Source organism: Streptacidiphilus sp. PB12-B1b (assembly GCF_014084125.1).
GTDB lineage: Bacteria > Actinomycetota > Actinomycetes > Streptomycetales > Streptomycetaceae > Streptacidiphilus.
Genome location: NZ_CP048405.1, coordinates 7,072,528 through 7,130,198, shown reverse-complemented (window position 1 = coordinate 7,130,198; position 57,671 = coordinate 7,072,528). Strand labels below are relative to the sequence as shown.

Sequence of the window (57,671 nt, the reverse complement as noted above, 5' to 3'; positions counted from 1 at the left end):
ACCCCGTAGTGACGGGCGGCGTGCAGCAGCAGCGAGCCCCAGCCGCAGCCCACGTCCAGCAGCCGCATGCCCGGGCGCAGGCCGAGCTTGCGGCAGATCAGGTCCAGCTTGGCCTCCTGCGCCTGCTCCAGGGTGGACGACTCCGGCGTCCAGTAGGCGCAGGAGTAGACCAGGGACGGGCCCAGCACCAGCCGGTAGAAGTCGTTGCCGACGTCGTAGTGGTGGCTGATGGCGGTGCGGTCCCGGCCCAGGGAGTGGCGGCTGCCCTTCAGCCGGCGGGCCTCCTCCGGCGGCAGCGGCGGCCTCGGGCCGATCGCCCCGAGGGTGGTGGCGGTGCGCAGCAGCCGGCGCCCCTGCGGGCCGAGCAGCTCCCGGGCGCCCGGACGCAGCGTCACCGTGTCCGTCCGCTCGACCAGCCGCACCACGGCGGTGAGCAGCTCGTACAGGTCGGTGCCGGGGTCGATCTCCAGATCGCCGGAGACGTAGGCGCGGGCCAGGCCCAGCTCGTCCGGACGCCAGATCAGGTGCCGCAGGGCCCGCCGGTTGCGCAGCACCAGCATCGGGGCGCCGGGCGGGCCCGCCTGCGAGCCGTCCCAGGTGCGCAGCCGTACCGGCAGTTCCGTGCCGAGCAGCTCGGTCAGAACCGAGGCCAGTTGCTCCGCCGTGCCCGTCATCTGTCGCCTCCACCGCCGTTGGACACCGCTGAGACATGCCAGGCCGTCAATCTAACGCTCGTGCACCAATTCGTGGATCAGCCGCGCGACACGATCGTGAGCCGTTCCCGAGCATGGCCTACTGGTGGGCGCGGCCGTTCCGGAGCGCGACCGGCCGGGCCGGTGAGGGCTGGTTGGCCCCGGAACGGGTCCGCGTTGGAGAATCAGTGCCGAACGCGGCATTTACGGGGAGCACTCACGGGGAGGTGGCTGAGGACGTGGACCAGCTGACGGCGCACGATCCCAGACGGATCGGGCCTTTCGAGGTGCTCGGACGCCTCGGCGCGGGTGGGATGGGGCTGGTCTACCTGGGCCGCTCGGCCGCCGGGCGCAGGGTCGCCATCAAGACCGTGCGGGCGGAGCTGGCCGAGGACCAGCTGTTCCGGGTCCGCTTCTCCCGGGAGATCGCGGCTGCCCGTACCGTGAGCGGCTTCTACACCGCGGCCGTCGTGGACGCCGACGCGGACGCGCCCGTCCCGTGGCTGGCCACCGCCTACATCCCCGCGCCCTCGCTGGAGGACCTGGTCGCCGAGTGCGGGCCGCTGCCGGCCGGCGCGGCCCGCTGGCTGATCGCGGGCATCGCCGAGGCGCTGCAGTCGATCCACGCGGCCGGGCTGGTCCACCGTGACCTGAAGCCCTCGAACGTGCTGGTCACCGAGGACGGCCCGCGGGTCATCGACTTCGGCATCGCCGCCGGGGTCTCGCACACCCGGCTGACCATGACCAACGTCGCCGTGGGCACGCCCGCGTACATGTCGCCGGAGCAGGCCAGGGACAGCCGCAGCGTCACCGGCGCCAGCGACGTGTTCTCGCTCGGCTCGCTGCTGGTCTTCGCCGCCACCGCGCACGCCCCGTACCACGGGGTGAACCCTGTGGAGACGGTGTTCATGCTGCTGCGCGAGGCCCCGGACCTCTCCGGCCTGCCGCAGGAGCTGGCGCCGCTGGTCAAGGCGTGTATGCGGCCCGCGGCGGAGCGGCGGCCGACCCCGGCGCAGATCCAGGAGGAGCTGGCACCGCACCTGTACGCCAGCGGGACCGGCGAGGACGACGACTCGCGGGACTGGCTGCCGCCGGTGGCGATGGAGCTGATCGACCGCAGGCGCGGGCGGCGCGGCACCGGCGGCGGCGCGTCGCCCGCGCCTGCGGTCCCGGGCGCGCAGCAGGCACCGCCGCAGCCGGGTCAGCAGCCGCAGCCAGCCCAGCCCGCTCAGCCGTCGGCCCGTCCGGCCCAGCAGCAGCCGGTGGCCGCGCCGTCGGCCGCCGGGCCGGGTCCGAGGACGGCGGATCCGAGGACCGGCGAGACCCCGCCCACCGAGAAGGTCCGCCCGGCGGGCGGCCGTCGCCATGCCGCCGCGCCGGTGGCCGAGGAGGCCGGGCCGACCACGCCCACGCCGGTGGTGCAGCTGGTCGGCGGCGCGGTGCCGATCGGGCCCGGCGTCCGGGCCGGGGCCACCGGCGCGACCACCCATGCCGCCGAGCCGGTCACCCCGCCCGGCACCGACTGGGTGCGCCGTACGCAGATCCCGCAGCCCGGCCGTTCCCCGGCCGCCGCCTCCGGGCCAGCGTCCGGCCCCGCGTCCGGCGAGCCCCCGCGTCCGCCCCGGCGGCCCCGAGCCGCTGGCGTCCCTGGCGGTTCCGGATGTCCAACGACGTCTGGGGCACGCCCGAGGTCAGCGACGGCACCCTGTTCGTCACCAGCTTCGAGGTGCACGCCCTCGACATCGCCACCGGCCGCCGCCGCTTCAAGTCCCGGGACGTCGCCTGGGCGGTGTCGGTGGCCGACGGGCAGGTCCACGCCGCCGACGGGCCCAACCTGTTCACCCTCACCGCCGCCGACGGCGCCGAGCGCTGGCGGGTGGTCCTCGACGGCTGGACGTACTCGCTGCACACCGGCGGCGGCGCGGTCGTCGCCGGAACCCGCGGCGGCGGCGTGCAGGTGCGCTCCGCCATCGACGGCAGCGAGATGTGGAAGGTCAAGGACGCCCAGCAGGAGTACGAGAACCAGCAGTCCGGGCCGTGCGTGGCCGGTGACTCGGTCTACTACTACGGCGGCGGCCGGCTGCACGCGCTCGACCTGACCACCGGACGCCCGCGCTGGGCCTTCCCGGTCGGCGAGGACGTCCCCTCGCACCCGGTGCTGCGGAACGGCGTGCTGTACGTCACCTCCGGCTCCCGGGTGCTCGCCCTGGACGAGGCCACCGGCGAGCAGCGCTGGCGCTTCGACACGCCGGTGGCGCTGTTCACCCCGCCGACCCCGGACGGCCGGGGCGGCATCTACATCGCCGACTACCTGGGCACGGTCTGCGCGCTGGACGCGGCCACCGGCGCGGTGCGCTGGCGCGCCCGGACCGGCGGGCGCCAGGGCGGGGATCCGGTGCTCGTGGTCGACGGCAGCGTCCTGGTCGGCAGCGTGGACACGCTGTACGCCTTCGACGCCGCCCAGGGCGACGAGCGCTGGCGCTACTCCGCGCGCGGCGAGCTGACCGGGGCCCCGGCCGCCGCCGGGGGCCTGGTCCATCTGGGCAGCCGGGACCACTCGCTGCACACCCTGGACCTGGTCACCGGGCGGCTGCGCTGGAAGCTGGACACCGGCGGCGAGATCACCGGCTCCCCGGTGGCCGTCGACGGACGGGTCTTCGCGTGCAGCAAGGACCGCTGCGTCTACGCCCTGGACGCCGCCCGGGGCACGGCCACCTCCCGCGACTGAGGCCCGTCGGGGCCCGAGCCGGAGACGGGTGGCCGGTGGCCGGTGGCGGGAACGGCGTGGCCGTTCCCGTCACCCGTCCCGTCCCCGCGCCCGCGCCGCCTGCCGGGGCGCCGTCGGCTACTCCGGGTGGCGCAGCTGCCAGCCGGCCCAGGCGGAGGCGATCATCTCCTCGACGCCGTACTGCGCCGTCCAGCCCAGCTCCTTGGCGATCAGCTCGGCCGAGGCCACCACCCGGGCCGGGTCGCCGGGGCGGCGGTCGACGACCTCGCCGCGGGCGTCCAGGCCGGTGACCCGGCCGATGACGTCGAGCATCTCGCTGACCGAGACGCCCTCGCCCCGGCCGATGTTGAGGACCAGTTCGGTGTCGTCCGGGTTGTCCCGCAGCCGGTGCACGGCCGCCACATGGGCGGTGGCGATGTCGGCGACGTGGATGTAGTCGCGGATGCAGGTGCCGTCCGGCGTGGGGTAGTCCGCGCCGAAGACCAGCGGGGCCTTTCCGGCGGCGAGCCGCTCGAAGACCATCGGGACCAGGTTGAAGACGCCGGGGTCGCCCAGCTCGGGGGTGGCCGCTCCGGCGACGTTGAAGTAGCGCAGCGCCACCGTGCCCATGCCGTGGGCCCGCCCGGTGGCCCTGACCAGCCACTCGCCGACGAGCTTGGTCTCGCCGTACGGGCTCATCGGCGCGCACGGCGTGGACTCGGTGACGGTCTCCACGTCCGGCATGCCGTACACGGCGGCGGAGGAGGAGAGCAGGAAGCGCCGGACGCCCGCCTCGGCGGCGGCCTCCAGGACCACCCGCAGGCCCTCCACGTTCTCCCGGTAGTAGTGCAGCGGCAGCGCCACCGACTCGCCCACCTGCTTCTTGGCGGCGATGTGCAACACGCCCTCGACCCGGTGCTCCGCGATCACCCGGTCGAGCAGCGCGCGGTCCAGGGTCGAGCCGTTGACCAGCGGCACCCCCGCCGGGAGCCGGACCGGGTCGCCGGTGCTGAGATCGTCCAGCACGACGACGGATATACCGTCCTCGACCATGGCACGTACGACGTGCGCTCCGATGAAACCTGCTCCGCCTGTGATCAGCCAACTCATGCCGAGCATGCTATCCGGGGCGGTGCTGCCGGGCCGACCGGCGGCCGTCCGGGGAGCGCCGGTCAGGAGCCGGTCAGCGCCCAGCGGGGCACGGCCACGCCCGGCGCGACCGTCTGGAACACGGCCTGCACCGGCGCCCCGATCCGCAGCCGCGCCCCGGCCTCGGCGGTGACGGCGTCCAGCGGCGCGTCCGGGCGTCGGGCCGACGGGGTGAGCGCGCCGACCAGCCGGATCGCCGGGGCGTCGTCCAGCTCCACCACGGCCACCGGGTAGGGGGCGTGCTCGGCGTAGGCGGGCAGCAGCGGCGGGTGCGCCACCACGAAGGACCAGATCCGGCCGCGACCGGACGTCAGCTGCCAGCGGCTGTCGAAGCTGTGGCAGCCGGGGCAGCAGGGGCGCGGCGGGAAGCGCCGCAGCCCGCAGTCGGCGCAGCTCTGCACCCGCAGCTCGCCCTGGAGCGCGTACCGCCAGAACGGTTCCCCGTCGACGTCCGGCCAGGGCAGCAGCATCCCGCCGACCATGCCCCCGGCGGCGTGCACGGCCTCGGTGACGGACGGTTCGGATGCGGGCTTGTCGGCGTTCACGGGGCCTCCTCAGGCGCGCAGCAGCAGGGCCGAGGTGGGGACGCCCTCCCCGGCGGTGACCAGGCAGGTCGAGGCGTCCGGCACCTGCGCGGTGGAGGTGCCGCGCAGCTGCTTCACGCCCTCGTTGATCAGGTTGAAGCCGTGGACGTAGCCCTCGGAGAGGCCGCCGCCGCCGGTGTTGATCGGCAGCCGTCCGCCGAGTTCCAGCGCGCCGCCCTCGGTGAAGGCCGCGCCCTCACCGCGCCCGCAGAAGCCGTAGCCCTCGAGCGAGAGCGGGATCAGCGGCGTGAACGCGTCGTAGATCTGGGCCACGTCGACGTCCTGCGGGCCCAGGTCGGCGGTCTTCCACAGCTGGCGGGCGGCGGTCCAGGCCGGTCCGGTCAGCGGGTCGTCGTTCCAGTAGTTGACCATCCCGTGGTGCTGCGATGGCAGGCCCTGGGCGGCGGCGTGCACGTAGACCGGCTTGCGGCGGCAGTCGCGGGCGCGCTCGGCGCCGACGACGACGCAGGCCAGCGCGCCGTCGGTCTCCAGGCAGTTGTCGTAGAGGCAGAGCGGCTCGGAGATCCAGCGGGCGTCCATGTACATCTCGCGGGTCAGCGGCCGGTCGTACATGACCGCGGCCGGGTTCTGGTTGGCGCGGTTGCGGCAGGCCAGGGCCACGTTGAAGAGGTGGTCGCGGGTGGCGCCGTACTCGTGCATGTAGCGGCGGGCCAGCATCCCGATCTCGTCGGCCGGCCGCAGCAGCCCGAACGGCCTGGTCCACTGCGCCGGGGTGGGCAGTTGGACGCTGGTGCTGGTCCACGGCCGGACGCCGGAGCCGCGCTTGCGGGCCCGCCAGGCGACGCCGACGGTGGCCTGTCCGGTGGCGACGGCCATGGCCAGGTGCGCGACGGTGGCGCCGGAGCCGCCGCCGCCGAAGCCGGTGCGGCTGAAGAAGGTGATGTCCCCGGCGCCGATCGCCTTGGCGAGCTCGACCTCGTCGGTCTCCTCCATGGTGTAGGAGGCGAGGGCGTCGACCTCGCAGGGGTCGATCCCGGCGTCGTCGAGCGCGGCCAGCACCGCCCGGCAGGCGAGGGTCTTCTCGGGCTCGTCGAGGTGCCTGGCGAAGCGGGTCTGGCCGATGCCGACGACGGCCGCACGGTCCTTGAGCATCGAACCCCCGGGGTGGGCAACTGATCTGACGTAACGTCAGAATAGGCGGACGCCCCCTTGGCCGGTAGGCCGCGACCGCTCTAATCTGGCCGGGCCTCAACAGCGTTGTTGCGACTACGAGTGGAGGACGCCGTGCGCGGAGACCTGGAGTGGGGCACCATCCCCCGGCTGGTGCAGGCCGCCGCCGACCGCCACGGCGACGCCGAGGCCGTCGCCGGACCGCGCACCCGGATCAGCTACCGGCAGCTGGGCGAGCGCGTCCGCCGCGCCGCCGCCGCCGTCATGGCCGCCGGGGTGCGGCCCGGCGAACGGGTCGCCGTCTGGGCCCCCAACACCCCCGACTTCGTGGTCGCCGCGCTCGGCGCGGTCAGCGCCGGGGCGGTACTGGTGCCGCTGGGCACCCGGCTCAAGGCCGCCGAGGTGCTCGACCTGCTGCGCAGGACCAGGGCCTGCACGCTCTTCGTCACCGACACCTTCCTCGGCGTCAGCTACGTCTCCGCCCTGCGCGCCGCGGGCTCCGGCGCCGGGGGCTCCGGCGCCGGGGGCTCCGACGCCGGGGCTTCCGGCGCGCGGCGCGGGAAGGCTGTCGGCCCGTTCCCCGGGCTGCCGCACCTGCGCACGGCCGTCGTCCTCGGCGACCGCACCGAGGCCCGGGAGGGCTTCCAGCACTGGCGCGGCTTCCTCGCCGCCGGGGCCGACGTGCCCGACCGCGCCGTCCGCGCGCGCATCGACGCCGTCCGCGGCGAGGACCCCGCCGACATGATGTTCACCTCCGGCACCACCGGCCTGCCCAAGGGCGCCGTCACCACCCACGCGCAGAGCCTGCGCGCCTTCTCCACCTGGGCCGACCTCGCCGGGCTCGCCGAAGGCGACCGCTACCTGGTGGTCAACCCGTTCACCCACACCTTCGGCTACAAGGCCGGAATCCTGGCCTCGCTCATGCGCGGCGCGACCATCCTGCCGCTGCCCGTCTTCGAGGCCGAGGCGGTGCTGGCCGCCGTCTCCACCGAACGCGTCACGGTGCTGCCCGGCGCCCCCACGGTCTACCAGTCGCTGCTCGACCACCCCGGCCGGGCCGGCTACGACCTCGGCTCGCTGCGCCTGGCCGTCACCGGCGCGGCCGTCGTCCCGCTGGAACTCGTCACCCGCATCCGCGAGGAGCTCGGCTTCGACACCGTGATCACCGCCTACGGCCTGACCGAGGCCTGCGGCCTGGTCACCATGGGCCGGCGCGGGGACGACCCCGGCCTGATCGCCGCCACCTCCGGCCGGGCGGTGCCCGGCGTGGAGCTGCGCATCGCCGACGAGAGCGGCACCGGCCTGCCCTGCGGCACCCCCGGCGAGGTCCAGGTGCGCGGCTACAACGTGATGCGCGAGTACTTCGAGGACCCGCAGGCCACCGCCGCCGCCGTCACCGCCGACGGCTGGCTGCACACCGGCGACATCGGCATCGTCGACGACTCCGGCAACCTGCGGATCACCGACCGGCTCGGCGACATGTTCACCGTCGGCGGCTTCAACGCCTACCCCGCCGAGATCGAGCGCGTGCTCATCCGGCACCCGCTGGTCGCCGACTGCGCCGTCGTCGGCATCCCGGACCCGCGCCTCGGCGAGGTCGGCAAGGCGTACGTCGTTCCGCACGGCGCCCCCGAGCCGGGCGCGGCCGAGGCCCTGATCGCCTGGGCCCGACGCGAGATGGCCAACTACAAGGTCCCCCGGCAGGTCGCCTTCCTCGGCGAACTGCCCCGCAACGCCTCCGGCAAGGTGCTCAAACGGCAGCTGCGCGCGGGCGGCTGAGCAGAACTCTCACCTCTGCCCTACGTCCGGCACAGGCTCCCCACAGCGCCGTGCCGAAGCGTGGCGGCATGAGCAATTCGACAGCGTCGGCGGCGGCACAGCCCGCCCACCGGGACGGGGTGCAGGCGCGGCGACCCGCGCAACCGGGACCGCCCGGGCGCGCCCTCCTGGTCGAGATCGTCGTCCCGGTCCACAACGAGGAGCACGTCCTCGGCCGGAGCGTCCGCCGCCTGCACGCCTACCTCAGCGAGACCTTCCCCTACCCGTTCCGGATCACCATCGCCGACAACGCCAGCACCGACACGACCTGGCAGGTCGCGTCCGCGCTCGCCGCCGAGCTGCCCCGGGTGGAGGCCGTCCACCTGGACCAGAAGGGACGCGGCCGGGCGCTGCGCCAGGTCTGGAGCCGCAGTGACGCCGACGTCGTCAGCTACATGGACGTGGACCTGTCCACCGGCCTGGACGCCTTCCTGCCGCTGGTCGCGCCGCTGCTCTCCGGCCACAGCGACCTCGCCATCGGCAGCCGGCTGCACCGCGGCTCCGCGGTGGTGCGCGGCCCCAAACGGGAGATCATCTCCCGCACCTACAACCTGATGCTCCGCACCACCCTGGCCGCGCGCTTCTCCGATGCCCAGTGCGGCTTCAAGGCCGGGCGCACCGAGGTGGTCCAGGCCCTGCTCGGCTCGGTCGAGGACCAGACCTGGTTCTTCGACACCGAACTGCTGCTGCTCGCCGAACGCAGCGGGCTGCGCATCCACGAGGTGCCGGTGGACTGGGTGGACGACCCGGACAGCCGGGTGGACATCGTCCGCACCGTCAAGGACGACCTCAAGGGCATGTGGCGGGTCGCCCGCAGGACCGTCTCCGGCGCGACCCGGCTGCCGGTGCCGCCGCGCGTGCAGCAGGCGCAGCTGCCGCCCGGGATGCGGCGCCAGCTCTCCAGCTTCGCCGTCATCGGAGCCGCCAGCACACTGGCCTACCTGGCGCTCTACCTGGTGCTGCGTCAGGGCTCTCCGGCCGTAGTCGCCAACGCGCTGGCGCTGCTGGCCACCGCCGTCGCCAACACCGCAGCCAACCGCCGCTTCACCTTTGGCGTCACCGGCTCCCGGGACGCCCTCAAGCACCAGGTCGAAGGCGGTATCGCCTTCCTCATCGGGCTGCTGCTGAGCACCCTCATCCTCGCGGTGACCAGGGCCGTCGCCCCCGGCGCCTCGCACCTGGAGGAGCTCGGCGCACTGGTCGGCGCCAACGCGCTGGCCACCGTGGTGCGCTTCCTGCTGATGCGGGTCTGGGTCTTCAACCCCGGACGCCACCACCGCCGGACCCACCCGACCGCCACCGCCACCGACAGCGCTGCCACCGCCACCGACAGCACCGCCGCCACCCGGACCCACCAGGAGCTGAACCACCGATGAGCGTGCACACCCCAGCCCTGACGGCGCCCGAGCAGGCAGCCCGGCCACCGGGCGGACGCAGCCGGATGCGCCGGACGCTGCTCGGCCCCCCGAACACCCCCCGCTGGGCCCGGCCCGCGCTCTGGGCGGTGCTGGCGCTGGCCGCCGCCGTCTCCTGCTACCGGCTCGGGCAGAACGGCGACGCCAACTCCTACTACGCCGCCGCCGTGCTCAGCGGCACCAGGAGCTGGTCGTCGATGTTCTTCGGCTCGCTCGACACCGGCAACTACATCACCGTGGACAAGCCGCCGGTCGCGCTGTGGCTGATGGAGGCGTCCTGCCGGATCTTCGGCTTCGGCAGTTGGCAGATGCTGCTGCCGATCGCGCTGTGCGGGGTCGCCGCCGTGGGTGTGCTCTACAGTGCCGTCCGCCGCAGCTTCGGCCACACGGCGGCGACGGTCGCGGCGGTGGTGCTGGCGCTCACCCCGATCACCGTCGCCATCGACCGCGACAACAACCCGGATCCGGTCCTGGTGCTGCTCACCGTCGCCGCGGCGTGGCTCTGCCTGGAGGCGATCCGCAGCGGGCGGACGATGCCGCTGGTGTGGTCCGGCGTCCTGGTCGGCTTCGCCTTCAACACCAAGATGCTGGCCGCCTACCTGGTGCTGCCGGCCTTCTTCGCCGCCTACCTCTACGCGGCCCGGGGCGGAGTGCGGAAGCGCGTCCGCACCCTGCTGCTCGCGGGCGCGGCCCTGGCCGTCTCCAGCTGCTGGTGGATGGTGGTCGTGGACTCCATCCCGGCGGCCGACCGCCCGTTCATCGGCAGCAGCACCAAGAACACCGTCTGGGACCTGGTCACCGGCTACAACGGCCTGGCCCGGATCACCGGCGGCAGCGGCGGCGGCGCGGGCCGTGCGGGCGGCGGTGGTGGCGGTGGCGGTGGCGGTGCGAACTTCGGCGGCGCGGCGGGCGTGGGACGCCTGTTCAACACCATCCTGGGCGGCCAGATCTCCTGGCTGATCCCCTTCGCGGTGATCGCCTGCGCGGGCGCGCTGGTGCTGCGGGGCCGCAGGCGGCGCACCGACCTCCAGCGCGCCTCGCTGGTGCTGTGGGGCGGCTGGCTGCTGACGCACTACCTGACCTTCAGCTTCGCCGACGGCACCTTCCACCCGTACTACACGACCATGCTGGCCCCGGCGATCGCCGCGCTCACCGGCGCGGGCGGGGTGGCGCTGCTCCGGGCCTTCCGCAGCCGGTCGGCGGCCTGGGCGTGGGTGCTGCCGCTGGCGGTCGCGGCGACGGCGCTGTGGGCGATCGTGCTGCTGCGGCGCGACTCCGGCTCCACCGGCCGGCTGTGGCCGCTGGTCGCGGTGTCGGCGACCGCCGCCGTGGCGCTGCTGCTGGCCGCCCGCGCGGGCACCGGATCGGGCTCCGGCCTCGGCTTCGGCCGGGGCGGTGCCCGGGGTCGGCTGCGGCTGATGGCGGTCGGTGCGGTGGCCGCCCTGGTCGCACTGCTCGCCGGACCGGTCGCCTACGCCGCCGACACCGTGACCGCCGGAAGCATCCAGGGCGTCAACCCGACCGGCGGGCCGTCCACCGGCACCGGCATGGGCGGCCTGGGCGCTCCCGGCGGCGGCGCGGGCGGCCGGGGCTTCCCCGGCGCGGCCGACGGCAGCCGTCCGAGCGGGACCGGCGGCGGCTTCGGGGGATTCGCCCCACCCGGGCAGGCCGGTGGCGCGGAGCAGGCCGAGAGCACGGCGCCACAGGGCGCGACCGGGCGGCCGGGCGAGGCCGCGGACCAGGCGCGCACGGCCCGCGGCCCAGGCGGCACGGGCGGCGCCGACGGCACGACTGGCGCCCCGGGCGGCGGCATGGGCCGCGGCGCGGGCGGCGTCTCCAGCGCGATGCTGCGCTACCTGGAGGCCCACCAGGGCTCCGCGACGTGGCTGGTGGCCACCTCCGAGGCCCAGTCCGCCGCCCAGATCATCCTGCAGAGCGGCGGCCGGGCCGCCATCGGCATGGGCGGCTTCACCGGGGACGACCCGGCCATGAGCCTGGCCAAGCTGAAGGGCTACATCGCCTCGGGCAAGCTCCACTACGTCCTCCTCGACGGCTCAGGGACCACCGGCGGACCCGGCGGCGCTACGGGTGGGGGCATGGGCGGCGGCCGGGCCAACTCGGCTGCCACCTCCTACGTCACGTCCAGCTGCACGGCGGTCACCGCGTCCGCCTACGGCGGCTCCAGCACCGGCACATCCCAGACGCTGTACTACTGCGCGTAGTCCGGCCTGCTCGCTCGGTCGACGGCCCACCGCCCCCGGATCGCCCCGGGCGGTGGGCTGTTGGCGTTCCCCGGCCCGCCGACGCGCGCGGAACCACACAGGGGCGCAGACTCGTCAGTGACACGTAGTGGCGTCATGGCGTCATCTCCCGTTCCGGGAGCGAAACTTGACAGCAATCCGTGACCAGTCGGACACGCTCCGGTCATCATGCGGGGAAAATCCGCCAGCATACTGCACCTGGCGAGAAAAAACTTCCCGATGGGAATGATGTCCGGAATCTGCTCGTTGCATCGTTACGAAAGGCAACCACGAACGGGCCGGCCAGGCCCGTCCCTTCTCTGTGAAGGAGTACGCATGGCAACCCGTGCCGTCGTCCGCGACAAGGCCGACCGGACCCGCACTGCGCGTCCGACCAGCGGTGAGGCCGACCGCGACCTCGTCGGCATGTATCTGGACGAGATCGCCCGGACCCCTCTGCTCGACGCCGCTCAGGAAGTCGACCTCTCGACCCGAATAGAAGCCGGAGTCTTCGCCGAGCACCTGCTGGAGAGCGGTGAGACCGCAGCAGGCGCCGACGAGGAAGAACTGCACGCGATCGCGGCCGACGGCCGCCATGCCAAGGACGTGTTCATCCGCTCCAATCTGCGTCTGGTGGTGGCCGTGGCCCGGCGCTACCCGCGCAGCGGCCTGCCCCTGCTCGACCTGATCCAGGAGGGCAACGCGGGTTTGGTACGGGCCGTGGAGAAGTTCGACTTCGGCAAGGGCTTCAAGTTCTCCACCTACGCGACCTGGTGGATCCGCCAGGCCATCACTCGGTCCATCGCGGACCAGTCCCGCACCATCCGGTTGCCCGTGCACCTCGTGGAGGAGTTGGGCCGCATCCGTCGGGTGCAGCGGGAGAAGTCCAAGGAGCTGGGCCGTGACGCCGAGCACTCGGAGATCGCCGCCGAGCTGGACACCACCGTCGAGCGGATCAAGGACGTCCTGGACTGGGCCCGCGACCCGGTCAGCCTCAACATGACGGTCGACGACTCCGGGGAGACCCAGTTCGGCGACCTGGTCGAGGACACCAGCGCGACCTCCCCCGAGGACGCGGTGATGGTGATGCTGCGCCGTGAGGAGCTGGAGGACCTCATCGGCCGCCTGGACGACCGCACGGCCTCGATCATCCGCTCCCGCTACGGCATGGAGGACGGCCGCGAGCGCACGCTCACCGAGGTCGGCAAGCAGCACGGGCTGACCCGCGAGCGCATCCGCCAGATCGAGAAGCACGCCCTGGCCGAACTGCGCAAGATCGCCGACCACTCGGGCTTCGAGGCGGCATGAGCACCGCCCCGGAACCCGAGACCACCGCCTCGTACGCTGGACGCATGGCAGAGAACACGAGCAAGCGACCGGCGCTGGTCTTCGACGACCCGCTCTCCCAGCCGAGCCGGGACGACACCGACTCCGGCTGGGGCAGCGGTGCCGGATCCGGCGGCGGCGAGTCCGAGCGGGACGAGGCGTGGTACCGCCGCGAGACGCCGCCGCACCACGGCGGCTGAGTTCCACGGCAGCTGAGTTGTACGGCGGATGAGTCGGCGCGACCGTGACGGTGGCGACCGGGTGACGCGGAAGGGCCGGGGCCGGTGTCCCGGCCCTTCGCCATGACCGCCCCGCCTCGGCCCTGACGGGTCGGCAGATCGCGGATCTTCCGGAGACGCGCTTCACCTGGACGAGCGGCCGCCCGGACCGGCCGTGCCCCCGCTGACGTGCAGCGTCGGCCGGGCATCGGCGTGCTGGCCCGCGACGCCCTCGACCGCCGGCCGCTGCGGGCCGCGCAGCGAGCCCACCGCGAGCGCCGTCACCGCCACCATCAGCCCGGCCGCGACCGGCCCGGGCCTTCGGCGCACGGCCGCCGGGAGCCGATGCCGACCGCCCCCGGCCCGGATCGGCGCGAACAGGGCGATCCGGCGCGTCGGCGGCACCGCCGGGCCACCCGCCACCGGATCACCGGCCCCCGGGCCACGCGGGTCGGGACTGACCGTTTCGGGGCCGCCCGCCGCGCCACCGTCCGCCACCGGACCGCCGCCGAACAGCGGCTCGGTCCGCACCGTCGGCTGCGGCGCGGGCAGGGCCTGCGGCCCGTCCTCCGCCCAAGCGTCCGCCCGCTCCTCGGACTGCGCCTCTGCCCGGACATCCGCCCGGACATCCGCCCGGACATCCGCCCGGGCATCTGCCTGGGCCTCCGCCTCCGCCTGGATCTCGGCCCGCATGTCGGCCCAGGCATCGGCCCAGGTCTGCGCCCAGGCGTCGGTGCCGGGCTCGGGCCCGCGGTCGGCGCCCCCGGAGGCGCTGCAGGGGGCGTCGGAACGGGAGGGGTCGTTGATCATGAGGGACATGCGGAACCACCGCCTTTGCGAGGCTGTTCGGGACCTGCTTGCCCCTCAACGATCGCCGATCCCCGCGTCGCCCCGGCCCGTCCGACCGTGATCTGTGGACAAACCCGGGGCTGTGGAAAACCCCGTCACCCACACGGGTGAGCCACCACCAGCCCGCACCCGCCCTCAGGGCGCGCCAAAGCCCCGGCGGTCACTGCTGGACGCAGGACCGCCGGGGCTCGGCGACAGGGCCGACGTTGCTGTGCGGGTCATTCCGCCTCAGGCGGCGGGCGACGAGCTGCTGCCCGCCGACGAGCTGCTCGACGAGGACGACGACGCCGCAGCAGCGGACGTCGAGGACGACGAGGAGGAGTCACCCGACGGCGCGGACGCCGCAGCAGGCTTGGACGCGCCCACGGTGCTGCTCGACGACGAGCGGCTGTCCGTGCGGTAGAAGCCGCTGCCCTTGAAGACCACACCCACCGCGGAGTAGATCTTGCGCAGCCTGCCGCTGCACTCGGGGCAGACCGTCAGGGCGTCGTCCGTGAACTTCTGGACCGCCTCAAGGCCGCTGCCACACTCGGTGCACTGGTACTGGTAGGTCGGCACTGGTATTCCTCCTGGCACTCTCGCCTGATGAGTGCTAACGACGATCCATGATGCGGCATTCCTGGGCGATAGTCCACTGTGGCGGGTGTGAGCTGCGGCTCCCGTGCCCGATCCGGACCGCACGATCGGTGACGACCGTCCCGCAGAGGGTCATCGCAGCGCCGTCACCAGCTCGGAGGGTGCTCGGCCACCGCCCCGGAGATGCTCCGCAGATCCCGCGGAAATGCCCGGAAGATGCCCCGGAGATGCCCGGAAAGAGCCCCGCAGAAGCCGCCCAAGCCGGGGACCAGTCCGCAGCGTCCGGGCTTCAGGTGTTAGCGTCGGCCCCGCCGCACTGCACGGCGGCGGACGAGCCCCTGCCTCACAAGGACCCTGATGCCCCGCACCAAGAAATTCCGCCGTTTCCGGTTGCTGGTGATCCTGCTGGTGATCCTGGTGGTGGCGGGCGCCGTCGGCGGAGGCTGGTACGGCGTTCGCACGGTCCGCGCCTCCTTCCCGCAGACCACCGGAACGCTTCAACTCGCGGGCCTGCAGGGCCAGGTCAGCGTGGTCAGGGACAATCAGGGCATCCCGCAGATCTACGCGAACAGCGCCGCGGACCTCTTCACCGCGCAGGGCTACGTCCAGGCCCAGGACCGCTTCTGGCAGATGGACGTCGACCGGCACATCACCGAGGGCACGCTGGCCTCGATGTTCGGCGCGGGCAAGGACAACGCCAACGTCCAGAGCGACGCCTTCATCCAGACCATGGACTGGACCGGCGTGGCCCAGAACGAGTACGCCACCCAGCTCGACCAGGCCACCAAGTCCTACCTGCAGGACTTCTCGGCCGGCGTCAACGCCTGGTTGAAGCAGCACCCGGGCGGCGCCGGGGCCTCGGTGGAGTACGCCATGCTCGGGGCCAGCCACAGCGGCTACACGCCCGCCCCCTGGACGCCGGTGGACTCGCTGACCTGGCTGAAGGGCATGGCCTGGGACCTCAGCGGCAACATGCAGCAGGAGATCGACCGTTCGCTGCTGTCGCAGAACCTCACGCCCGCGCAGATCGCCCAGCTCTACCCGGCGTACCCGGCCGCCAACGGCACCATCGTGGCCACCGGCACCGTCTCCGACTCCGGGGACCTCAGCAAGGCCGTCTACCACCCGGCCGACGGCACCGGGGCGAACAGCGGGGCGAACAGCGGGGCGGGCACCGGCTCGTCCACGACCGCGACCGACGACGCCGCGACCACGACGACCACGACCACCAAGGGCGCCACCAAAACCGGCACGAAGACCTCGACCACCGGCAGCAACAGCAGCGCCAACGCCGGTGCGGTGCAGGGCCTCAGCGGCGCGGCGACGCAGCTGGCCGCCAACCTCGACAGCGTCCCGTCCATGCTGGGCGAGCCCGGCCAGGGCATCGGCTCCAACTCGTGGGTGGTCTCCGGTAGGTACACCACCTCCGGCAAGCCGCTGCTCGCCGACGACCCGCACCTGACCCCCGGGCTGCCGTCGGTCTGGGAGCAGATCGGCCTGCACTGCGACACGGTGAACTCGGCCTGCCCGTTCGACGTCACCGGCTTCAGCTTCCCGGCCGTGCCGGGCGTGGTGATCGGCCACAACCAGACCGTCTCCTGGGGCTTCACCAACCTGGGCGCCGACGTCCAGGACCTCTACCTGGAGCAGGTGACCGGTCCCGACACCTATGCGTACGACAACCAGAACCGGACCTTCGTCACCCGGAACGTGACCATCAAGGTGGCCGGCGGCCCCGACCAGTCGATCACCGTGCGCAGCACCACCGACGGCATGCCGATCATCTCCGACCACGACGCCGAGGAACAGGCGGTGGGCCAGAGCGCCCCGGTCGACGGCACCGCCCCGCCGCGCGGCAGCGGCTACGCCATCGCGCTCAAGTGGACGGCGCTGACGCCGGGCAGGACCATGGACGCGGTCTTCGAGCTGGACCGGGCCACCGACTTCACCCAGTTCCGGGCCGCCGCCGCCGACTTCGACGTGCCCGGCCAGAACATGGTCTACGCGGACGACAGCGGGGCCTCGGGCAACATCGGATACACGGCCACCGGACGCATCCCGGTACGCGCCAACGGCGACAACGGCACCTATCCGGAGCCGGGCTGGAACTCCGCGTACCAGTGGAAGGGATACATCCCCGCCGCGGCGCTGCCCTATGTGGAAAACCCCGCCGCCGGATACATCGTCGCGGCCAACCAGGAAGTGGCGGACAGCAGCTACCCGTACCTGCTGACCCAGGACTGGGACTACGGCATCCGCGCCCAGCAGATCACCAGCCTGATCCAGTCCAAGACCGCGGGCGGCGGCAAGATCTCGCCGGACGACATGTCCACCATCCAGATGGACGACACCAGCGTGATGGCCAAGACCCTGGTGCCGTACCTGCTCAAGGTGAAGCTCAGCGGCGGCTCGTACTACACCGACGCGCAGGCGCTGCTGAAGAACTGGGACTACGACCAGGACTCGGGCTCGGCCGCCGCCGCGTACTACAACGCGGTCTGGAGCAACCTGCTGCACCTGGCGTTCGACGAGAAGTTCCCCGCGTCCGTGCGGGCCACCACCGACTGCGTGGCGCAGCCGCAGAACAGCAACGTCCCGGCGGACGGCCTGAACGGCCCGACCAAGCTGGTCAGCACCTGCGGCACCCGCGCCCCCGACCAGGCCCAGCCGGACGGCGGTGACCAGTGGATGACCGCCGTCAGCAACCTGCTGACGCAGCCCGACAGCAGCTGGTGGTCGTACACCTACAACAACGGCCAGCAGGTCAACGGCAGGGACAACCTGCTCGCCGAGGCGATGAAGGACGCCCGGATGCAGCTCACCTCGCTGATGGGCAAGTCCATGACCACCTGGAGCTGGGGCCGCATCCACACGCTCACGCTGAACGAGTCCACCCTCGGCACGGACAACACCTCGCTGCTCTCCGGCCTGGAGCACACCCTGCTCGACCGGGGTCCGTACCAGCTGAACGGCGGCAGCTCGGCGGTGGACGCGACCGGCTGGAACGCCTCGGCCGGGTTCCAGGTGGACTGGGCGCCGTCGATGCGGATGGTGGTCGACCTGAGCAACCTGAACGACTCGGAGTGGATCAATATCGGCGGCGCCTCCGGCCAGCCCTACGATCCGCACTACAACGACCAGACCGCGATGTGGGCCAACGGCCAGCTGCTGACCTGGCCCTACACCAAGAGCGCGGTGCAGGCGGAAGCCGTGGACACGCTCACCCTGACGCCCGCCCCGAGCGGCCAGTAGCGCCGGACGGCGCCGCAGGCCACTGCGAGGCGTCAGAACCAGTGCACGCCGGAGGGCGTCACCGCCGCGTCGACCGGACGGTCGTGCGGCTCGGCGGGGACGTCCTCCACCAGCTCGGCGTCGTACAGCAGCGTCGCCAGCCGGGCCGCCGAGCCCGCGCGGGCGAGCCGGGCCAGGACCCGGTCGTAGCTGCCGCCGCCGCGCCCCAGCCGCAGGCCGCGCCGGTCCACGGCCAGCCCCGGCAGCAGCACCAGCCCGGCCGCGCAGACGGCGTCCGGGCCGAGCCGCGCGCCCCCCGGCTCCAGCAGCCCGCGCCCGGCCTTCACCAGGCCCTCCGCGCCCGCGTAGGCGCCCCAGTCCAGATCGTTGTCGGGCAGCAGCACCGGCAGCAGCACCCGCACGCCCCGCGCGCGCAGCGCGTCCAGCAGCGCGCGGGTGCCGGGCTCCGCTCCCACCGACACGTATCCGGCCACCACCGGCGGCTCCCCGTCGGGCGTCCCCCCGGGGGAGAGCGCGGGCAGCAGGCCCAGCGCGTGCTCGGCCAGGGCCCCGGCGGCCTGCTGCCGCTGCTCGGGTGACAGCGCGGCGCGTGCCGAGAGCAGGCGTGACCGCAGTGATGCCTTGTCGTTCACCATCGGATGGGCGGGCCTTTCGTGCCTGGGCGTCAGTGGACCGGCGGCCGTGCGGACCAGCGGCCAGGGGGACGACTACCGGTCGGAGGAGAAGCAGACATGATGGCGCAGCTCTACGACATCCTCGCCGCCCTCTGCCTCCCCGCGCTCCTCGCCGCCGCGCTGCTGCTGCGCGCGCTGCGCCGGGCGCGGGCGTCCGCCGCCGTCCGCGAGGGCGGCCTGCGCCGGGACGTCGAGGAGCTCCGGGCGGCCCGCGCCGAGCTGGAGCGCACCTCGTACACAGATCCGCTCACCGGCGTCTGGAACTACCGCTACCTGCAGCTCTCCCTGGACCGCGAGATCGCCCGCTGCCTGCGCCACCCGCACCGGCCCGGGGCGGGGCCGGGCGGCCGGTTCGCGCTGCTGCTGCTGGAGATCGAGGGCTTCGACGAGATCCGGCGGGTCCACGGGCACCAGCGCGGCGGCGTGGTGCTGCGGGATCTGGCGCAGCGGCTGGCCATGGAGTTCCGGCAGTCCGACATCTTCGGCCGGTACGGCGGCGAGGAGTTCCTGGTGCTGCTGCCGGACACCGACGCGGACGGCGCGGAGCACGCCGCCGAGCGGCTCCGCTGGACCGTCCGCCGCCACGTGCTCCCGCTCCCCGCCGTCCCGTCCGCCCCAGAAGCCCCGGAACCGGCTGCTGAACCGGCCGCTGAACCGGCGGCCGCCCCGGGGCCCCTCCCGGCCGCCGCCGCGACCGCCGCCGGGAACGGCCTGCGCGCCACCGTCGGCGTCGCCTCGCTGCCGCGCGACGGCACCCACGCAGCGCTGCTGCTGCGCGCCGCGGACCGGGCGCTGGCGCTGGCGCGGGAGGGCGCGCGGGCGGCGGCCCGGGCGCAGGGGCTCCCGGACGTCCGGGAAACGCCCATGTCACAGGAGGTTCACATGACCCTGGCAGAGGGCTGTGAGCGGCCGCGAAAAACCCAGGGGCAGGTCTGAAGCACGGGTGGCGGGCGGTTACAGTCTTCGGCATGACGAATGCTCGTTCGCGCCAGATCACCAAGGCTGTGATCCCCGCCGCCGGTCTGGGCACCCGGTTCCTCCCGGCGACCAAGGCCACTCCCAAGGAAATGCTTCCGGTCGTGGACAAGCCCGCGATCCAGTACGTCGTGGAGGAGGCGGCCTCGGCCGGCCTCACCGACGTCCTGATGATCACCGGTCGGAACAAGCGTCCGCTGGAGGACCACTTCGACCGTGCGTACGAGCTCGAAGAGCTGCTGATCCGCAAGGGCGACCAGACCAAGCTGGACCGGGTCCGCGAGTCCAGCGACCTCGCCACCATGCACTACGTGCGCCAGGGCGACCCCAAGGGCCTCGGCCACGCGGTGCTCTGCGCCGAGCCGCACGTCGCCGACCAGCCCTTCGCGGTGCTCCTCGGCGACGACCTGATCGACCCGCGCGACCCGCTGTTGGCCAAGATGATCGAGGTCCAGAGCGAGCTGGGCGGCAGCGTCGTCGCGCTGATCGAGGTCGAGCCCTCGCAGGCGCACCTGTACGGCTGCGCGGCCGTGCGGCCCGCCGAGTGGCACGGCACCCTCGGCGGCGACGACGAGATCGTCCGGATCACCGACCTGGTGGAGAAGCCCGCCCCCGGCGAGGCGCCCAGCAGCTTCGCGGTGATCGGCCGCTACGTGCTGGACCCGAGCGTGTTCGAGGTGCTGCACGACACCGCGCCCGGCCTGCACGGCGAGATCCAGCTCACCGACGCCCTGCGGGTCCTGGCGCAGCGCACCCCCGGCCGCGGCGGCCCGGTGCACGGCGTGATCTTCAAGGGACGCCGCTACGACACCGGCGACCGGGGCGACTACCTGCGCGCCATCGTCCGGCTGGCGTGCGAGCGCGAGGACCTGGGCCCGGACTTCCGCGCCTGGCTCAAGGACTTCGTCGGCAGCGGCGAGCTGGACGGCACCCCGCTGGACGGCCTCCCGCTGGAGGCCGGCAAGCCCGCAGCCGCCAAGCCGTAAGCCAAGCCGGGAGCCAAGCCCGACGGCGAGCCGCTCGCGGCTGCCGCGCCCGAGGGGGCCCTCGCCGAGTAGCGTGCTGGACAGCGGGCAGCAGCTGGGACGGCGGCTGACCGCCGTCCGGCGACCGAGGCACGACAGCAGGGGGAGCAGTGAGCGATCACAGGCACAGCGACGGCCCGGCCGCCGGTCCGGACCGGGCCGACCGGCCGGACCCCGGCGCCGCCGACGCTGCCGCCGAGCGCAGCTGGTCGGTGGACGAGCACCTGGACTCCATCCTCCGGACGGTCGGCCCGCTCCCCCCGCTGGAACTGCAGCTGCTGGAGGCGCAGGGCTGCCTGACCGTCGAGCCGATCACCGCCCCGGGCCATGTGCCGCCGTTCGACAACAGCTCCATGGACGGCTACGCGGTACGCGCCGCCGACCTGGCCGGCGCCACCGAGCAGTACCCCTCGGTGCTGACCGTCGTCGGCGACATCGCGGCCGGGGCCGCCGAACTGCCCGTGGTCGGCCCGGGGCAGTGCGCCCGGATCATGACCGGCGCGCCGCTGCCCCCCGGCGCGGAGGCGGTCGTCCCGGTCGAGTGGACCGACGGCGGCAGCGGCGGCGACCGGGCCGCCGACTCCATGGCACCGGTCGGCAGCGACCCTGAGGGCGCCTCCGGCGAGGTGCGGATCTTCCGCCCGGCCGAGCCCGGGGCGTTCATCCGCCGCCAGGGCGACGACATCACCGCAGGCCAGGTCGTGCTCCCGGCGGGCACCCGGCTGGGTCCGGCGCAGATCGGGCTGCTGGCGGCGATCGGCCTGGACAGCGTCAAGATCCGGCCCCGGCCGCGGGTGGTGGTGCTGTCCACCGGCAGCGAGCTGGTCCAGCCGGGCACGCAGGCCGGCCCCGGGCAGATCCCCGACTCCAACAGCTTCGCGCTGACCGCTGCCGCGCGGGAGGCGGGCGCCATCGCCTACCGGGTCGGCGGCGTGCCGGACGACGCCGAGCGGCTGCGTGAGGTGATCGAGGACCAGCTGATCCGCGCCGACGCCATCGTCACCAGCGGCGGCGTCAGCGTCGGCGCGTACGACGTGGTCAAGGAGGCGCTGTCGCCGGTCGACGGCAAGGCCCCGCTGGGCGAGATCTCCTTCCGCAGACTGCGCATGCAGCCCGGCAAGCCGCAGGGCTTCGGACTGCTCGAGGGCACCGTGCCGCTGTTCGCGCTGCCGGGCAACCCGGTCAGCGCCTACCTCTCGTTCGAACTGTTCGTCAGGCCGGCGATCCGCGCCATGATGGGTGTGGAGCCGGTCCACCGCACCGTCGTCCGGGCCCGGCTGACCGAGTCGCTGACCTCGCCGGCCGGACGCCGGCAGTTCGCCCGGGGCCGCTACCACGCGGGCCACGACGGCGAGCCGGGCAGCGTCGGCCCGGTCGGCGGCGCGGGATCGCACCTGGTCGGCCCGCTGGCCCAGGCCAACGCGCTGATCGTGGTGGACGAGGACGACACCGCGGTCGAGGCGGGCACCCTGGTCGAGGTGGTCCTGCTCGACCCGCTCCCGGGGGACGGAACGGTCTGACGCGCGGACGATCCGGCGCGCAGCAGATCTGACGCGCCGCGCGCGCAGCGATAGCCTGTGCCCGCACCGGCACCGGCCACAGCAGGAGACGAGACGTTGAGTACCGCACAGGGCGACGGGCTGACCCACGTGGACGCGACCGGGGCTGCCCGCATGGTCGACGTCTCCGAGAAGGCCGCCACCGTCCGCACCGCCCGCGCCACCGGCCGCGTCGTGGTCTCGCCGCGCGTGGTGGAGCTGCTCCGGGGCGAGGGCGTGCCCAAGGGCGACGCGCTCTCCGTCGCCCGGATCGCCGGGATCATGGGGGCCAAACGCACCCCCGACCTGATCCCGCTGTGCCACCCCATCGGGATCTCCGGGGTGACCGTGGAGCTCGACGTCACCGACGAGGCCGTCGAGATCGCCGCGACCGTCCGCACCGCCGACCGCACCGGCGTGGAGATGGAGGCGCTGACGGCGGTCGCCGTCGCCGGGCTCACCGTGATCGACATGGTCAAGGCGGTCGACAAGGCCGCCCGGATCGAGGCCGTCCAGGTCGAGTCCAAGACCGGCGGCAAGAGCGGCGACTGGCACCGCGAGGAGGGCCGGTGAGCGACCGCCGGGGCTTCGTGCTCACCGTCTCCAACCGCGCCCACGCCGGGGTGTACGCCGACCGGGGCGGTCCGCTGCTCGCCGACGGCCTGCGCGAGCTGGGCTTCAGCGTCCAGGGGCCGGTGGTCGTGCCCGACGGCGAGCCGGTGGCCGAGGCGCTGCGCGCCGCCGTGGCCGAGGGCTACGACGTGGTGCTGACCACCGGCGGCACCGGGATCAGCCCGATGGACCTCACCCCCGAGATGACCGCCCGCGTCATCGACCGGCCCGTGCCCGGCATCGCCGAGGCCGTCCGCGCCCACGGCCGGGCCGGCGGGGTGCCGACCGCCGCGCTCTCCCGGGGTCTGTCCGGCCTGGCCGGGACCACGCTGATCGTCAACCTGCCCGGCTCCAGCGGCGGCGTCAGGGACGGCCTGGCCGTGCTCGCCCCGCTGCTCGCCCACGCCGTCGACCAGGTGCGCGGCGGCGACCACCCCCGTCCGGACGGCCCCCCGGCCCCGGCCGCACCCGGCCACCGCGCCCCGGGAGGCCCGCACTGAACGCCTTCTGGCCGGTCGAGCTGGGGGAGGGCCCGGTGGGGCTACGCCCCATCAAGGTCCGCGACCGCCGCGACTGGCAGCAGGTCAGCGCCCGCAACCGGGACTGGCTGCGGCGCTGGGAGGCCACCGTGCCCCCGGCCGCCCCCGGCCGCCCGTCCGGCCCGCGCCCCACCTACCGGCAGATGGTCTCCTTCCTGCGCTCCGAGGCGCGGGAGGGCCGGATGCTGCCCTTCGTCGTCACCTACCGGGGCGAGCTGGTCGGCCAGCTCACCGTCGGCGGCATCACCTGGGGCTCGATGTGCTCCGCCAACATCGGCTACTGGGTGGACGAGGCGGTCGCCGGGCGCGGGATCATCCCGACCGCCATGGCCCTGGCCGTGGACCACTGCTTCCGCAGCCTCGGCATGCACCGGATCGAGGTGTGCATCCGCCCGGAGAACGGCCCCAGCCGCCGGGTGGTGGAGAAGCTGGGCTTCCGCGAGGAGGGGCTGCGCCCGCGCTACCTCCACATCGACGGAGGCTGGCGGGACCACCTGGTGTACGCGCTGACGGCGGACGAGGTCCCCGAGGGCATGCTGCGCCGCTGGCGCAACGTCAGCCAGCACCTCGACCACTGATTGCCCCGCCTGTTCGAAGCGGTCGGCGTTGTGTCGCTCAAAGCGACAAAAATAGGGTGAGATGAGCGTGAGTGCGCGACACACCGGCCGAAATTGCCGCGCGGTGTTCCCTTGCGCCCGTACGGTGTGAAGCGTGAGCAGTAGTGGCCTCATCTACGCGGTGATCGTGGGGGCCTGGGCTGCCTACCTGGTGCCGATGTGGCTCCGCAGGCAGGACGAGCTCAACGAGGCGCGCCCCACCGAACGTTTCAGCACTGCCATTCGCCTGCTGTCCGGGCGTGCGGGCCTCGAGCGCCGCGCCTCCCGCAGCCTGGAGGGCGAGCAGCAGGCCGAACCGTCGGACGCACCCGCCTCCTCCCCGGCCGCGCCGCCGCCCCCGCCCGCCCACACCACCGGCAACGCCTCGGCCCACACTTCCGGCAACACCTCGGCCCACACTTCCGGCAACACCTCCGCGCGCGCCCCGGAGTCGCAGCGCCGGGCGGCGCTGCTGGCCCGCCGCCGCCGGATGGTGATCCTGCTGTTCGCGGCCTTCACCGCGGGCATGGTCACCGCCGCCGTCGGCGGAGTCGGCCTGCTGTGGGTTCCGGCCGTCCCCGCCGTGCTGTTCTCGCTCTACATCTCGCACCTGCGCCGCCAGGAGCGCCGGCGGTTCGAGGTCAAGCTCGACCGCCGCCGCTCCGCCGAGGCCGCCCAGCGGCTGCGCGAGCGGGAGCGCGAGCGCGACCACCGGCACGCCGAGCCGCCCGCCGCCGAGCCCGCGTCCGCCACCCCTCGCCCGGCCGACCTCCCGCACGCCGACTACGCGCACGGGGACTTCACGCACGCCGAGTTCACGCATCCGGGTGGTCGCGGCGCGGCCGACCCCGGCGTCCTGGTCGAGGCCGCCGACCCGGACGAGTGGGCGGACGCCACCCAGGAGAGCCCGGAGGAGGCCGAGCCGGGCTCCTGGGATCCGGTCCCGGTACCGCTGCCGACGTATGTCACCGCCCCGGTCGCCCCGCGCCGCACCAGCGGCCTGGACCTCGGCGGCCCGGACACCTGGAGCGCCGGCCGCGCGGTCACCCCGCCGCCCGCCGACACCGCCCCCGCGCGCCCGGCCCCGCGCCCGCCGTCCACCCCGCTCTTCGACCAGTACGCCGAGGACGACCCGCGCCCCCGCGCCGCCAACGAGTGACCCGCACCGGGCCGCAGGGCCCGGACCTGCGCTCCGACCGTGCACGACCACCCCCTCGGACCTGATAGAGTTTCTTCTCGTTGGGGCTGTGGCGCAGTCCGGTAGCGCACCTCGTTCGCATCGAGGGGGCCAGGGGTTCGAATCCCCTCAGCTCCACCAACGAAGGCCCCGTGTGACCAGAAAAGATTCTGGTCACACGGGGCCTTTTATGCTTCGAGCAGGCACGGAGCGGGCGATGCCCATCTGCGGCCTGGTCGGCGCCCTCGCCGTGCTGCCCGGCCGGACCTGGGAGCGGGGACCACATCTGCGATCAGCCCTTGTTGGCCGCGGCGATCACCCCGATGACGATCGGCGCCGCGAACAAGAGCCAGGAGACGGGGTGGGCGAAGTTGAGCGTGCGCCCGAACCCGAACTTCTTCGGCACCAGGATGCGGCGGTCGTCCTTGTTGAAGTAGAACTGGCCGAGCTTCCAGCAACGATCATCGTCGTCCCGGTTCACTGCCGCCTCCTCGAGCCGTATCCGCCCCCGACAGGGTACCTCTGCCCGCAGTGCACGCAACCGCCGAGCGCCGGCTCAGCCGACCGCCTCGGATCGATGCCGAGGCCGAGCAGCGAGCCGGTCACGAGCGCCGGCCGGGTGTGGGGGCCAGGTGTGGGGGGTCATTCCATTCATGCCGATGAGGTACCCGCTGGGGTGAGGGATCGTCAGGGCAGGGTGGCGGGTGTCGTATGATCCATGCTCGCCGTCAGCCGTACCAGGAGGTAACCGTGTCGCAGGCCGTTGCCAAGTTCCTGCTGTCTCCGCTGGCGCGGCTGATCTACCGGCCGGTCGTCCTGGGGCGGGAGAACGTGCCGAAGCGGGGTGCGGTGATCATCGCCAGCAACCACCTGGCGGCCATCGACAGCGCGGTGATCCCGCTGCTGGCCCCGCGTCCGGTGGTGTTCCTGGCCAAGGCCGAGTACTTCACCGGGAAGGGACTCAAGGGCCGACTGGTCAAGGCGTTCTTCGCGGCCATGGACTCGGTCCCGGTGCAGCGCGGGACGCACCGGGCGGCGCAGGCGGCGCTGGACACGGGGCTGGAGGTGCTGAAGTCCGGCAGGGCCTTCGGCATCTATCCGGAGGGCACCCGCTCCCGCGACGGCCGGCTCTACCGGGGGCGGACCGGGGTGGCCTGGCTGGCGCTGGCGTCGGGCGCGCCGGTGGTGCCGGTCGCGCTGGAGGGCACCGAGCAGATCCAGCCCATCGGTACGCTGCTGCCGCGCATCCGCCGGGTGACCATCCGCTTCGGCGAGCCGCTGGACTTCTCCGACCGCATCGGCGCCACCCCCGTCGGCCCGGTCCGCCGTGCGGTCACCGACGAGATCATGGACGCCATCCACGCGCTCTCCGAGCAGCCCCGGGTGGACGCCTACAACGAGCACGCCATCACCGCCTAGCCGACGGCCCCGTCCCCGCGCCGTCCGTGCCCGGCGCAGCCGAGCGGGCCGGACGGCTGGCTGCCGTCCGGCCCTGCGGTCACCGGGCGGCCGGTCAGCCGGTGAGCATCCGGTGCACGGTGACGACCGGGGCGTGCGCCGCGAGCGCGTTCACCCCCGGCCCCTTGGGCGCGGTCGCCGCGGCGGCCTTGAGGATGGACTCCACCTGTGCGGCCAGCGCGTCCGCCTGCTGCTGGACGGCGGTGACCGGCGCGGTGGACCGGCCCAGGGCGTCCAGGCTGCGGTGCACGTCGGCGAGTTGGCGCTGTGCGGCGGCACTAAGGGTGAACGGCTCCGGCGTCGAGACGATGAACTGCCAGGCCCCGGCCAGGGTCTGGCAGCCTGCGCAGTCGTGGTCGGCCGCGTGGCTGGTGTTCTGCGCGTTGAGGTGGATGTTCTCCCCGGCCATGGTGATGATCTGGAAGGAGAGCGCCACCGAGCGGCAGGGGGAGGCCGCGGAGCAGGCCCACGCCTGCGCCTGGGCCTGGTTGACGGCGCTGGCGTCGTACAGCGCGCCGTACTGGTGCACGGTGAAGGCGTCCTGGAACTGGCTGGGGTGGCCCGGGTTGGCCAGGCTGAACACGGTGTTGTCGGCCACCGCCACCCCGTGGCTGACGTGCGAGGTGGTGGCGGCCTCCGCACTGGCGGCGGTGGCGACCACGGTCAGCCCGGCGGTGGCGAGCATGCCGAGGCGCAGGGCCCGGCGCGCGGGCCCGGTGCGCGGCGTCGCTCTGCGGTGCTGGTTGAGGTTCACGGTGTGGCTCCCGAAGTGAGGTCGAACGCGGTGGCGCCGGGCGCGGCGACGTCCGGCAGGCGGTGCGGTACGAGGCGTGCGCGGTAAAGCCTGTGCAGGCGGTGCGGTGCGGTGCGGTGCGGTGCGGTTCCGGGTACGGCGGTACCCGGCGGTGTGCGTGGTCGCCCGGGACGACCCGTCCGGTCAGGTCGCCTTGGGCGCGGCGGCTGTGGACGGCGGGGCTGAGCTGGCGGGCGGGAGCGTGCTCGGCGGCGTCGTGGTGGACGCCGGGGGAGTCGAACTCGCCGCCGAGGGAGTCCCGCTGGGCGTGGTGGAGGGCTTGGACGAGTCCTGCGCGGAGGAGGGCGGAGCGCTGTGGGGCGTGCTCGCCGCCGCGGCCGGGCTGGCCGGTCCGCTGTTCTGCGGCGCCGCCGGTGCGGGCACGCTGGTCGCCGTCCCGGCGGTGGCGGACGGCGTCAGGCCCGGCACGGGCACGGGCGCGCCGCCGGGCCGGGAGGTCGGCCGGGCTCCGGCGGTGGGGCCGGTGCTCGGCGCGGCCCCGGTCGGGGCATGCGTCTGCGGCGGTTCGGTGGTGGGCACGCCCGGCTGCAGCACCGGCACGATCGGCGGCTGCGGCGGCAGCGGCTTGGGCGTGATGCCGCTGACCCAGGCGCTGCCCAGGGCGGCGGCCCCGGCGATGGCCAGTACGCAGAACGCGGCCCGCAGCCGAGGGCTGCCGCTGGTGCCGCGCAGGGCGGTCCGCAGCAGCCGTCCGCCGAGCCGCACGGACAGGTAGGCCATGCCGGCCAGCGGGCAGATCAGCATGAAGCTGCCGAGCACCCCGACCAGCCCGGTGGCCAGATGGCCGGCGGCGAACGCCGAAGCAGTGCCGCTCAGTTGGGTGGTGAGCGAGCGGACGCCGGTGGCGAGTATCCGGGGCAGGTTCCACAGCGCGTAGCCGAGGTCGCCCAGCAGCAGCGGCACCATGGTCATCACCCAGATGGTGATGACCACGCGGGCGGAGCGCTTGAGGTCGGCCACCTCCGGCCGGACCGGTCGGCCGGGGACGGCACTGAGCAGGATCGGCCTGATCTTGCCGAAGAGGTCGGGCACCCCGGCCAGGTCGCCGAGGATGTAGTAGCCGTCCAGCCGGACGGCGGGCATCAGCTGCTCCAGCACCTCGAAGTGCCCCAGGTAGACGGCGCTGAGGAAGAACTGTTGGCCGGTCAGGAAGTAACACCCGGCCATGCCGAGCATGAAGACGACGTTGAAGTAGACGCCGCCGAGGTCGGTCCGGATGCGCCCGCCGCGGCCGATCCGGTAGACGTCGGTGACGTCGGTGTACATGGAGGGCCAGATCAGGAACAGGCCGCAGCCGATGCAGCCCGGTTTCGCGCCGCCGTAGCGGCAGGCGGAGGCGTGCCCGAACTCGTGGAACACCAGCGAGGCCACCGTCAGCGCGAACACCACCAGCAGCAGCACCGGCTGGTTCAGCACCTCCAGGACCGGGGTCATCGCGCCGTGGAAGCAGAACAGCCAGACGTCCAGCGCCGCCATGGCCGCCAGCACCGCCACCACCACCGCCGGCCGGTGCAGCCAGGCCAGCGAGCGCCCGATCCGGTTCACCCGGCGCTGGTCGAACAGCACCCGGTGGCCCTTGAGGGCGAGCAGCAGGTCGGAGCGTGGGGCCTCGACCGCCTCGTCGCCCTCCTGGTCGTAGGGCACCGTGACACCGAGCGGAGTGAGCTTCTGCTCGACGAGGTAGGCGATGTTCTCCTCGCTGACCTCGCGCCCGTACAGGCCGCTGACGCGGTGCGCGACGGTCTCGGTGTCGCTGGAGCCGTCGATCGCGGCGGCGACCAGGTGGAGCAGCCGGGAGAGCTGCACCACCTGGCCGTCGCCCCGTCGGGCGATGTACTTGGGCTCGTTGAAGCCGGACCCCTGGTACTCGCCGTGCAGCTTCAGCCCGGCGCTCAGCCGGGGCACCGGGAAGTGCGGCGCCGCTCCCGGCCCCGAGGACTGGGCCGGGACCGGCGCCGGGACCGGGATCGGGGCCGAGACCGGGACCGGGACGGGGGTGTCGTACGGGTCGTACGCGGTGAACTCGTCGTACCCGGTGATCTGCGTGTACTGCTCGTAGGAGGTGGCGAAGCCCCCCGGACCGGGGACGAGTGCCCCCGGCTCCACGCTCACGGTCATCTGTGCTGCCCTTCCCCCCGTTGACGCGGCCCTTCGACATCCCCGGCCCCTGGCCCCCGAGTGCGGGCCGCTCCCTCCCCAGGCGCGGCCCGCACCCCGAACGCAGGTGTGCGCGGGTACTGCTGTTGCTGCGGCTGCTACTGGCTGATGCTGATCGCCTGGTCGGCCTCGGACTGGGCGGTGGCGCCCAGCGAGCCGAAGTTGTTGGCGCTGGAGGTGTTGTGCGCCGAGACGTTGGCGACGTGCTGGGTGACGTTGACGGTCTTGGTGAAGCTGAACTTCAGCTTGCCCAGGGCCTCGCGGCCGGGGAGCAGCTCGGCGGACTCGGCGTCGAGCTCGTGCATGTCCATGCTCATGGCAGTGCCTTTCGTGGTGGTGGTACGGAGTTGTGGTGGTACGAGGTGCTGCAGGTGCGGTGGTACGGCTGTGGCAGCGCGGGGGTGCTACTGGTGGATGCTGATCGACTGACCGGCGTCCGACTGGGCGGTCGCGCCCAGCGAGCCGAAGTTGTCGGCGGTGGAGGTGTTGTGCGCCGAGACGTTGGCCACGTGGCTGGTGACGTTCACGGTCTTGGCGAAGCTGAACTGCAGCTTGCCGAGGGCCTCGCGGCCGGGGAGCAGCTCGGCCGATTCGGCGTTCAGCTCGTTGATGTCAAGCACGGTCGATTCCCCCTGAGGAATGGACGGGTGCGGTCGGACGACCCAAGGGATCCCCCAGTCGTCCAATCCGGTCGGACGGCTTGTCCAACGAGATTGGACACTAGTCGGCCCGGATCGCGGCCCGCAAGGGGTTTGCCCACGACGTTCTGTAACGGGACGGCAACAGAGAGAAATCGGCAGGTGAGGGGGGTCGGGGCGGTGCCGAAACCGGTGATCGCCGTAGAATCGTCCCCTCGGAGCCCGCCGACCCGGCGGCGACAGGAGGCGTCAGCCAGGTGTCCAACGCGCTGCAGCAACTGATGAGAGAGCGGTTGGACCGGGAGGGCTGGTCCTACGGCGAGGTCGCCCGCCGCGGCGACATCCCCCGATCCACCGTGCACCACCTCGCCACCAGCGAACGACTGGTCAGAATGCCGCAGCCCGCGACCCTGGAGGGCCTCGCCCGGGGGCTCGAGCTGCCGCTGGACGCCGTCCGCCGGGCCGCCGCCGAGGCGTGCGGCATCCACCTGTACGCGGCCGGCCCCGCCCCGGCCGAGGGCGGCCGCCCGGCCGCCGACCCCGAGGTGGACGTGCTCATCGCCAGCCTGCAGAAGCTCTCAGTGGACGACCGCCGCCATGTCGCCGCCCTGGTCGAGTCGCTGCTCGGCAAGGGCGCCGGCGTCCGCGGCGATCAGGACGGACGTTCGCAAGCGGCAGAGTAGGACGCCACCCCTGCCCGTTCGGGTTCCCGATCCGCCCCAGAATGACCGGATGGGGCGAATATCCCGGCACTCCCGCGCCTGTACGGGTGGCTGCGGCTAGCTTGTTCGTACTGCAAGCCCGCAAGGGAGGGGCGGGTGAGCCGCACGCCGCCCCGCGGACCAGGGGGACATGTGCTGGTCGTACAGGGAAGCCCCACCACTGCCGTCGTCCGGGGCAGCAGCGGCGAATCCGTCGTCCTGCTCTCCGGGGAGCTTCCGGCCGAACTCACCGACGCCAACCTCGCCGAGGTGCTGCACCTCGCCGCGGCCGTCCTGGACGGGGAGGAGATGCTGCTGTTCCGCCGCTGCCTGGCCGCGCTGCGCCGGGGCGAGCTGGACGGCACCAGCAGCGTGGAGGTGGACGGCGCGGTGCTCACCGTCTACACCGGCTGACCTCCCGTCCCGCCGCCGTCGGTGACAATGGAGGCGCGCTCTTACCGCGCTCTCATGCACGACGGAGAGAATCAGCACCGTGACGTCGACAGTACTTCTGGCCGAGGACGACCGGGCCATCCGCGATTCCCTGGTGCGCCTGCTGACCCTGGAGGGGTACCAGGTGACCGCCGTCGCCGACGGTATCCAGGCACTCGCCGCGATCCATCGGGACCGCCCGGACGCCATCGTCCTGGACGTGATGATGCCCGGCATCGACGGCCTCGCCGTGTGCAGCGTGCTGCGCGCCGAGAACGACCGCACCCCGATCCTGATGCTGACCGCCCGGGTGGAGACCTCCGACCGGGTGGCCGGGCTGGACGCGGGCGCGGACGACTACATGGTGAAGCCGTTCGAGACGGACGAGCTGCTGGCGCGGCTGCGCGCGCTGCTGCGCCGCGCCCTGCCGGTCCCGGTGCCGGCCGACCCGCCGTCCACCCAGGCGGCGCATCCGGCCGACGGCCTGATCGAGGTCGGCGACCTGCGGATCGACCCCACCGCCCGCCGGGTGTGGCGGCAGGGCACCGAGATCGCCCTCTCCCGCACCGAGTACGACCTGCTGGAACTGCTGGCCCGCAACGCCGGGATCGTGCTCGACCACAGCACGGTCTACGACCGGATCTGGGGCTACGACTTCGGCCCGGGATCGAAGAACCTCGCCGTGTACATCGGCTACCTGCGCCGCAAGCTGGAGCTGCCGGACGCCCCGGCGCTGATCCACACGGTCCGCGGGGTCGGCTACTCGCTGCGGGAGCCGTAGCACCGGTGGGCGCAGACCGAGTGGGACGCGAACCGTGAGCCGGGTGCCGTGGCGCCTGCTGTCGCCGGCGGCCGTGAGCCGGGCGCTGCGCCAGGGGCCCTCCGGCGGGCTCCGGGTGCGCTTCGCGGTGGCCTTCGCCGGGGTGGCCGCGCTGGTCGCGGTGCTGGTCGGGGGCCTGGGGTACGACTCCGCGGCGAGCATGATCCGGCGCGACCGCACCAGCGACTTCACCGACTCGCTGAACAGCCTGCGCTCCTCGGTCGAGGGCAACACGCTGAAGCCCGCCAGCTTCCTGCCGACCAAGGGCAACAACCTGCGGGACACGCTGATCCAGTCCGGCGACATCGGCATCCAGGTGCTCGGCCCGACCGGGCAGGTGCTGGACACCGCCAACACCGACCGGCTGCCGGTCAGCGCCACCGACATCGCGTACGCCAGGGCGCGGACGGCCGGGCACGACCACACCATCACCGAGGTGACCGCGGGCAGCCACTACCGGGTGGTGACCGTCTCGCTGGGCGGCGGTCGCGGGGCGGTGCAGCTCAGCCAGCTGCTCACCGACACCGACCAGTTGCTGGAGGCGCTGCTGCACCGCATCGCCGAGCTGGCCGGGGTGGTGGTGCTGCTGGCCGGGGCGTCCGGCTGGTGGCTGGCCGGGCGGATCACCCGGCGGCTGGTCAGCCTCACCGGCGCGGCCGAGCACGTCGCCTCCACCGGCCAGCTGGACGTGGACGTGCCCCGGCGCGGCGCCGACGAGATCGGACGGCTCGGGCGGGCCTTCGACGACATGCTCGGCCGGCTGGCCCGCTCCAAGGACGACCAGCGCCGCCTGGTCCAGGACGCCGGGCACGAGCTGCGCACCCCGCTGACCTCGCTGCGCACCAACATCGCCGCCCTGCCCCGGCTCGACCAGCTGCCGCCGGAGTCCCGCGACGGCCTGCTGGAGGACCTGGCGACCGAGACCCGCGAGCTGACCGTGCTGGTCAACGAGCTGGTGGAACTGGCCGCCGACCGGCGCGAGGCCGAGGAGCCGACCGAGGTGCAGCTGGACGCCCTGGCCGAGCGGGTGGCCGAGCTGGCCCGCCGCCGCACCGGCCGGGAGATCGTGGTGGTCGCCCGGCCCTCGCCGGTGACCGCCCGGCCGCAGGCGCTGCAACGGGCGCTGAGCAACCTGGTCGAGAACGCCGCCAAGTTCGCCCCCGGCGACAGCCAGATCCTGCTCACCGTGGACGCCGGGCGGGTCGCCGTGCTGGACCGCGGCCCCGGCATCGACGAGGCCGACCTGGACCGGGTGTTCAACCGGTTCTACCGGGCCACCCGGGCCCGCAGCCTGCCCGGCTCGGGCCTCGGCCTGTCCATCGTGCGCGAGGTCGCGGAGAGCCACGGCGGCCGGGCCTTCGCCCACAACCGCCCCGGCGGCGGTGCCGAGATCGGCTTCACCCTGCGCACCGACCCGGTGGACCCGGCCGCGCCGACACGCCGACCGACAAATCGGACAAGAGGTTGATTTCCGGCTAGATTTCCCGGTACGGCCTGGCGAACGGTCGGCAGCCGCCGCGCCCGCCCCTCCGGGGGCGGTGCGGCTCTGTCGGCCGTTCAGCGGGCCGTACGTGCCGTCGAGGGAAGGAACGCCATGAGCAACCTGATCGCCGTCGCCTATCCGGATGTCGCCACCGCCGAGAAGGTCCGTGCCCTGCTCGGGGACCTGCAGAAGCAGAAGCTGATCCAGGTCGAGGACGCCGTCGTGGTCGAACGCCGGGAGGACGGCAAGGTCAAGCTGCACCAGGCGGTCAGCACCACCGGCGTCGGCGCGGCCGGGGGCGCGCTCTGGGGCGGCCTCATCGGGCTGATCTTCCTGATGCCGTTCCTCGGTGCGGCCATCGGCGGCGCGGCCGGCGCGGCCGTCGGCTCCGCCCAGGACTACGGCGTGGACAACGACTTCATGCGCAGGGTCGGCGAGCACCTCACCCCCGGCGCGGCCGCCCTGTTCGTGCTGGTCCAGCAGTCCGTCCCGGAGAAGGTCATCCCGCAGGTCGCCCCCTTCGGCGGCCAGCTGATCCAGACCTCGCTGAGCGACGAGGCCGAGGCCCACCTGCGCGAGGCCGTCCGGGCCGCCCAGTCCTGAGCCCGGCGGGCAGGACCGCACCGACCCGCCCCACCCGCCCCGACCGCCGCGCGAGGACGAGATGGCCGCAGCGACCGCGCCCGCAGCCGCGCCCCCGCAGCCCCGGGTGCCCACCCGCCGGACGACGGAACTGCTGCTGGTCGTCGCCGCGGTGCTGATCGCCGCCTTCGGCTACGCCGACACCGGCTACGCCATCGACGGCCGGGTGCCCGCCGACACCGTCAGGTACACGGCCGGGCTGGGCGTCCTGGCCCTGCTGGCGCACCTGGCCGTACGGCTGCGGGCGCGCTGGGCCGATCCGCTGCTGCTGCCGCTGGCGGTACTGCTCAACGGCCTCGGCCTGGTCGTCATCTACCGGCTCGACCGGGCCACGGCCACCTCCTCCGCCCCCTCCCAGCTGCTCTGGTCGGCGCTGGGCGGGGTGCTGTTCATCGCGGTGGTGCTGTTCCTGCGGGACTACCGGGTGCTGCAGCGCTACGGCTACGTGTGCGCCTTCTTCGCCATCGTCCTGATGATCGTCCCGGTGTTCCTGCCGGCCGTGTACGGGGCCAAGATCTGGATCAAGGCCGGGCCGCTCTCCTTCCAGCCCGGCGAGATCGCCAAGATCGCGCTGGCGGTGTTCTTCGCCTCCTACCTGGCCGTCAACCGGGACGCGCTGGCGCTGACCGGCCGCCGGATCTGGCGGATCGAGCTGCCGCGTGGCCGGGATCTGGGCCCGATCCTGGTGGTCTGGCTGGTCAGCTCGGGCGTGCTGTTCCTGGAGCAGGACCTCGGCACCTCGCTGATCTTCTTCGGCATGTTCGTGATCATGCTGTACGTGGCCACCGGGCGGACCGGCTGGATCGCGGTCGGGCTGATCCTGGTGGCCGCCGCGGTCGTCCCGGTCGCGCTGTTCGAGCCGCACGTGCACAGCCGCTTCGTGGACTGGCTCGACCCCATGCGCAGCATCGGCCTGGACCAGGGCCCCGGGCAGCTCGCCCAGTCGCTGTTCGCCTTCGCCGCCGGGGGACTGCTGGGCACCGGCCTGGGCCAGGGCCACTCGTACCTGATCGGCTTCGCGGTGAAGTCCGACTGGATCCTGGCCACCTTCGGCGAGGAGCTGGGGCTGGCCGGCCTGGCGGCGCTGCTGCTGGCGTACGCGGTGCTGGTGGTGCGCGGCTACCGGGCCGGGATCATGCTGCGCGACCCGTTCGGACGGCTGCTCTCGATCGGCCTGGCCTCGCTGCTGGCGCTGCAGGTGTTCGTGGTCACCGGCGGCGTCACCGACCTCATCCCGCTGACCGGGATGACCATGCCGTTCCTGGCGCAGGGCGGCTCCTCGCTGGTCACCAACTGGGTGCTGGTGGCGCTGCTGATCCGCACCAGCGACGCCGCCCGGCGGCCCGAGCTGCCGCCCGCCCCGCCGCCCGAGGACCCGCCGCTCCCCGGGCCCCCGCGGCCGCCCGGGGAACCGCGGCCCACTGCACCGCCCGGCGCGGACGCACCGACCCAGGGAGTGCCCAAGGTATGAGTCCGTTCGGTCGCGGCCGAGAGGAGCAGCCCCCGGCGGGCGCGGTACGGCTGACCCTGGCCCGGACCGCACGCCGGGCCGGGCTGTTCTGCCTGCTGCTGGTGGTGGCGCTGCTGGTGAACCTCACCCTGGTGCAGGTCGTCCAGGCCCCGCACTACAACGACAGCCAGGCCAACCAGCGCGCGGTGCTGGCCCGCTACGCGCAGCCGCGCGGCGACATCGTCGTCGGCGGCAGCCCGGTCACCGGCTCCCGGGCCACCGGCGGCAGCTTCGACTACGTCCGCACCTACACCGACGGCCCGCTGTACGCGCCGGTCACGGGCCTGTCCTCGCAGACCTACGGCAACACCCTGCTGGAGGGCGTCGAGGACGGCGTGCTCTCCGGGACGGACAGCCGGCTGCCGGTGTACCCGCTGCTGAACGCCGTCACCCGGGAGCAGGTGCCCGGCGGCAAGGTGATCACCACCATCAACGCCAGGGCCCAGCGGGCCGCCTTCGCCGGGCTGGGCGGCAAGCGCGGCGCGGTGGCCGCGATCGAGCCCGCCACCGGCCGGATCCTGGCCCTGGTCAGCACCCCCTCGTACAACCCGGGCAGCGTCGCCGGGACCGGCCCGGCGGTGACCGCCGCCTGGAACGGCCTGACCGCCGACCCGACCCAGCCGATGCTGAACCGGGCGCTGCGGCAGACCTATCCGCCGGGCTCCACCTTCAAGCTGGTCACCGCCTCGGCCGGGCTGGCCAAGGGCGTCTACAGCGGCATCGACGTGCCGACCGACTCGCCCGACCCGTACACGCCCGCCGACACCACCGTGCCCCTCGTCAACGAGAGCGCCTCCGACCCCTGCCGGGACGCCACCCTGCGGGTCGCGCTGGAGGTCTCCTGCAACACCGTCTACGGCAAGCTCGGCGTCGACGTCGGCGAGGCCGGCATGGTGCGGATGGCCCAGGCGTACGGCTTCAACCAGACCGGCCAGGTGATCCCGGTCGGGGTGTCCCGCAGCGTCTTCCCGACCGGGCTGACCGGCCAGGCGTACCTGGCGCTGTCCTCGATCGGGCAGTACGACACGGCGGCCACCCCGCTGCAGATGGCCGAGGTGGCGGCGGCCATCGCCGACAACGGCACGCTGATGCAGCCGCAGCTGGTCAGTTCGCTGACCCGGTCCGACGGCACCGCCGTGCAGACCTACCACCCCAGGGTCTTCTCGCACCCGGTCTCGGCGGACGTCGCCGCCGAGCTGCAGCAGATGATGGTGGGCGTGGTCACCGACCCGCTGGGCACCGGCGGCAACGCCGCCATCCCGGGCGTGACCGTCGGCGGCAAGACCGGCACCGCCCAGAACGGTGTCAACAACGCCGGTACTCCGTACGCGTGGTTCGTCTCCTTCGCCCGGCCGAGCGGGGCGGCGGTGGCGCCGGTGGCGGTGGCCGTGGTGGTCGAGGACAGCAACGCCGACCGGGCCGACGTCAGCGGCGGCGGACTGGCCGCGCCGGTGGCCCGAGCGGTGATGCAGGCTGTACTCAACGGTTGATGATCGGACAAGGTAGACCCATGCCGATGATCGCAGTGGTGGGGAGCGTCAATCTCGACCTGGTCGTGCCGGTCCCGCACCACCCCGGACCGGGGGAGACGGTGCTGGGCGGCGCGCTGGCCGAGCATCCGGGCGGCAAGGGCGCCAACCAGGCGGTGGCGGCGGCCCGGCTCGGGGCCCAGGTCGCCATGGTGGCCATGGTCGGCGCGGACGCCATCGGCGGGCGGCTGCGGGCGGCGCTGGAACGCGAGGGGGTGGACGTCGAGCGGGTGCTCCGGGAGGAAGGGCTGGCCAGCGGGCAGGCGCTGGTCGCGGTGGACCGCGCCACCGGGGAGAACTCGATCATCGTCAGCCCCGGCGCGAACAGTGCTCTCGCAGCGGAGCACTGCGCCGCCGCCGGAGCACTGCTCCGCGACGCGAACGTCACCCTGCTGCAGCAGGAGGTCCCCGACGAGACCGTCGAGGCAGCGGCCCGGCTCGCGGCCGGCCTGGTGCTGCTCAACCCCGCCCCCGCCCGCCCGCTCACCCCGGCCCTGCTGGAGATGGTCGACGTGCTGGTGCCCAACCGCGCGGAGCTGGCCGCCCTGGTCGGCCGACCGCTGCCGGACCTGCACGACGTCGCCGACGCGGCCCGCACCCTGCGCGGCCCGGCCGCCGTCGTGGTCACCCTCGGCGCGGACGGAGCACTGCTCTGCGAGGAGGGCGCTGTTCACGTCGTCCCGCCGCTGCCGGTGACCCCGGTCGACACCACCGCCGCCGGGGACGCCTTCTGCGGCGCGCTGGCCGTCGCCCTCGCCGAGGGCCGCCCGCTGCACGAGGCCGCCCGCCGGGCCAACGCCGCCGCCGCCCTGAGCACCACCCGCCCCGGAGCCCAGCCCTCCCTCCCGACCCGCACCGAAGTCGAACACCTGCTCGCCCACCCCTTCTGACCCACCCCACCCCACCACCGTCCGCGCGCGTCCCCGCGCGGGGGCCGACGCGCCGTAACGCTGCGCCACCGCGCGGACTAAGCTCTGCACCGACATGGATGGAGTCCTCCGGCGGCTGAGCACTCGCGCCCTCGCCCGCGCCGGCACCTTCGTACAGATCCTCCGCAAGGCCGGGTGGGCCGCCCCCGACCAGCGGGTGTTCCTGCTCCCCTCGCTGGTCGGCCCGCGCCTGCGGTACGCCCTCGCCATGGTGTGCGCCGCCTGCGTCTTCATCCTCACCGAGACCGCCGACGGCCAGCTCAACCAGCTCGTCCCCGGCAGCCTCGCCTGGGCCCTGGCCGGGCTGCAGGTGCTGCCGCTGCTGCTGGCCGCCTCCCGCCCGCTGGCCGCCTGGCGGATCTGCGCGGTCGGCCTCACCCTCACCACCTTCGCCGAGGTCGGGCACGCCCCCACCCCGTTCTGGCCCTGGCCGGTCAGCGGCTGCATCGCCTACGTCGCGCTGCTGTTCATCACCGCCCAGGTCTACGGCCGGGACGTCGCCGTCGGCGTGGACGTGCTCACCGCGGGGGCGGTGCTGCTCCCGGCCGTCCCGCTGGTCGGGCTGCCGCCGGTGGTGCTCGCGGTGGCCGCCGTGGTGGTCACCCTGGTGTTGGTCCTGGGCGAGTCCATCCACTCGCGCCGCGAGGCCGAGCGGCACCTGGTCCAGGCCGAGGAGCAGCGCCGGGCCGGCCTGGCCCGGCAGGCCGTGCTGGAGGAGCGCTCACGGATCGCCCGCGAGCTGCACGACGTGGTCGCGCACCACATGTCGATGATCGCCATCCAGGCCGAGGCCGCCCCCTACAAGGAGCCCGGCCTGCCCGAGCAGACGCTGCGCACCTTCGGCGCCATCCGCGAGGCGTCCACCACCGCGCTGACCGAGATGCGCCGGGTCATCGGCCTGCTGCGCGAGGACGACGAGAACGCCGAGCGCGCGCCGCAGCCCGGCATCGACCGGATCCCGGAGATGGTCCGCGCCGCCCGGCAGGCCGGCATGCAGGTCGACCTCACCCTCACCGCCGGTCCCGAGCGGCCGCCCGCCGTCGTCGACGTCTCGGTGTACCGCATCGTGCAGGAGGCGCTGAGCAACGCCGGACGCCACGCGCCCGGCGCCCGGGTCGAGGTCGAGGTGCTGCGCACCGAGCGCGGCGTCCAGGTGTACGTCGCCGACGACGGCCGCTCCAACGGCGGCCCGGTCCTCGGCGGCAACGGCGGCCACGGCCTCACTGGCATGCGCGAGCGCGCCGCGATGCTGGGCGGCACGCTGCGCGCCCACCCGCGCGAGCACGGAGGCTTCGAGGTGACCGCCGAGCTGCCGCTCGACGGCGTACCGGACCAGCGGCGCGGAGAGCACTCCACGGCCGCGAGCGAAGAGAACTGACGGGGGAGCGCGACCATGGGCGACAGCGTCCGGGTGCTGCTGGTGGACGACCAGGAGATGGTGCGCGACGGGCTCGGGGCGCTGCTCGCCTCCGCCCCCGACATCGAGCTGGTCGGCGAGGCCGGTGACGGCCTCCTGGCCGTCCAGCTCGCCGCCGAGCTGCGGCCGGACGTGGTGGTCATGGACATCCGCATGCCCGGCATGGACGGCCTCACCGCGACCGCCCGCATCCTCGGCGACGCGCTCCCCGGCGAGGCGCCCGGCCCGGGCCGCCCGCGCGTGCTCATCCTCACCACCTTCGACCTGGACGAGTACGTCTACGAGGCGCTCGCCCGGGGCGCCAGCGGCTTCCTGCTCAAGGACGCCCCCGCCCGGGACCTGATCAACGCCGTCCGGGTGATCGCCTCCGGCGAGGCGCTGCTGGCCCCGTCCGTGACCCGCCGGCTGATCGACGACGTGGCCCGGCGCCGCCGCTCCGGCACGCTGCGCCCGGAGGCCGCCGCCACCCTCACCGTCCGCGAGCTGGACGTGCTGCGGCAGGTCGCCCGGGGCCTGTCCAACGGCGAGATCGCCGACGAGCTGTTCCTGTCGGAGCAGACCATCAAGACCCACGTCGGCCGGATACTGGCCAAGCTGGAGCTGCGCGACCGGACCCAGGCCGTGGTCTTCGCGTACGAGAACGGCCTGGTCGGCGGCCTGGGCGAGGCGGGCTGACGGCGTTAGGCCATCCTTGCCATCCTGGAGAGGGATATCCGCACCACCCTCCAGCGTGACGACGTGATCACAGAAACCTTCCTAACGTTGGCATGGTGACGACGACCCATGTCCCGGAAGCGGCCAGGAAGCTCACCGCCGTCAGTCCCGTGCACGCCGGCCCGCGCCGCCTGCCCTGGGTCCTGGGGGCCCTGGTCTGCGCCGGATGGGCCGGATTCTTCCCGCTCTTCTCCGACCTCGGCCCGCAGCGCAGCTGGGGCCTGATCGCGGCCGGCGGCTACCTGCTGGCCGCCGGCGCGGCCGGTTTCGCGCCGCGCCACCACGCCCCCCGGATCGCCGTCGCCGTCGCCCTGCTGGGCGCGGTCGCGGTCCCGCTGGCGGTGATGCTGGCCACCGGCGCGGCCCAGTCCGAGGTGCACGTCGTGCAGAACTCCGCGGCGCAGCTGCTGCGCACCGGCAGCCCGTACCTGCCCAACCCGCGGCACGTCATCGGCTACGACCCCTACCTCCCGGCGATGGCCCTGTTCGGCCTGCCGCGGGCCTGGCTGGGCAGCGCGGGCGCCGCGCAGTTCCTCGGCGACGCCCGGCCGTGGTTCCTGGCGGTCTTCGTCGGCTGCCTGGCCACCAGCTGGCGGCTGCTGCGCCCGGCCCGGAACGGGACGGCTCGGGGCGGGGCAGCCCGGGGCGGGGCCGCCGCACCGCCGGTCCGCTGTTGGTTCGCGCTGGCCGCCGTCGCGGCCACCCCGCTGATCGCGCTGACCGTCGCGGTCAGCGGCGTCGACCTGCCGCTGATCGGCTGCTGCCTGCTCGGACTGGCCTGCGCCGAGCGCGGGTACGCCGTCCGGGCCGGGCTGGTGATCGCCCTGGCCTGCGCGCTCAAGTGGACCGCCTGGCCCGCCCTCCCGGTCGCCCTGCTGCTGCTCCAGCAGCGCCACGGGCTGCGGACGGCGGCCCGCTGCGCGCTGGTGGCGCTGGCCGCGGGCGCGCTGCTGATCGTCCCGTCGGTGCTGGTCAGCCCGGGCGCGGTGGTCGAGCAGGTGGTCCGCTTCCCGCTCGGCCTGTCCCGCATGCACACCCCCGCCAACAGCCCGCTGCCCGGGCACCTGCTGGCCGAGCTGGGCCCGGCCGGGCGGACCGCCTCGCTGGTGCTGCTGGGCCTGGGCGGCGCGGCCGTCGCGCTGTGGCTGTTCCTGCGGCCGCCGCGCACCGCCGTGCAGGCTGCGGACCGGCTGGCGGCGGGCGTGGCGGTGGCCTTCCTGCTGGCCCCGGCCGGACGCTTCGGCTACCTGGAGCTGCCGGTGCTGCTGTTCCTGTGGCCCCGGCTGGCGCTGGGCTCGCTGCGCCCGCCCTCCTTCGCCGTCCTCCGGAGGCGCCGACCGGCCGTCCGCAGTCTCCGGCGGAGCAGCGGAAGCCCCCGGAGTGCCCGGAGCACCCCGGGAATAGTTTCCCAGGAAGACGTTGTTCTCCCGCTCAGTAGCTGAACCGACCGGTAGCTGATCCGACCAGTAGCTGGTCCGACCGAGGAGACACCATGGCCGTCCGCCGCCTCAACCACGCCGTGCTCTACATCCGGGACGTCCCGCGCGCCGTCGAGTTCTACACCGACGTCCTGGGCTTCGAGGTCTCCGCCGAGTACGACGGACGGGCCGCGTTCCTGCGCGCCGCCGGCACCCTGAACGACCACGACCTCGGCCTGTTCGCGGTCGGCGGCCAGGCCGCAGGCCCGGTCCCCGGCCAGGTCGGCCTCTACCACCTGGCCTGGGAGGCCGGCACGCTCGGCGACCTCGCCGCGATCGGCGCCAAGCTCCAGGCCCGGGGCGCGCTGGTCGGCGCCAGCGACCACGGCGTCAGCAAGTCCTTCTACGCCAAGGACCCCGACGGCATCGAGTTCGAGGTCATGTGGCGCGTCCCGCGCGAGGAGTGGCCGACCGACCACGCCGGCGTCGAGCGCCTCGACCTCGACGCCGCCCTCACCCGCTGGGGCGCCGACCTCCCCACCGGCGCCGCCGCCGGCTCCGCCACCTGACCCCGCGCCCCAGGCCCGGTGCCCGGTTTCGGGCCGGGACCGGGCGGCGTCGGCGTCGGACGGCTACTCGGTGGCCCCGATGAGCTCCTTGGCGATCAGACCGGCCGTGCCCGCGCCGGTCGCGCCGCCCTGGACCAGGGCGGCGACCGCGATCCGGCTGTTGTAGGCGGTGAACCAGCCGTTGGTGATCAGCGTGCTGCTGCCGTCCGGGCCGTTCACCTGCGAGGTGCCGGTCTTCGCCCCGGCGTCGGCGAACGAGCCCAGGTCAGGGGTGGCGGTGCCGTCGCCGTCGTGCGCGGCGGCGAACATCAGCGAGCGCAGGTAGCCGTCGGTGGTGCCGTCCAGCGGCGCCGCCGCCGGAGTCTGGGCCTGGCCGGGCAGGATGCGCGGCTGCCGGAACTGGTCGTCCCGGACGGTCGCCGCGATGGAGGCCAGCGCCAGCGGGCTCATCAGCACCTTGCCCTGGCCGATCAGGTCGGCGGTCGCGGTCGGCACGTCCGTGTTGACCGGCACCGACGGGTTGGCCGTGGCCACGCCGCCGCCGATCGACCAGTTGCCGTTCATCCCGAACACGTCCGTGGCCTCCTGGCCCAGCAGGTGCGTATCGACCGGACTGGTCTGCACCAGATTGTCGAAGCCGTCCTTGATGAACGAGGTGTTGCAGGACATCGCAAAGCCCTGCTCGATGGTGGCGTTCGGGTACGCCTGGTCGAAGTCGTTCTTGAAGGTGGAGTCGCCCGCCGTCAGATGGCTCTGGCAGGGGGCGGGCGTGCTCGGCGTCAGGTGGATGTCCTGGAACAGGGTCGCCGCTGTGATGATCTTCATGGTCGACCCCGGTGCGAGCTCCGCCAGGAGTGCGGTGTCGCCCTCGGAGCCGGTGTTGGCATAGGCCACGGCCAGGATGTTGCCGGTGCGCCAGTCCAGGACGACCGTGGCGGCGGGCATGCCGTTCAGCGCCGACAGCTTGACCGCCCGCTCCGCTGTGGCCTGGATCGCCGGGTCGATGGTGGTGGTGATCTTCGCCGCCTGGGGCGCGGTGAACACCTTCAGGGTGGTGACCGGCGTCCCGGCCGCGTTGACGACCGCGATGCCGGAACCGCTGCTCGCCGCCGCGCCCTGGGAGGCCCCGCTGTGCGCGATGGTGGTGGCGATGGCCTGCAGCGACGGGTACGCGGCGCTCGTCAGCTGGGTCCGGCCGTCGTTCGCCAGTACGGTCGCGGTGGTCGCGGTGGCCGGGACCGGGCCGGCGGCCAGGGTGTCACCGGCCTGGAGGCCGGGGTAGAGGGAGGCCGAGGACCAGTCCACCGAGGCCTTCCCGGCGTTGTTCTGGACCACGTTCAGCTTGTCCGGGTAGGACCAGGTGCCGCCCTTGACCTTGGCGGTGACCGTGAACGTGACGCTGGACGCCCCCGGATCGGTCAGCGAGGGGCCCGCGGATGCCACCGGGCCGAAGACGATGGAGGTCAGCCCCAGGCCGGTGCCGTAGCCGGTCAGGTCCGTCTTAGCGGTGGAGGGGGCGTTGGTGTCCTGGGAGGCCGCCGCGTAGCGGCCCGGCCCGGCCTGCCAGTCGGCCAGGAACGCCTGCGCGGTCTTCACCGCCTGGTCCGCGGCGGGCGGGGTGGTCGACTGCTCCGACGCCGTCAGCCCGTTGTCGGTGTCGGAGGAGGAACCGGACATCCCGTGCACGAGGTTGTAGGCGCCCAGGCTGCCCATGGCCGCCAAGGCCACGCCGCAGGTTCCTATGACCCCGATCTTCACGCCGCGTTTCACTGTTCCCCCTGTGCCCACCGGATACCGGTTATGAATCGTAGGCGTACCTCATCGGAGATCACGGAGAAAACAGGAGACTGATGGGGGACTGTGACCCGGGACTCGGGACGCATCCGACATTCGGTGCGCGGGCCGGACGTCAGATCCAGGTGGGCCACCACATCCGGGCCTGCCACTGCGCCAGCGTGGTCACCTCGCCGGTGTACAGCGGGAAGAAGTACGCGAAGACCGCCATGATGGCGACGACCAGCACCCCGGCTGCGGCCCCGCCCCACAGCCTGCGGTCCCGCGAGGCCGCGGCGCTGCCCAGCATCCCGCCGATCATCAGCGCCAGCGCCAGGCACAGGAACGGCTCGAAGTCGATGGAGTAGAAGAAGAAGATCGTCCGCTGCTGCCACTGGAACCACGGCAGGTAGCCCGCCGCGATGCCGCAGCAGATCGCCGCCGCCCGCCAGTCCCGGACCAGGATCCACCGGTACAGCGCGTACACCAGCGCGAAGCAGGCCGCCCACCACAGCAGCGGGGTGCCGATGGCCAGCACCTCGCTGGAGCACTGCGCCGCGCCGCCGCACTGCGAGGGCTTCAGGCCGCTCGGGTAGTAGAACGACACCGGCCGCCCGTTGACCAGCCAGCTCCACGGGTTGGACATGTACGTGTGCGGCGTCGTCAGGTGGGTGTTGAAGTTCCAGATCTCCGAGTGGTAGTGCCACAGGCTGCGCAGCGGCGCCGGAACCCAGCTCATGTCCACCTGCGGCAACGGGATCGGGCCCCAGTTGGCGGCGGACAGGCCCGCCCGGTGCGCGGCCCACTGCCGGTCGTAGCCGCCCTGGGTGAACAGCCAGCCGGACCAGGACGCCAGATAGGTGAAGAAGGCGACCACCACCGTGGACAGGAACGCGAACGGCACGTCGTGCAGCAGCGCCGTCCGGTACGGGTGCCGCGCCCCGGCGGTCTTGCGGGCGCCCGCGTCCCACAGCACCGACATGACCGCGAAGAACGCCAGGAAGTCCAGGCCGTCCCACTTGGTCGCGCAGCACAGGCCCAGGGTCAGCCCGGCCAGCAGCCGGTACGGACGCCAACCCAGCGGGGCCGCGGTGGCCCGCTCGTGGTCCGGCAGCGCGTTCGGGCTGTCGGCGGTCGCGCCCACCGCGTCCGCCAGCCGGGCCCTGGTCCGGTCCCGGTCGAGCAGCAGCAGGCCGAAGGAGCACAGCGCCCAGAACATCACCACCTGGTCCAGCAGGCCGGTGCGGCTCATCACCACGTGCAGCCCGTCGCAGCACATCAGCAGCCCGGCGACGCAGCCCAGCAGCGTCGAGCGGAACAGCCGGCGGCCGATCCGGCAGACGATCAGCACGGCCAGGGTGCCCAGCAGCGCCACCATGAAGCGCCAGCCGAACGGGTTCAGCCCGAAGACCATCTCGCCGATGCCGATGACCCACTTGCCCGCCGGGGGGTGCGCGATGAACGCGCCGCCCTGGGGCTGCGGGATCACCTGCGGGTGCTGCAGGATCAGCTGGTTGGCGTCGGCCGGCCAGTTCACCTCGTACCCGTAGTGCCACAGCGCCCAGGAGTCCTTGGCGTAGTAGGTCTCGTCGAAGATGATGTCGTGCGGGTGGCCGAGGTTGGTGAACACCAGGATGCCGCCGAACAGCGTCACCGCCAGCGGGCCCAGCCAGCCGGACCAGCGGCAGAGCCACAGCCACAGGCCGGTCGGCAGCGACAGGCCGAGCCGGGCCAGTACCGGGGAGGGCTCGCCGGCGGAGACCGAGCGGCCGTCCGGCATCGGCGGCACCAGGCGCTGCCGCAGCGGGGTCTGCTCCGCCGCGTCGTAGCCGAGCCGGGCCAGCCGCCGCTGCCACGGGCTCGGCGGCCACGACCGGCGCGGGGTCGCCCCGGTCGGGCCGTCGCCGGGCACCTCCTCCAGCGCGATGCCGGTCAGCGTCGCCGTACCGTGCATCCCGTCGCCCTCCGGCGCTGTCCCTGTCGCCTCATCACCACTCACGCGTGCATCGTAGGGGTGAAGTCTGTCCGCGGTACGGGTACCTCGCCATCCTGGGAGAGTATGAGGACGTGACAGGTCTACTCATTCTCGCGGGAACCCCCATCGGCGACGTCGGGGACGCACCGCCCCGGCTCGCCGCCGAACTGGCCTCCGCCGACGTCGTCGCGGCCGAGGACACCCGGCGGATGTGGCGCCTCGCCAACGCACTCGGGGTCGCCCCCGGCGGGCGGGTCGTCTCCTACTTCGAGGGCAACGAGGTCGGCCGCACCCCGGAGCTGGTCGAGGCGCTGCTCGGCGGGGCCAGGGTGCTGCTGGTGACCGACGCCGGGATGCCCTCGGTCTCCGACCCCGGTTACCGGCTGGTCGCCGCGGCGGTGGAGAAGGGCATCCGGATCACCGCCGTGCCCGGGCCCTCGGCGGTGCTGACCGCGCTGGCGCTGTCCGGGCTGCCGGTGGACCGCTTCTGCTTCGAGGGCTTCCTGCCGCGCAAGGGCGGCGAGCGCACCACCCGGCTGCGCGAGCTGGCGGCCGAGCCGCGCAGCATGGTCTTCTTCGAATCCCCGCACCGCATCGAGGACTCGCTGCTGGCCATGGCGGAGGTCTTCGGCGCGGAGCGCCCGGCCGCCGTCTGCCGCGAGCTGACCAAGACCTACGAGGAGGTCAAGCGCGGCCCGCTGGCCGACCTGGCCGCCTGGGCGGCGCAGGGCGTGCGCGGCGAGATCACCGTGGTCGTCCAGGGCGCGCCCCCGGCCGACCCCGCCGCGCTGGACCCGCAGGAGCTGGCCCGCAGGGTCGCCGTGCGCGAGGACGCCGGGGAGCGCCGCAAGGAGGCGATCGCCGCGGTGGCGGCCGACACCGGCGTGCCCAAGCGGGAGGTCTTCGACGCCGTGGTCGCCGCCAAGAACGAGGCGCGCAAGGGCGCGGCGCCGCAGGCCTGAACCGCCCCGGGGAGCGCGCGGAAGCCCGGTCGGCGCGCCCCGCCGGGCTCCGGCCAAAAGCGCGCCAAGGAATGCTCACGGTCGGGTAGCGGTAATACCGCGCCGGGCCAACTCTCTGCCAAGAATGACGCGGCGGTGAATCCACGGCGAAGCCCGGGGGATTCTGGGGGAGGAAGCGAGAAAGCCCCGCTTCGGGCATTTCGGGAGACCTGCATGAGCGCATACCTCGGCGACCCCGACGGCGCGGCGTCCCACACCGCGACGTCCGCCGCCACCTCCATCCCGACCGCCTCGGCCGGCCCCGCGCCGGCCGCCGGCGCGACCGTCCACGAGGCCTACGCCTTCGCCTGCCTCAACTGCGGCTACGGTTGGGAGCAGGCGTACGAGATCGAGCACCGCAGCGACGCCGGGGGCCGGCCGGTGATCAGCTACCGCGCCAACGGCGTGCCCGTGCCCTCGCCGCTGACCAGGCCCGGCTGCCCCGGCTGCGGCGGCACGCACGTCCGCATCCTGCGCGCCGGGCGGGTCGCCGAGGCCGCCGCGTACGCGCACCCGCCGCGCCCGGCGGCCCGCGCCAAGCCCGCCCCGGCCACCACCGCGACCAGCACCGTCGGCGTCGCCCGGCCGCGCCGCCCGCGCCGACTGCACCTGCCCTTCCACTTCCTGATCCGGAACCGGCACACCACCCCGAGCCCTGACCCGGGACCGGCGCGGCGGCGGCCCCGGTCGGGCGGGAAACGATTCGGGGCGCCCCGGGCCGGACGGTTAGGATGCGGCAGCATGGCGGCCATGTCGGACAGCACCGGGACGCGCGGGCACAGCTACTACGTGACCACGCCGATCTACTACGTCAACGACCGCCCCCACCTCGGCCACGCCTACACCACCGTCGCCGGGGACGTGCTCAGCCGCTGGCACCGCCGGCGCGGCGAGCAGGTCTGCTTCCTCACCGGCACCGACGAGCACGGCCAGAAGATCATGCGCACCGCCGAGGCCCACGGCGTCAGCCCGCAGGAGTGGTGCGACCGGCTCGTCGAGGAGGAGTGGAAGCCGCTTTGGCGGCACCTGCAGATCGCCAACGACGACTTCATCCGCACCACCGAGGAGCGGCACACCGCCCGCGTCCAGGAGTTCGTCCAGGATCTTTACGACCGGGGCGAGATCTACCGGGGCGGCTACGAGGGCCCGTACTGCGTCGGCTGCGAGGAGTACAAGTCACCGGGCGAACTGCTCGACGGGAGCGGTGAGTTCGAGGGGCGCAAGCTCTGCCCGATCCACCGCACGCCGGTGGAGATGCTGAAGGAGGAGAACTACTTCTTCCGGCTCTCCGCCTACGGCCCCCGGCTGCTGGAGCTGTACGCCGCCGAGCCCGGCTTCGTCCAGCCCGAATCCGCCCGCAACGAGGTCGTCCGCTTCGTCGAGCAGGGCCTGCAGGACCTCTCCATCTCCCGCTCGACCTTCGACTGGGGCATCCCGGTGCCCTGGGATCCCGGGCACGTCATCTACGTGTGGGTGGACGCCCTGCTCAACTACGCCACGGCCGTCGGCTACGGCGCCGACCCGGAGCGCTTCGCGCGGACCTTCCCCGCCGACGTCCACCTGGTCGGCAAGGACATCCTCCGGTTCCACGCCGTCATCTGGCCCGCCATGCTGATGGCCAACGGCCTGCCGCTGCCCGAGCGGATCGCCGCCAACGGCTGGCTGATGGTCGGCGGCGAGAAGATGAGCAAGTCCAACCTGACCGGCATCTCCCCGCGGCAGCTCACCGACCACTTCGGCGTCGACGCCTACCGGTACTACTTCCTGCGGGCCGTCCCGTTCGGCACCGACGGCTCCTTCTCCTGGGAGGACTTCGCCGCCCGCTACACCTCCGAGCTGGCCGACGACTTCGGCAACCTCGCCTCCCGCACCGCCGCCATGGTCGGCCGCTACTTCGGCGGCGTCCTGCCCGCCGCCACCGCCGCCGGACCGGCCGAACAGGCCCTCGCCGACGGCCTGGCCAGGGCCGCCGCCGAGGCCGACGAGCGCATCGGCGAGCAGCTGGACTTCGCCGGCGGCCTGGCCGCCGTCCTCGACTTCGTCCGGCAGGTCAACGGCTACCTCAGCGCGCAGGAGCCGTGGAAGACCGCCAAGGACGGCTCCGAGCAGGGCCGGGCCCGGCTGGCGACCGTCCTGTACAGCGCCGCCGAGGCGCTGCGCGGCATCGCGGTGCTGCTGAGCCCGGTCATGCCCGGCGCCTGCGGCCTGCTCTGGGACTCGCTGGGAGCCGAGCCGCAGCTCGGGGCCCTCGCCGACCAGCGCATCCCGGAGGCTGGCGGCTGGGGGCTGCTCCCGGCGGGCGTCACGGTCACCAAGGGCGCGGTCCTGTTCCCGCGACTGGAGGAGAAGTCCTGATGCCACGCTCGAAGAAGTCCCAGGCCGAGAAGGACGCCGCGCCGCCGCTGCCGGAGCCGCTGCGGATCGCCGTCGCCGACTCGCACACCCACCTGGACATGCAGGACGGCAGCCCGGAGGACGGCCTGGCCAAGGCCGCCTCGGTCGGCGTCACCACGGTCGTCCAGGTCGGCTGCGACCTCGACGGCTCGCGCTGGGCCGCCGAGCTGGCCGCCCGGCACCCCGGCGTCCACGCCACGGTCTCGCTGCACCCCAACGAGGCCCCGCGGATCGTCCTCGGCGACCCGGACGGCTGGAGCGGCCGCCGCCGCGCCCCCGGCGGTTCGGCCGCGCTGGACGAGGCCCTCGCCGAGATCGACGCCCTCGCCGCGCTGCCGCAGGTCAGGGGCGTCGGCGAGACCGGCCTGGACTACTTCCGGACCGGCCCGGAGGGCGTGGAGATCCAGCAGGAGTCCTTCCGCCGGCACATCGCGCTCGCCAAGAAGCACGGCAAGGCCCTGGTCATCCACGACCGGGACGCCCACGAGGACGCGCTGCGCATCCTGCGCGAGGAGGGCGCGCCCGAACGCACCGTCTTCCACTGCTACTCGGGCGACGCCGAGATGGCCAAGGTCTGCGCCGAGGCCGGGTACTACCTCTCCTTCGCCGGACCGGTCACCTTCCCCGCCAACCAGCACCTGCGCGACGCGCTCGCCGTCGCCCCGCTGGACCGCGTGCTGATCGAGACCGACGCGCCCTTCCTCACCCCCGCCCCCTACCGCGGCCGCCCCAACGCCCCGTACCTGATCCCGGTCACGCTGCGGGCCATGGCCGCCGTACGCGGCCTGGACGAGGACGCCCTGGCCACTGCGCTGGCGGCGAACACCGCCCGCGCCTTCGACTACTGACCGGCGGCCGACTGCGGCCGCCCCCCGTCTGACCGCTTTCCGGTGACCCCCCGCCCGGCTGGTCGTTGATCCGCCCATGGAGGACCCGGACGCGACCGTCGCCGGGGCCTCGGACCTTGTCGGACGGCGGAAGGCTTCGGGTGAACGTGTCAGCAGGGGCGCAGCGGACGGTGCCCAGGGCCCTGGTGCTCGCCCTGCTCGTCGGCGGCAGCGGGGGCGCGTTCGCCGCCCACGCGCAGCAGCCGCACCGGGAGGCCGGCGGCTCGCCCGGCCACCAGCGGACCGACCTGGACAGCGAACCGGCCGCCGACGCCGCCCCGCTGGCGGCGGCGGAGCGCCCGGCGCCCCGCCCGGCGGCGCCCGCCGACCGGGCCCTGCCCCGGCCGTCCGCGCCGGACCCGGTCACGCTGCAACGCCTGCTGGACCTCCCCGCGCCGGCCGGGCCCGGTTTCGGTCGCGGTTCCGATTCCGGCTCCGGTTTCGGCGCCGGGCCGCTGCTGCCGCCGCTGGCCCGGCTCGCCCCGCCGACGCCCCCGGCCCCGCCGGTGCTGCCCGCGCTGACCGTGCTGCCGCCGCTGCCGCTCACCGTCCCCGGCCCGGCACCGGCGCCGGTCGTCCCGCACCCGGCGGGCTCCGGCCGCCACGCCGCGCACACCCGTCCGGCCGACAGCGGCCGCTCCTCCCGGCGCCGCCCCGGCGAGGCGCGGGCGCACTCGCACCGCCGTCCGGCCGCGTACAGCGCGACCCTGCACACCGCGACCCTGCACACCACCGGCGGCATGAACTGGACCGCCCTGGCCCGCTGCGAGGCCGGGGGCAATCCGCACGCGGTCGACCCCAGCGGCCGCTACGGCGGCCTCTACCAGTTCGACGCCCGCACCTGGCACAGCCTCGGCGGCCACGGCCTGCCGCAGGACGCCTCCCCCGGCGAGCAGACCGACCGCGCCCGCACCCTCTACCAGCGCCGGGGCATGGAGCCGTGGCCCGCCTGCGGCCCGCGCGCAGCCGGATAGGCTTGCCGGGTGAGCACCAGCACTGAAGACTCCCCGTCCACGGAGGGCCCCCTCCTCGGCGCCGCCGACATCCGCAGCCTCGCGGACACCCTCGGCGTGCGGCCGACCAAGCAGCGCGGCCAGAACTTCGTCATCGACGGCAACACCGTCCGCCGGATCGTCCGCGCGGCCGGGGTCACCGCCGAGGACGTCGTGGTGGAGGTCGGCCCCGGGCTGGGCTCGCTCACCCTGGGCCTGCTGGAGGTCGCCGACCGGGTCACCGCCGTCGAGATCGACCCGCTGCTCGCCCGGCACCTGCCGACCACCATCGCCGCCCGGATGCCCGCCCGCGCCGACCGCTTCGCGCTGGTCCACGGCGACGCCATGGAGGTCGCCGAGCTGCCCGGGCCGCCGCCGACCGCGCTGGTCGCCAACCTCCCGTACAACGTGGCCGTGCCGGTGCTGCTGCACATGCTGGAGACCTTCCCCAGCGTCGAGCGCACCCTGGTGATGGTGCAGTCCGAGGTCGCCGACCGGCTCGCCGCCGGGCCCGGCAGCAAGGTCTACGGGGTGCCGTCGGTCAAGGCCAACTGGTACGCCGAGGTGAAGCGCGCGGGCGCGATCGGCCGCAACGTCTTCTGGCCCGCCCCCAATGTCGACTCCGGGCTGGTGTCGCTGGTCCGCCGCGAGCCGCCGCGGACCACCGCCACCCGCGAGGAGGTCTTCGCCGTCGTCGACGCCGCCTTCGCGCAGCGCCGCAAGACCCTGCGCGCCGCCCTCGGCGACTGGGCGGGCTCCCCGACCGCCGCCGAGGCGGCGCTGACCGCCGCCGGGATCGACTACCGGCTGCGCGGCGAGGTGCTGACCGTCGAACAGTTCGCCCGCCTCGCCGAGGCCCGGCCCCCGGCGGCGGAGCGGCCCGGGGCGGCTGCGGCAGAATGAGACCCCTGCCGCTCACGGGGCAGGACACCGAGGGGCCGGGCGCCGAGCGGCGCAGGCCCGAGCCAGGGGAGCAACCGCACGTGTCGCCGTCATCGCCGCCGCAGCCGCAGCCGTCATCGCCGTCTCTGCCGTCTGCGCGGCCTCTGCCGTTTGAGCGGTCCGTCACCGTCCGGGTACCGGCCAAGGTCAACGTCCAGCTGGCCGTCGGCGGACGCCGGGCCGACGGCTACCACGGGCTGGCCACGGTCTTCTTCGCGGTCGGACTGTACGACGAGGTGACCGTCACCCCGGCCGAGGCGCTGACCGTCACCGTCGCCGGAACCGACGCCGCGCACGTCCCCGCCGACGGCAGCAACCTCGCCGCCAAGGCCGCCGCGCTGCTCGCCGCCCGGCACGGCCTCGCACCCGCCGTGCACCTGCACATCGCCAAGAACATCCCGGTCGCCGGGGGCATGGCCGGCGGCAGCGCCGACGCCGCCGCCGCCCTGGTCGCCTGCGACGCCCTCTGGGGCACCGGCGAGCCCCCCGCCGGGCTCGCCCACCTCGCCGCCCAGCTCGGCAGTGACGTGCCGTTCGCGCTGCTCGGCGGCGTCGCCCTCGGGGAGGGCCGTGGCGAACTGCTCACCCCGCTCCCGGTCGGCGGCGCCTTCCACTGGGTGTTCGCGGTCGCCGACGGCGGCCTGTCCACCCCAGCCGTGTACGCCGAGTGCGACCGGCAGCGCGCCCTCGGCGCCGGATCCGGCGAGGCCGACGTCCCGCCGCCCACCGCCGATCCCGCGCTGCTCGCGGCGCTGCGCGACGGCGACGCCGCCGCCCTCGGTGCCGCCCTGCGCAACGACCTCCAGCCGGCCGCGCTGGCGCTGCGCCCCGCGCTCGCCGCGACCCTCGCCACCGGCGGCGACGCCGGAGCCATAGGGTCGCTGGTCTCCGGCTCCGGGCCGACCTGCGCCTTCCTCGCCAAGGACGCCGAGACCGCGCGGACCGTCGCCGACGCCCTCGCCGCCTCCGGCACCTGCCGCGGGGTGCGGATCACCGAGGGCCCCGTCCCGGGCGCGGCCGTCGTCGGCTGACCCCCCGTCCGTCCCGGCCGCGCGGCTGCCCTTCCCGGCCGGGGCCGCCCGTCCGCGCGTCCCGGTCCCCGCGCCGACTAGGCTGGGAGGCCGGAGCAGGTCCCCCAGCCCAGCAGGAGCAGAGCACCCGTGGCAGTCAACCTCGTCACCGTCGAAGCCGTCACCAAGGTGTACGGCACGCGCGCCGTCCTCGACGGCGTGTCCGTCGGAGTCAGCGAGGGCGACCGGATCGGCGTCGTCGGCCGCAACGGCGACGGCAAGACCACCCTCACCCGGATCATGGCCAAGCTGGAGGAGGCCGACACCGGCCGGGTCACCCACGTCGGCGGCCTGCGCATCGGCGCGCTCACCCAGAGCGACTCGCTCGACCCGGCCGCCACCATCCGGCACGAGGTCATCCGCGACCAGGCCGACCACGAGTGGGCCGGCAACGCCAAGATCCGCGACGTGCTCACCGGCCTCTTCGGCGGCCTGGACCTGCCCGGCTTCGCCCAGGGCCTGGACACCGTCATCGGCCCGCTCTCCGGCGGCGAGCGCCGCCGGATCGCCCTCGCCAAGCTGCTCATCGCCGAGCCGGACCTGCTGGTCCTGGACGAGCCCACCAACCACCTCGACGTCGAGGGCATCGCCTGGCTCGCCGGGCACCTGCGCGCCCGCCGCTCGGCGCTGGTCGTGGTCACCCACGACCGCTGGTTCCTGGACCAGGTCTGCACCCGGATGTGGGACGTCCAGGCCGGCGCCGTGCACGAGTACGAGGGCGGCTACTCCGACTACGTCTTCGCCCGGGCCGAGCGCGAGCGGATCGCCAGCACCGAGGAGACCAAGCGGCAGAACCTGGTCCGCAAGGAGCTGGCCTGGCTGCGGCGCGGCGCGCCCGCCCGCACCTCCAAGCCCCGGTTCCGGGTCGAGGCCGCCAACGAGCTGATCGCGGACGTCCCGCCGCCGCGCGACCGCGCCGAGCTGATGAAGTTCGCCAACTCGCGCCTCGGCCGGACCGTCTTCGAGCTGGAGGACGTCACGGTCCAGGCCGGGCCCAAGATCCTGCTGGAGCACCTCACCTGGAACCTCGGCCCCGGCGACCGGGTCGGCCTGGTCGGCGTCAACGGCGCGGGCAAGACCTCGCTGATGCGCGCCATGCAGGCGGCCTGGGCCAGCGACAGCGACCTGCAGCCCGCCGCCGGCCGGGTCGTCGTCGGCAAGACCGTGAAGCTGGCGTACCTCTCGCAGGAGGTCGCGGAACTCCCGGCGACGCTGCGGGTGCTGGAGTCGGTCGAGCAGATCCGCGGCCGGGTCGACCTCGGCAAGGGCCGCGAGATGTCCGCCAGCCAGCTCTGCGAGACCTTCGGCTTCACCAAGGAGAAGCAGTGGACGCCGGTCGGCGACCTCTCCGGCGGTGAGCGCCGCCGGCTCCAGCTGCTGCGGCTGCTGATGGACGAGCCCAACGTCCTGTTCATGGACGAGCCCACCAACGACCTCGACATCGAGACCCTCAGCCAGCTGGAGGACCTGCTCGACGGCTGGCCCGGCTCGCTGGTCATCGTCAGCCACGACCGCTACTTCATCGAGCGCACCACCGACGTGGTGTACGCGCTGCTGGGCGACCGGGCGCTGCGGATGATGCCCAAGGGCATCGACGAGTACCTGGAGCGCCGCCACGTCATCGCCGAGCAGGCGGCGGCCTCGGCCCCGGCCGCGAGCTTCCCCAAGAAGACCGGCGACACCCGCGCGGCCAAGAAGGAGCTCCAGCGGATCGAGCGTCAGATCGTCAAGCTCGACAAGGACGAGGCCAAGCTGCACGAGCAGATGGCCGAGCACGCCGCCGACTTCGGCAGGGTCGCCGACCTGGACGCCAAGCTGCGGGCGCTCAAGGACGAGCGCGAGGCCCTCGAACTGACCTGGCTGGAGCTGGCCGAGGACGTCGACGCCTGACCCGCCCCGGCCCGGCCCGGCCGGCATTGCGCCGACGCGGGGGTGGGGTAGCTTTTCCTGTGCACCGAGTGGGAGATGTGTGCGGGGGAGCCACATGACGAACAACAGCGGAACACCGGACACCGGCCCGTCGAGCGCGGTCAGCGTCGAAGTCGAGACCCTGACCGCGTTCCGGGACCGGGTGAACGGCCTGCTCGCGTCCCTGGACGCCGGCCCGGCCGCACCGGGTGCCATCGCGTCCCAGCAGCTGACCGCCGCTCACCTGGGCACCGGATTCCAGGAGGTGGAACTCCTGATGACCCGTTACTCGGCCGTCCACACCCAGCTGCAGCAGCTGTCGCAGACGCTGACCGACCAGATCAACGCCATGGACATCACCCTCCAGGTGTCCCAGGTCGGCTACCGCAACGTCGAAGCCGAACAGATCGCCAAGCTCTGGGACATCCAGACCCAGACGACCGCCGCCCAACCCCCGCCCTCCCAGACCGACTGGACCGTCGACCAGCAACTCGCCGCCGCCTCCAAGCCCGCGAAGCCCGCGGAGCCCTCCGCCTCCCCGTCGCCGACGGCGACGCGGCCGAGCTGACCGAACCATCGAGGACAGGGGGAGAGAACGATGAGAGAACCGGGCGGCTCCGACAGCTGGAGCCCGGTCACCGACTTCGAGAAGTCCTCGCACGAGGAACTGCACGGCATGATCGCCGCCGCCGACCCCAAGTCGGTCCTCGCCGTCGGCGACACCCTGGCCGCCGCCAGCACCCAGATCCAGTCGCTGGCCGACGACCTCTCCCAGCACATCAACGGCCTTCAGTGGACCGGCTCGGCGGCCGACTCGTTCACCGGCTGGGCGCGGCAGGTCATCTCGTCCACGGACACGCTGGCCGGCTACGCGAACAACACCAGTGTCGCCATCACCATGGCCGGCCAGCAGCTGGGCACCGCGCAGGCGGGCATGCCGCCCGTCCCGCACGCGGACATGGCGACCGTCAGCGCCTTCAAGCAGCAGCAGCGCTTCTCCGTCGACTCCGGCCTGAACTTCGACGGCAGCGTCAAGGACCCGGCCGTCTCGGGCCTCGTGGTGGTCCCGCCCGGCGGCATCACCCAGAAGCAGGCGTTCGCCGCCCAGGCCAACGTGGAGTCGGCCTACCAGGAGGCCCTCAGCCAGATGGAGAGCCTCGGCGGCTCCTACGTCGGCGCGGTCTCCACCATGGGCGTCAGCACCGTCCCCACCTTCCCGCCCCTCCCCGGTGCCCTGATGCCCCCCAAGGGCGGGGGCTACTACGGGTCCCTGGAGAACCAGCCGGGGGTCGGCGGGTCGGGATCGCGCTCGACCACGGCGTACCGCCCTGCCGCTGTTCCGAACCCGGGATCGGTCTCCAAGGACGACTCCTCGGCCGGTTCCCACTCCGGCCCGGGCGGTACGACCCTCGTACCCGTCCCGCCCCCGGTGACCGGCGGCAGCGGCGGGTCCACCACGCTCCAGGGCGCGAACCCGCCGACTCCTCCTCCGCCGCCCGGCACGCCCGGCACTCCCGGTAGTGGCGGTGCGGGGAGCGGCCCGACCGGGGGTGGAACCACGGTGCTGCCGCCTCCGGTCGCGCCCATCCCACCGGGAGGCGGTGGGGAGTTCGGCGGTACGCCGCCCGCCGACGGAGGCATCGACGTCACCGGCAGCGGGATCAGCGGCGGTGCGGTCGGTTCCGCCCCTGGCAGGAACCGCTTCGGGGCGGCGGCCGTGGGTGAGGAGACGGGAGCCGGCGGCGGGTTCGCCGAAGGCACGGGCTCGGGCGTGGCTTCCGGTTCCTACGGGGAGTCGGCTGCCACCGCGTCGATCACCGCCCGGTCGGGGATCAGCGGCGCCCCCGTCGCCGATGAGTCGGCAGCTTCCGCAGCCGATAGCCGGGGCACCAACGAGTTGATGTCCGGAGGGATGGGCATGGGCGGCATGGGACGGATGGGCGGCAGCAAGCGCAAGGGGCGTCGTGCGGCCTACCTCGTCGAGGACGAGGAGACCTGGACGTCCGGTACGCCTGGAACCAACCCTGCGGTGATCGAGTAGGTTCGCTTGTCGATCGGTTGGACGCAGTCGATCGCACGGAAGGAGAGCGGGATGGCACGGTTCGGCAGGAGGGTCCTCCCGCGTCTCTGCGTTGCGCTGGCGGCTACGGCGGCTGCGCTGTTCAGCGGCTCCACCGCCGCGACGGCGAATGCTCCGGTCTCCTCCATCCGAGCGCAGGAGTGGTGGCTCACCACCATGCACGCCACCGATCAGCTCTGGCCGGTCTCCACCGGCAAGGGCATCACTATCGCCGAGATCGACAGTGGCGTGAAGGCCGACCATCCGGACCTGGTCGGGCAGATCCTGCCGGGGCAGAACTTCTCCGGTCTCCCAGGTGGCGCGGAGACGGACGCCAACGGCCACG

49 protein-coding genes, 1 tRNA gene and 2 pseudogenes (2 of these 52 only partly in view) are annotated in these 57,671 nt (G+C 73.8%); 38 read left to right on the top strand and 14 right to left on the bottom strand.

Annotated elements, in window-relative coordinates; genetic code table 11:
* Nucleotides 1-674: the start of a cyclopropane-fatty-acyl-phospholipid synthase family protein gene (locus GXW83_RS31010; RefSeq protein ID WP_182446324.1), read on the bottom strand. It extends 709 nt beyond the left edge of the window; the window shows 674 of its 1,383 coding nt (coding positions 1-674); the start codon lies at nt 672-674; its stop codon lies off the left edge, out of view.
* A 257-nt stretch (nt 675-931) separates the two neighbouring features.
* On the opposite strand from GXW83_RS31010, the pseudogene GXW83_RS31005 reads away from it, so the two are divergent.
* Nucleotides 932-3,420, top strand: a pseudogene (locus tag GXW83_RS31005) (PQQ-binding-like beta-propeller repeat protein).
* A gap of 117 nt (nt 3,421-3,537) precedes the next feature.
* Here GXW83_RS31005 and galE read toward each other — a convergent pair.
* From galE to GXW83_RS30990, 3 genes are all read right to left on the bottom strand, one after another.
* On the bottom strand, nt 3,538-4,509 hold the full coding sequence (gene galE / locus GXW83_RS31000; protein ID WP_182446323.1) for a UDP-glucose 4-epimerase GalE: 972 nt from the start codon (nt 4,507-4,509) through the stop codon (nt 3,538-3,540).
* A 62-nt stretch (nt 4,510-4,571) separates the two neighbouring features.
* The gene (locus GXW83_RS30995) at nt 4,572-5,093 is read right to left on the bottom strand and encodes a Zn-ribbon domain-containing OB-fold protein (protein WP_370466812.1); all 522 of its coding nucleotides are present in this window, start codon (nt 5,091-5,093) and stop codon (nt 4,572-4,574) included.
* Between the two features lie 9 nt (nt 5,094-5,102).
* Complete coding sequence (locus tag GXW83_RS30990) at nt 5,103-6,245, bottom strand: lipid-transfer protein (RefSeq protein WP_182446322.1); 1,143 nt, start codon at nt 6,243-6,245, stop codon at nt 5,103-5,105.
* Nucleotides 6,246-6,377: 132 nt separating this feature from the next.
* Here GXW83_RS30990 and GXW83_RS30985 point away from each other — a divergent pair, with 132 nt between their 5' ends.
* The 5 genes from GXW83_RS30985 to GXW83_RS30965 all read left to right on the top strand — a co-directional run bounded on the left by GXW83_RS30985 (nt 6,378) and on the right by GXW83_RS30965 (nt 13,262).
* Nucleotides 6,378-8,042, top strand: a complete 1,665-nt coding sequence (locus GXW83_RS30985; protein WP_182446321.1) for an AMP-binding protein — start codon at nt 6,378-6,380, stop codon at nt 8,040-8,042.
* A 68-nt stretch (nt 8,043-8,110) separates the two neighbouring features.
* On the top strand, nt 8,111-9,457 hold the full coding sequence (locus GXW83_RS30980) for a glycosyltransferase (RefSeq protein ID WP_182446320.1): 1,347 nt from the start codon (nt 8,111-8,113) through the stop codon (nt 9,455-9,457).
* Nucleotides 9,454-11,718, top strand: a complete 2,265-nt coding sequence (locus tag GXW83_RS34975) for a glycosyltransferase family 39 protein (RefSeq protein WP_182446319.1) — start codon at nt 9,454-9,456, stop codon at nt 11,716-11,718. The genes GXW83_RS30980 and GXW83_RS34975 overlap by 4 nt, the downstream gene beginning before the upstream one ends.
* Nucleotides 11,719-12,072: 354 nt before the next feature.
* Nucleotides 12,073-13,044: a sigma-70 family RNA polymerase sigma factor gene (locus GXW83_RS30970; protein ID WP_182446318.1), complete on the top strand. Its 972-nt coding sequence runs from the start codon at nt 12,073-12,075 to the stop codon at nt 13,042-13,044.
* A 44-nt stretch (nt 13,045-13,088) separates the two neighbouring features.
* Nucleotides 13,089-13,262: a hypothetical protein gene (locus GXW83_RS30965; RefSeq protein ID WP_182446317.1), complete on the top strand. Its 174-nt coding sequence runs from the start codon at nt 13,089-13,091 to the stop codon at nt 13,260-13,262.
* Between the two features lie 162 nt (nt 13,263-13,424).
* Here the strand turns inward: GXW83_RS30965 and GXW83_RS30960 are convergent, their stop codons facing one another.
* Nucleotides 13,425-14,099 carry a hypothetical protein gene (locus tag GXW83_RS30960; protein WP_182446316.1) on the bottom strand — a complete coding sequence of 225 codons (675 nt, stop codon included), beginning with the start codon at nt 14,097-14,099 and terminating at the stop codon, nt 13,425-13,427.
* 258 nt (nt 14,100-14,357) lie between these two features.
* Entirely contained in the window at nt 14,358-14,687 is a 330-nt protein-coding gene (locus GXW83_RS30955) for an FmdB family zinc ribbon protein (RefSeq protein ID WP_182446315.1), read from the bottom strand.
* Nucleotides 14,688-15,062: 375 nt separating this feature from the next.
* Here GXW83_RS30955 and GXW83_RS30950 point away from each other — a divergent pair, with 375 nt between their 5' ends.
* Nucleotides 15,063-17,957: a penicillin acylase family protein gene (locus GXW83_RS30950; protein WP_182446314.1), complete on the top strand. Its 2,895-nt coding sequence runs from the start codon at nt 15,063-15,065 to the stop codon at nt 17,955-17,957.
* A gap of 32 nt (nt 17,958-17,989) precedes the next feature.
* Here GXW83_RS30950 and GXW83_RS30945 read toward each other — a convergent pair whose 3' ends face one another.
* Nucleotides 17,990-18,592 carry a 5-formyltetrahydrofolate cyclo-ligase gene (locus tag GXW83_RS30945; protein ID WP_182446313.1) on the bottom strand — a complete coding sequence of 201 codons (603 nt, stop codon included), beginning with the start codon at nt 18,590-18,592 and terminating at the stop codon, nt 17,990-17,992.
* Between the two features lie 96 nt (nt 18,593-18,688).
* On the opposite strand from GXW83_RS30945, the gene GXW83_RS30940 reads away from it, so the two are divergent.
* From GXW83_RS30940 to GXW83_RS30905, 8 genes are all read left to right on the top strand, one after another.
* Nucleotides 18,689-19,567, top strand: a complete 879-nt coding sequence (locus tag GXW83_RS30940; RefSeq protein ID WP_182446312.1) for a GGDEF domain-containing protein — start codon at nt 18,689-18,691, stop codon at nt 19,565-19,567.
* Between the two features lie 32 nt (nt 19,568-19,599).
* On the top strand, nt 19,600-20,592 hold the full coding sequence (locus GXW83_RS30935; protein ID WP_182446311.1) for a UTP--glucose-1-phosphate uridylyltransferase: 993 nt from the start codon (nt 19,600-19,602) through the stop codon (nt 20,590-20,592).
* Between the two features lie 149 nt (nt 20,593-20,741).
* A complete protein-coding gene (gene glp / locus GXW83_RS30930) occupies nt 20,742-22,151 on the top strand; it encodes a gephyrin-like molybdotransferase Glp (protein WP_182446310.1) in 1,410 nt (469 codons plus the stop codon).
* Between the two features lie 153 nt (nt 22,152-22,304).
* Entirely contained in the window at nt 22,305-22,742 is a 438-nt protein-coding gene (gene moaC / locus GXW83_RS30925) for a cyclic pyranopterin monophosphate synthase MoaC (protein ID WP_182447676.1), read from the top strand.
* Complete coding sequence (locus tag GXW83_RS30920; protein ID WP_182446309.1) at nt 22,739-23,281, top strand: molybdenum cofactor biosynthesis protein B; 543 nt, start codon at nt 22,739-22,741, stop codon at nt 23,279-23,281. The genes moaC and GXW83_RS30920 overlap by 4 nt, the downstream gene beginning before the upstream one ends.
* A complete protein-coding gene (locus tag GXW83_RS30915) occupies nt 23,278-23,898 on the top strand; it encodes a GNAT family N-acetyltransferase (protein WP_182447675.1) in 621 nt (206 codons plus the stop codon). Before GXW83_RS30920 ends, GXW83_RS30915 begins: the two co-directional genes overlap by 4 nt.
* 133 nt (nt 23,899-24,031) lie before the next feature.
* A complete protein-coding gene (locus GXW83_RS30910; protein ID WP_182446308.1) occupies nt 24,032-25,075 on the top strand; it encodes a hypothetical protein in 1,044 nt (347 codons plus the stop codon).
* An 82-nt stretch (nt 25,076-25,157) separates the two neighbouring features.
* Nucleotides 25,158-25,234 (top strand) — tRNA-Ala (locus tag GXW83_RS30905).
* Nucleotides 25,235-25,385: 151 nt separating this feature from the next.
* Here the strand turns inward: GXW83_RS30905 and GXW83_RS30900 are convergent.
* Nucleotides 25,386-25,574 (bottom strand): DUF5808 domain-containing protein, encoded by a 189-nt coding sequence (locus GXW83_RS30900; protein WP_182446307.1) that lies wholly within the window; start codon nt 25,572-25,574, stop codon nt 25,386-25,388.
* Between the two features lie 269 nt (nt 25,575-25,843).
* On the opposite strand from GXW83_RS30900, the gene GXW83_RS30895 reads away from it, so the two are divergent.
* Nucleotides 25,844-26,512 (top strand): 1-acyl-sn-glycerol-3-phosphate acyltransferase, encoded by a 669-nt coding sequence (locus tag GXW83_RS30895; RefSeq protein WP_225447355.1) that lies wholly within the window; start codon nt 25,844-25,846, stop codon nt 26,510-26,512.
* 94 nt (nt 26,513-26,606) lie between these two features.
* On the opposite strand, the gene GXW83_RS30890 is transcribed toward GXW83_RS30895, so the two are convergent.
* The 4 genes from GXW83_RS30890 to GXW83_RS30875 all read right to left on the bottom strand — a co-directional run bounded on the left by GXW83_RS30890 (nt 26,607) and on the right by GXW83_RS30875 (nt 30,142).
* Complete coding sequence (locus GXW83_RS30890; RefSeq protein ID WP_182446305.1) at nt 26,607-27,305, bottom strand: hypothetical protein; 699 nt, start codon at nt 27,303-27,305, stop codon at nt 26,607-26,609.
* A gap of 183 nt (nt 27,306-27,488) precedes the next feature.
* Nucleotides 27,489-29,483: a hypothetical protein gene (locus GXW83_RS30885; RefSeq protein ID WP_225447354.1), complete on the bottom strand. Its 1,995-nt coding sequence runs from the start codon at nt 29,481-29,483 to the stop codon at nt 27,489-27,491.
* Nucleotides 29,484-29,620: 137 nt separating this feature from the next.
* Nucleotides 29,621-29,839, bottom strand: coding sequence for a hypothetical protein (locus tag GXW83_RS30880; RefSeq protein ID WP_182446304.1), 219 nt, complete (start codon nt 29,837-29,839; stop codon nt 29,621-29,623).
* An 87-nt stretch (nt 29,840-29,926) separates the two neighbouring features.
* Complete coding sequence (locus tag GXW83_RS30875) at nt 29,927-30,142, bottom strand: hypothetical protein (protein WP_182446303.1); 216 nt, start codon at nt 30,140-30,142, stop codon at nt 29,927-29,929.
* A gap of 275 nt (nt 30,143-30,417) precedes the next feature.
* Here GXW83_RS30875 and GXW83_RS30870 point away from each other — a divergent pair, with 275 nt between their 5' ends.
* The 12 genes from GXW83_RS30870 (at nt 30,418) to GXW83_RS30815 (ending at nt 42,324) form a co-directional block, all read left to right on the top strand.
* Nucleotides 30,418-30,843: a helix-turn-helix transcriptional regulator gene (locus tag GXW83_RS30870; RefSeq protein ID WP_182446302.1), complete on the top strand. Its 426-nt coding sequence runs from the start codon at nt 30,418-30,420 to the stop codon at nt 30,841-30,843.
* Between the two features lie 171 nt (nt 30,844-31,014).
* Nucleotides 31,015-31,275 (top strand): hypothetical protein, encoded by a 261-nt coding sequence (locus GXW83_RS30865; RefSeq protein ID WP_225447353.1) that lies wholly within the window; start codon nt 31,015-31,017, stop codon nt 31,273-31,275.
* 79 nt (nt 31,276-31,354) lie between these two features.
* Nucleotides 31,355-32,074: a response regulator transcription factor gene (locus GXW83_RS30860; RefSeq protein WP_182446301.1), complete on the top strand. Its 720-nt coding sequence runs from the start codon at nt 31,355-31,357 to the stop codon at nt 32,072-32,074.
* Nucleotides 32,075-32,108: 34 nt separating this feature from the next.
* A complete protein-coding gene (locus tag GXW83_RS30855) occupies nt 32,109-33,581 on the top strand; it encodes an ATP-binding protein (protein WP_225447352.1) in 1,473 nt (490 codons plus the stop codon).
* Nucleotides 33,582-33,707: 126 nt separating this feature from the next.
* Complete coding sequence (locus tag GXW83_RS30850; RefSeq protein ID WP_182446300.1) at nt 33,708-34,199, top strand: DUF1269 domain-containing protein; 492 nt, start codon at nt 33,708-33,710, stop codon at nt 34,197-34,199.
* A gap of 61 nt (nt 34,200-34,260) precedes the next feature.
* Nucleotides 34,261-35,709, top strand: a complete 1,449-nt coding sequence (locus GXW83_RS30845) for an FtsW/RodA/SpoVE family cell cycle protein (RefSeq protein WP_182446299.1) — start codon at nt 34,261-34,263, stop codon at nt 35,707-35,709.
* The gene (locus tag GXW83_RS30840; RefSeq protein WP_225447351.1) at nt 35,706-37,238 is read left to right on the top strand and encodes a penicillin-binding transpeptidase domain-containing protein; all 1,533 of its coding nucleotides are present in this window, start codon (nt 35,706-35,708) and stop codon (nt 37,236-37,238) included. Before GXW83_RS30845 ends, GXW83_RS30840 begins: the two co-directional genes overlap by 4 nt.
* A gap of 26 nt (nt 37,239-37,264) precedes the next feature.
* Nucleotides 37,265-38,167, top strand: a complete 903-nt coding sequence (rbsK, locus tag GXW83_RS30835; protein ID WP_182447670.1) for a ribokinase — start codon at nt 37,265-37,267, stop codon at nt 38,165-38,167.
* 94 nt (nt 38,168-38,261) lie between these two features.
* A complete protein-coding gene (locus tag GXW83_RS30830) occupies nt 38,262-39,584 on the top strand; it encodes a sensor histidine kinase (protein ID WP_182446298.1) in 1,323 nt (440 codons plus the stop codon).
* Nucleotides 39,585-39,599: 15 nt separating this feature from the next.
* Entirely contained in the window at nt 39,600-40,298 is a 699-nt protein-coding gene (locus GXW83_RS30825; RefSeq protein ID WP_182446297.1) for a response regulator transcription factor, read from the top strand.
* Nucleotides 40,299-40,393: 95 nt separating this feature from the next.
* Entirely contained in the window at nt 40,394-41,779 is a 1,386-nt protein-coding gene (locus GXW83_RS30820) for a glycosyltransferase 87 family protein (RefSeq protein ID WP_225447350.1), read from the top strand.
* Nucleotides 41,780-41,829: 50 nt separating this feature from the next.
* Complete coding sequence (locus GXW83_RS30815; protein WP_182446295.1) at nt 41,830-42,324, top strand: VOC family protein; 495 nt, start codon at nt 41,830-41,832, stop codon at nt 42,322-42,324.
* 63 nt (nt 42,325-42,387) lie between these two features.
* Here GXW83_RS30815 and GXW83_RS30810 read toward each other — a convergent pair whose 3' ends face one another.
* Entirely contained in the window at nt 42,388-44,082 is a 1,695-nt protein-coding gene (locus tag GXW83_RS30810) for a penicillin-binding transpeptidase domain-containing protein (RefSeq protein WP_225447349.1), read from the bottom strand.
* Between the two features lie 151 nt (nt 44,083-44,233).
* A complete protein-coding gene (locus GXW83_RS30805) occupies nt 44,234-46,051 on the bottom strand; it encodes a dolichyl-phosphate-mannose--protein mannosyltransferase (protein ID WP_182447669.1) in 1,818 nt (605 codons plus the stop codon).
* 113 nt (nt 46,052-46,164) lie between these two features.
* Here GXW83_RS30805 and rsmI point away from each other — a divergent pair, with 113 nt between their 5' ends.
* The 10 genes and pseudogenes from rsmI to GXW83_RS30755 all read left to right on the top strand — a co-directional run.
* A complete protein-coding gene (rsmI, locus tag GXW83_RS30800; RefSeq protein WP_182446293.1) occupies nt 46,165-47,034 on the top strand; it encodes a 16S rRNA (cytidine(1402)-2'-O)-methyltransferase in 870 nt (289 codons plus the stop codon).
* A gap of 789 nt (nt 47,035-47,823) precedes the next feature.
* Nucleotides 47,824-49,428: a methionine--tRNA ligase gene (metG, locus tag GXW83_RS30795; RefSeq protein WP_182447668.1), complete on the top strand. Its 1,605-nt coding sequence runs from the start codon at nt 47,824-47,826 to the stop codon at nt 49,426-49,428.
* A complete protein-coding gene (locus GXW83_RS30790; RefSeq protein WP_182446292.1) occupies nt 49,428-50,315 on the top strand; it encodes a TatD family hydrolase in 888 nt (295 codons plus the stop codon). Before metG ends, GXW83_RS30790 begins: the two co-directional genes overlap by 1 nt.
* Before the next feature lie 776 nt (nt 50,316-51,091).
* Nucleotides 51,092-51,328, top strand: a pseudogene (locus tag GXW83_RS30785) (transglycosylase family protein); the annotation flags it as partial.
* Between the two features lie 9 nt (nt 51,329-51,337).
* Nucleotides 51,338-52,249, top strand: a complete 912-nt coding sequence (gene rsmA / locus GXW83_RS30780) for a 16S rRNA (adenine(1518)-N(6)/adenine(1519)-N(6))-dimethyltransferase RsmA (RefSeq protein WP_182446291.1) — start codon at nt 51,338-51,340, stop codon at nt 52,247-52,249.
* A 143-nt stretch (nt 52,250-52,392) separates the two neighbouring features.
* On the top strand, nt 52,393-53,319 hold the full coding sequence (locus GXW83_RS30775; protein WP_182447666.1) for a 4-(cytidine 5'-diphospho)-2-C-methyl-D-erythritol kinase: 927 nt from the start codon (nt 52,393-52,395) through the stop codon (nt 53,317-53,319).
* A gap of 129 nt (nt 53,320-53,448) precedes the next feature.
* Nucleotides 53,449-55,248 (top strand): ABC-F family ATP-binding cassette domain-containing protein, encoded by a 1,800-nt coding sequence (locus GXW83_RS30770; protein WP_182446290.1) that lies wholly within the window; start codon nt 53,449-53,451, stop codon nt 55,246-55,248.
* 94 nt (nt 55,249-55,342) lie between these two features.
* On the top strand, nt 55,343-55,834 hold the full coding sequence (locus GXW83_RS30765) for a hypothetical protein (protein ID WP_182446289.1): 492 nt from the start codon (nt 55,343-55,345) through the stop codon (nt 55,832-55,834).
* Between the two features lie 30 nt (nt 55,835-55,864).
* Nucleotides 55,865-57,307: a WXG100 family type VII secretion target gene (locus GXW83_RS30760; RefSeq protein ID WP_182446288.1), complete on the top strand. Its 1,443-nt coding sequence runs from the start codon at nt 55,865-55,867 to the stop codon at nt 57,305-57,307.
* 51 nt (nt 57,308-57,358) lie between these two features.
* Nucleotides 57,359-57,671, top strand: the beginning of a protein-coding gene (locus tag GXW83_RS30755) for a S8 family serine peptidase (protein WP_182446287.1). 890 nt of this gene lie beyond the right edge of the window; only the first 313 of its 1,203 coding nucleotides appear in the window; the start codon lies at nt 57,359-57,361; the stop codon falls past the right edge of the window.

What these genes read in the sequence shown, in the direction of transcription:
- galE (WP_182446323.1), bottom strand. Translation starts at nt 4,509, where the DNA reads ATGAGTTGGCTGATCACAGGCGGAGCAGGTTTCATCGGAGCGCACGTC.
- GXW83_RS30990 (WP_182446322.1), bottom strand. Translation starts at nt 6,245, where the DNA reads ATGCTCAAGGACCGTGCGGCCGTCGTCGGCATCGGCCAGACCCGCTTC.
- GXW83_RS30980 (WP_182446320.1), top strand. Translation starts at nt 8,111, where the DNA reads ATGAGCAATTCGACAGCGTCGGCGGCGGCACAGCCCGCCCACCGGGAC.
- GXW83_RS34975 (WP_182446319.1), top strand. Translation starts at nt 9,454, where the DNA reads ATGAGCGTGCACACCCCAGCCCTGACGGCGCCCGAGCAGGCAGCCCGG.
- GXW83_RS30970 (WP_182446318.1), top strand. Translation starts at nt 12,073, where the DNA reads ATGGCAACCCGTGCCGTCGTCCGCGACAAGGCCGACCGGACCCGCACT.
- GXW83_RS30965 (WP_182446317.1), top strand. Translation starts at nt 13,089, where the DNA reads ATGGCAGAGAACACGAGCAAGCGACCGGCGCTGGTCTTCGACGACCCG.
- GXW83_RS30960 (WP_182446316.1), bottom strand. Translation starts at nt 14,099, where the DNA reads ATGTCCCTCATGATCAACGACCCCTCCCGTTCCGACGCCCCCTGCAGC.
- GXW83_RS30950 (WP_182446314.1), top strand. Translation starts at nt 15,063, where the DNA reads ATGCCCCGCACCAAGAAATTCCGCCGTTTCCGGTTGCTGGTGATCCTG.
- GXW83_RS30945 (WP_182446313.1), bottom strand. Translation starts at nt 18,592, where the DNA reads ATGGTGAACGACAAGGCATCACTGCGGTCACGCCTGCTCTCGGCACGC.
- GXW83_RS30940 (WP_182446312.1), top strand. Translation starts at nt 18,689, where the DNA reads ATGATGGCGCAGCTCTACGACATCCTCGCCGCCCTCTGCCTCCCCGCG.
- GXW83_RS30935 (WP_182446311.1), top strand. Translation starts at nt 19,600, where the DNA reads ATGACGAATGCTCGTTCGCGCCAGATCACCAAGGCTGTGATCCCCGCC.
- moaC (WP_182447676.1), top strand. Translation starts at nt 22,305, where the DNA reads ATGGTCGACGTCTCCGAGAAGGCCGCCACCGTCCGCACCGCCCGCGCC.
- GXW83_RS30885 (WP_225447354.1), bottom strand. Translation starts at nt 29,483, where the DNA reads ATGACCGTGAGCGTGGAGCCGGGGGCACTCGTCCCCGGTCCGGGGGGC.
- GXW83_RS30880 (WP_182446304.1), bottom strand. Translation starts at nt 29,839, where the DNA reads ATGAGCATGGACATGCACGAGCTCGACGCCGAGTCCGCCGAGCTGCTC.
- GXW83_RS30850 (WP_182446300.1), top strand. Translation starts at nt 33,708, where the DNA reads ATGAGCAACCTGATCGCCGTCGCCTATCCGGATGTCGCCACCGCCGAG.
- GXW83_RS30845 (WP_182446299.1), top strand. Translation starts at nt 34,261, where the DNA reads ATGGCCGCAGCGACCGCGCCCGCAGCCGCGCCCCCGCAGCCCCGGGTG.
- GXW83_RS30840 (WP_225447351.1), top strand. Translation starts at nt 35,706, where the DNA reads ATGAGTCCGTTCGGTCGCGGCCGAGAGGAGCAGCCCCCGGCGGGCGCG.
- rbsK (WP_182447670.1), top strand. Translation starts at nt 37,265, where the DNA reads ATGATCGCAGTGGTGGGGAGCGTCAATCTCGACCTGGTCGTGCCGGTC.
- GXW83_RS30830 (WP_182446298.1), top strand. Translation starts at nt 38,262, where the DNA reads ATGGATGGAGTCCTCCGGCGGCTGAGCACTCGCGCCCTCGCCCGCGCC.
- GXW83_RS30825 (WP_182446297.1), top strand. Translation starts at nt 39,600, where the DNA reads ATGGGCGACAGCGTCCGGGTGCTGCTGGTGGACGACCAGGAGATGGTG.
- GXW83_RS30815 (WP_182446295.1), top strand. Translation starts at nt 41,830, where the DNA reads ATGGCCGTCCGCCGCCTCAACCACGCCGTGCTCTACATCCGGGACGTC.
- GXW83_RS30805 (WP_182447669.1), bottom strand. Translation starts at nt 46,051, where the DNA reads ATGCACGGTACGGCGACGCTGACCGGCATCGCGCTGGAGGAGGTGCCC.
- metG (WP_182447668.1), top strand. Translation starts at nt 47,824, where the DNA reads ATGTCGGACAGCACCGGGACGCGCGGGCACAGCTACTACGTGACCACG.
- GXW83_RS30790 (WP_182446292.1), top strand. Translation starts at nt 49,428, where the DNA reads ATGCCACGCTCGAAGAAGTCCCAGGCCGAGAAGGACGCCGCGCCGCCG.
- GXW83_RS30765 (WP_182446289.1), top strand. Translation starts at nt 55,343, where the DNA reads ATGACGAACAACAGCGGAACACCGGACACCGGCCCGTCGAGCGCGGTC.
- GXW83_RS30760 (WP_182446288.1), top strand. Translation starts at nt 55,865, where the DNA reads ATGAGAGAACCGGGCGGCTCCGACAGCTGGAGCCCGGTCACCGACTTC.